Origin of the sequence: Mesorhizobium sp. B2-1-3, from assembly GCF_006442495.1 — a bacterium.
Classification (GTDB): Bacteria; Pseudomonadota; Alphaproteobacteria; order Rhizobiales; family Rhizobiaceae; genus Mesorhizobium.
Map to the genome: position 1 here is coordinate 112047 of NZ_VFWL01000011.1, position 56297 is coordinate 168343.

Annotated in this window: 54 protein-coding genes and 1 pseudogene (1 of these 55 only partly in view); 13 read left to right on the plus strand and 42 right to left on the minus strand. The window is 62.7% G+C overall.

What is annotated here, in order from left to right; genetic code table 11:
- Positions 1-282: 282 nt before the first annotated feature.
- Together FJ973_RS19280 and FJ973_RS19285 are read right to left on the minus strand one after the other, a co-directional pair.
- Complete coding sequence (locus FJ973_RS19280) at positions 283-996, minus strand: putative nucleotide-diphospho-sugar transferase (protein ID WP_140498978.1); 714 nt, start codon at positions 994-996, stop codon at positions 283-285.
- A 412-nt stretch (positions 997-1408) separates the two neighbouring features.
- Positions 1409-1669: a DUF1127 domain-containing protein gene (locus FJ973_RS19285; protein ID WP_181170928.1), complete on the minus strand. Its 261-nt coding sequence runs from the start codon at positions 1667-1669 to the stop codon at positions 1409-1411.
- A 135-nt stretch (positions 1670-1804) separates the two neighbouring features.
- On the opposite strand from FJ973_RS19285, the gene FJ973_RS19290 reads away from it, so the two are divergent.
- Entirely contained in the window at positions 1805-3322 is a 1518-nt protein-coding gene (locus FJ973_RS19290) for a winged helix-turn-helix domain-containing tetratricopeptide repeat protein (protein WP_181170929.1), read from the plus strand.
- A 48-nt stretch (positions 3323-3370) separates the two neighbouring features.
- On the opposite strand, the gene FJ973_RS19295 is transcribed toward FJ973_RS19290, so the two are convergent.
- The 5 genes and pseudogenes from FJ973_RS19295 to FJ973_RS19315 form a co-directional block, all read right to left on the minus strand.
- Positions 3371-3763, minus strand: coding sequence for a GFA family protein (locus FJ973_RS19295; protein ID WP_140498579.1), 393 nt, complete (start codon positions 3761-3763; stop codon positions 3371-3373).
- Between the two features lie 78 nt (positions 3764-3841).
- A pseudogene (locus FJ973_RS19300) lies at positions 3842-4647 on the minus strand (aldose 1-epimerase family protein).
- Positions 4648-4852: 205 nt separating this feature from the next.
- On the minus strand, positions 4853-5569 hold the full coding sequence (locus FJ973_RS19305; RefSeq protein WP_140557236.1) for a Bax inhibitor-1/YccA family protein: 717 nt from the start codon (positions 5567-5569) through the stop codon (positions 4853-4855).
- 23 nt (positions 5570-5592) lie between these two features.
- Positions 5593-6366: an anti-sigma factor gene (locus tag FJ973_RS19310; RefSeq protein ID WP_140557237.1), complete on the minus strand. Its 774-nt coding sequence runs from the start codon at positions 6364-6366 to the stop codon at positions 5593-5595.
- A complete protein-coding gene (locus tag FJ973_RS19315) occupies positions 6363-6884 on the minus strand; it encodes a sigma-70 family RNA polymerase sigma factor (protein ID WP_246675104.1) in 522 nt (173 codons plus the stop codon). Before FJ973_RS19315 ends, FJ973_RS19310 begins: the two co-directional genes overlap by 4 nt.
- Before the next feature lie 205 nt (positions 6885-7089).
- On the opposite strand from FJ973_RS19315, the gene FJ973_RS19320 reads away from it, so the two are divergent.
- On the plus strand, positions 7090-8274 hold the full coding sequence (locus FJ973_RS19320; protein WP_140525176.1) for an amino acid aminotransferase: 1185 nt from the start codon (positions 7090-7092) through the stop codon (positions 8272-8274).
- An 89-nt stretch (positions 8275-8363) separates the two neighbouring features.
- Positions 8364-9188 (plus strand): nucleoside triphosphate pyrophosphohydrolase, encoded by an 825-nt coding sequence (mazG, locus tag FJ973_RS19325; RefSeq protein ID WP_140557241.1) that lies wholly within the window; start codon positions 8364-8366, stop codon positions 9186-9188.
- A 6-nt stretch (positions 9189-9194) separates the two neighbouring features.
- On the opposite strand, the gene hflX is transcribed toward mazG, so the two are convergent.
- The 8 genes from hflX to dusB form a co-directional block, all read right to left on the minus strand.
- Entirely contained in the window at positions 9195-10583 is a 1389-nt protein-coding gene (gene hflX, locus FJ973_RS19330; RefSeq protein WP_140498572.1) for a GTPase HflX, read from the minus strand.
- Positions 10584-10829 (minus strand): RNA chaperone Hfq, encoded by a 246-nt coding sequence (gene hfq / locus FJ973_RS19335; RefSeq protein WP_006202172.1) that lies wholly within the window; start codon positions 10827-10829, stop codon positions 10584-10586.
- 145 nt (positions 10830-10974) lie between these two features.
- A complete protein-coding gene (locus tag FJ973_RS19340; RefSeq protein ID WP_140557242.1) occupies positions 10975-11838 on the minus strand; it encodes a D-amino-acid transaminase in 864 nt (287 codons plus the stop codon).
- Positions 11839-12022: 184 nt separating this feature from the next.
- Positions 12023-13384 (minus strand): sigma-54 dependent transcriptional regulator, encoded by a 1362-nt coding sequence (locus FJ973_RS19345; protein WP_140557244.1) that lies wholly within the window; start codon positions 13382-13384, stop codon positions 12023-12025.
- The gene (locus FJ973_RS19350; protein ID WP_181169983.1) at positions 13374-15659 is read right to left on the minus strand and encodes a PAS domain-containing sensor histidine kinase; all 2286 of its coding nucleotides are present in this window, start codon (positions 15657-15659) and stop codon (positions 13374-13376) included. Before FJ973_RS19350 ends, FJ973_RS19345 begins: the two co-directional genes overlap by 11 nt.
- A gap of 129 nt (positions 15660-15788) precedes the next feature.
- A complete protein-coding gene (ntrC, locus tag FJ973_RS19355) occupies positions 15789-17249 on the minus strand; it encodes a nitrogen regulation protein NR(I) (protein WP_140557245.1) in 1461 nt (486 codons plus the stop codon).
- Positions 17246-18388, minus strand: coding sequence for a nitrogen regulation protein NR(II) (locus FJ973_RS19360; protein WP_140557247.1), 1143 nt, complete (start codon positions 18386-18388; stop codon positions 17246-17248). Before FJ973_RS19360 ends, ntrC begins: the two co-directional genes overlap by 4 nt.
- Positions 18385-19407: a tRNA dihydrouridine synthase DusB gene (dusB, locus tag FJ973_RS19365; protein WP_140557248.1), complete on the minus strand. Its 1023-nt coding sequence runs from the start codon at positions 19405-19407 to the stop codon at positions 18385-18387. The genes FJ973_RS19360 and dusB overlap by 4 nt, the downstream gene beginning before the upstream one ends.
- A gap of 238 nt (positions 19408-19645) precedes the next feature.
- Between dusB and FJ973_RS19370 the strand changes: the two genes are divergently transcribed.
- Both FJ973_RS19370 and FJ973_RS19375 read left to right on the plus strand, forming a co-directional pair.
- Positions 19646-20875 (plus strand): bifunctional 2-C-methyl-D-erythritol 4-phosphate cytidylyltransferase/2-C-methyl-D-erythritol 2,4-cyclodiphosphate synthase, encoded by a 1230-nt coding sequence (locus FJ973_RS19370; RefSeq protein ID WP_140557250.1) that lies wholly within the window; start codon positions 19646-19648, stop codon positions 20873-20875.
- A complete protein-coding gene (locus FJ973_RS19375) occupies positions 20872-21378 on the plus strand; it encodes a CinA family protein (RefSeq protein ID WP_140557251.1) in 507 nt (168 codons plus the stop codon). The genes FJ973_RS19370 and FJ973_RS19375 overlap by 4 nt, the downstream gene beginning before the upstream one ends.
- Here the strand turns inward: FJ973_RS19375 and FJ973_RS19380 are convergent.
- From FJ973_RS19380 to eno, 10 genes are all read right to left on the minus strand, one after another.
- Positions 21357-21812 (minus strand): type II toxin-antitoxin system RatA family toxin, encoded by a 456-nt coding sequence (locus FJ973_RS19380; RefSeq protein ID WP_140515423.1) that lies wholly within the window; start codon positions 21810-21812, stop codon positions 21357-21359. The two genes, FJ973_RS19375 and FJ973_RS19380, sit on opposite strands and share 22 nt — an antisense overlap.
- Before the next feature lie 115 nt (positions 21813-21927).
- Positions 21928-22893 (minus strand): lipoyl synthase, encoded by a 966-nt coding sequence (lipA, locus tag FJ973_RS19385; protein WP_140557253.1) that lies wholly within the window; start codon positions 22891-22893, stop codon positions 21928-21930.
- Positions 22894-23028: 135 nt separating this feature from the next.
- Positions 23029-23286 (minus strand): GlsB/YeaQ/YmgE family stress response membrane protein, encoded by a 258-nt coding sequence (locus FJ973_RS19390; RefSeq protein ID WP_140498561.1) that lies wholly within the window; start codon positions 23284-23286, stop codon positions 23029-23031.
- Between the two features lie 99 nt (positions 23287-23385).
- Positions 23386-24831 (minus strand): dihydrolipoyl dehydrogenase, encoded by a 1446-nt coding sequence (lpdA, locus tag FJ973_RS19395; protein WP_140557255.1) that lies wholly within the window; start codon positions 24829-24831, stop codon positions 23386-23388.
- 16 nt (positions 24832-24847) lie between these two features.
- Positions 24848-25483 (minus strand): SGNH/GDSL hydrolase family protein, encoded by a 636-nt coding sequence (locus tag FJ973_RS19400; protein WP_140557256.1) that lies wholly within the window; start codon positions 25481-25483, stop codon positions 24848-24850.
- A gap of 123 nt (positions 25484-25606) precedes the next feature.
- On the minus strand, positions 25607-27001 hold the full coding sequence (locus FJ973_RS19405) for a pyruvate dehydrogenase complex dihydrolipoamide acetyltransferase (RefSeq protein ID WP_140557258.1): 1395 nt from the start codon (positions 26999-27001) through the stop codon (positions 25607-25609).
- Between the two features lie 18 nt (positions 27002-27019).
- Positions 27020-28411, minus strand: a complete 1392-nt coding sequence (locus tag FJ973_RS19410) for a pyruvate dehydrogenase complex E1 component subunit beta (RefSeq protein ID WP_140501348.1) — start codon at positions 28409-28411, stop codon at positions 27020-27022.
- A 15-nt stretch (positions 28412-28426) separates the two neighbouring features.
- Complete coding sequence (gene pdhA, locus FJ973_RS19415; protein ID WP_140525504.1) at positions 28427-29464, minus strand: pyruvate dehydrogenase (acetyl-transferring) E1 component subunit alpha; 1038 nt, start codon at positions 29462-29464, stop codon at positions 28427-28429.
- Positions 29465-29677: 213 nt separating this feature from the next.
- Positions 29678-30001, minus strand: a complete 324-nt coding sequence (locus FJ973_RS19420) for a septum formation initiator family protein (RefSeq protein WP_140501344.1) — start codon at positions 29999-30001, stop codon at positions 29678-29680.
- Between the two features lie 157 nt (positions 30002-30158).
- Entirely contained in the window at positions 30159-31433 is a 1275-nt protein-coding gene (eno, locus tag FJ973_RS19425; protein WP_140501342.1) for a phosphopyruvate hydratase, read from the minus strand.
- Positions 31434-31632: 199 nt separating this feature from the next.
- Between eno and FJ973_RS31610 the strand changes: the two genes are divergently transcribed.
- Positions 31633-31755, plus strand: a complete 123-nt coding sequence (locus FJ973_RS31610) for a hypothetical protein (protein WP_263483006.1) — start codon at positions 31633-31635, stop codon at positions 31753-31755.
- A 68-nt stretch (positions 31756-31823) separates the two neighbouring features.
- Here the strand turns inward: FJ973_RS31610 and FJ973_RS19430 are convergent, their stop codons facing one another.
- From FJ973_RS19430 to FJ973_RS19455, 7 genes are all read right to left on the minus strand, one after another.
- The gene (locus FJ973_RS19430; protein ID WP_140557260.1) at positions 31824-32189 is read right to left on the minus strand and encodes a PRC-barrel domain-containing protein; all 366 of its coding nucleotides are present in this window, start codon (positions 32187-32189) and stop codon (positions 31824-31826) included.
- 173 nt (positions 32190-32362) lie between these two features.
- A complete protein-coding gene (kdsA, locus tag FJ973_RS19435; protein WP_140557261.1) occupies positions 32363-33208 on the minus strand; it encodes a 3-deoxy-8-phosphooctulonate synthase in 846 nt (281 codons plus the stop codon).
- The gene (locus FJ973_RS19440; protein ID WP_140557263.1) at positions 33205-34095 is read right to left on the minus strand and encodes a VOC family protein; all 891 of its coding nucleotides are present in this window, start codon (positions 34093-34095) and stop codon (positions 33205-33207) included. Before FJ973_RS19440 ends, kdsA begins: the two co-directional genes overlap by 4 nt.
- A gap of 48 nt (positions 34096-34143) precedes the next feature.
- Positions 34144-34434 (minus strand): Dabb family protein, encoded by a 291-nt coding sequence (locus FJ973_RS19445; protein WP_140501335.1) that lies wholly within the window; start codon positions 34432-34434, stop codon positions 34144-34146.
- A gap of 117 nt (positions 34435-34551) precedes the next feature.
- Positions 34552-34686 (minus strand): hypothetical protein, encoded by a 135-nt coding sequence (locus FJ973_RS31615; protein WP_263483007.1) that lies wholly within the window; start codon positions 34684-34686, stop codon positions 34552-34554.
- A 199-nt stretch (positions 34687-34885) separates the two neighbouring features.
- A complete protein-coding gene (locus FJ973_RS19450; protein WP_140557265.1) occupies positions 34886-36865 on the minus strand; it encodes a bifunctional 2',3'-cyclic-nucleotide 2'-phosphodiesterase/3'-nucleotidase in 1980 nt (659 codons plus the stop codon).
- A 151-nt stretch (positions 36866-37016) separates the two neighbouring features.
- A complete protein-coding gene (locus FJ973_RS19455) occupies positions 37017-38282 on the minus strand; it encodes an NAD(P)/FAD-dependent oxidoreductase (RefSeq protein ID WP_140525508.1) in 1266 nt (421 codons plus the stop codon).
- A 164-nt stretch (positions 38283-38446) separates the two neighbouring features.
- Here FJ973_RS19455 and FJ973_RS19460 point away from each other — a divergent pair, with 164 nt between their 5' ends.
- Entirely contained in the window at positions 38447-39106 is a 660-nt protein-coding gene (locus FJ973_RS19460; protein ID WP_140557267.1) for a 5-formyltetrahydrofolate cyclo-ligase, read from the plus strand.
- Between the two features lie 30 nt (positions 39107-39136).
- Here the strand turns inward: FJ973_RS19460 and FJ973_RS19465 are convergent, their stop codons facing one another.
- Entirely contained in the window at positions 39137-39610 is a 474-nt protein-coding gene (locus tag FJ973_RS19465; protein ID WP_140557269.1) for an Lrp/AsnC family transcriptional regulator, read from the minus strand.
- 158 nt (positions 39611-39768) lie between these two features.
- On the opposite strand from FJ973_RS19465, the gene ald reads away from it, so the two are divergent.
- Positions 39769-40884 (plus strand): alanine dehydrogenase, encoded by a 1116-nt coding sequence (ald, locus tag FJ973_RS19470; RefSeq protein ID WP_140501325.1) that lies wholly within the window; start codon positions 39769-39771, stop codon positions 40882-40884.
- Positions 40885-41260: 376 nt separating this feature from the next.
- Here the strand turns inward: ald and FJ973_RS19475 are convergent, their stop codons facing one another.
- The 6 genes from FJ973_RS19475 to FJ973_RS19500 all read right to left on the minus strand — a co-directional run bounded on the left by FJ973_RS19475 (position 41261) and on the right by FJ973_RS19500 (position 45802).
- Complete coding sequence (locus tag FJ973_RS19475; RefSeq protein ID WP_140557270.1) at positions 41261-41728, minus strand: DUF1203 domain-containing protein; 468 nt, start codon at positions 41726-41728, stop codon at positions 41261-41263.
- Positions 41729-41871: 143 nt separating this feature from the next.
- Positions 41872-42429, minus strand: a complete 558-nt coding sequence (locus tag FJ973_RS19480) for an OmpA family protein (RefSeq protein WP_140501321.1) — start codon at positions 42427-42429, stop codon at positions 41872-41874.
- 96 nt (positions 42430-42525) lie between these two features.
- Positions 42526-43089, minus strand: a complete 564-nt coding sequence (locus FJ973_RS19485) for a GNAT family N-acetyltransferase (protein WP_140501320.1) — start codon at positions 43087-43089, stop codon at positions 42526-42528.
- Positions 43090-43091: 2 nt separating this feature from the next.
- A complete protein-coding gene (gene sseA / locus FJ973_RS19490; RefSeq protein ID WP_140557272.1) occupies positions 43092-43943 on the minus strand; it encodes a 3-mercaptopyruvate sulfurtransferase in 852 nt (283 codons plus the stop codon).
- Between the two features lie 81 nt (positions 43944-44024).
- The gene (locus tag FJ973_RS19495; protein ID WP_140515436.1) at positions 44025-44768 is read right to left on the minus strand and encodes an alanyl-tRNA editing protein; all 744 of its coding nucleotides are present in this window, start codon (positions 44766-44768) and stop codon (positions 44025-44027) included.
- A complete protein-coding gene (locus FJ973_RS19500) occupies positions 44768-45802 on the minus strand; it encodes a cysteine synthase A (protein ID WP_140557274.1) in 1035 nt (344 codons plus the stop codon). The genes FJ973_RS19495 and FJ973_RS19500 overlap by 1 nt, the downstream gene beginning before the upstream one ends.
- 229 nt (positions 45803-46031) lie before the next feature.
- On the opposite strand from FJ973_RS19500, the gene FJ973_RS19505 reads away from it, so the two are divergent.
- Together FJ973_RS19505 and FJ973_RS19510 are read left to right on the plus strand one after the other, a co-directional pair.
- Entirely contained in the window at positions 46032-46853 is an 822-nt protein-coding gene (locus FJ973_RS19505) for an SDR family oxidoreductase (protein ID WP_140501312.1), read from the plus strand.
- Positions 46854-46945: 92 nt separating this feature from the next.
- The gene (locus FJ973_RS19510; protein WP_140501310.1) at positions 46946-47920 is read left to right on the plus strand and encodes an alpha/beta fold hydrolase; all 975 of its coding nucleotides are present in this window, start codon (positions 46946-46948) and stop codon (positions 47918-47920) included.
- Between the two features lie 108 nt (positions 47921-48028).
- Here FJ973_RS19510 and FJ973_RS19515 read toward each other — a convergent pair whose 3' ends face one another.
- The gene (locus FJ973_RS19515) at positions 48029-49444 is read right to left on the minus strand and encodes a DEAD/DEAH box helicase (protein ID WP_140515439.1); all 1416 of its coding nucleotides are present in this window, start codon (positions 49442-49444) and stop codon (positions 48029-48031) included.
- 398 nt (positions 49445-49842) lie between these two features.
- Here FJ973_RS19515 and FJ973_RS19520 point away from each other — a divergent pair, with 398 nt between their 5' ends.
- Entirely contained in the window at positions 49843-51375 is a 1533-nt protein-coding gene (locus FJ973_RS19520) for an acyl-CoA carboxylase subunit beta (RefSeq protein ID WP_140515440.1), read from the plus strand.
- 18 nt (positions 51376-51393) lie between these two features.
- Here FJ973_RS19520 and FJ973_RS19525 read toward each other — a convergent pair whose 3' ends face one another.
- A complete protein-coding gene (locus FJ973_RS19525; protein ID WP_140557276.1) occupies positions 51394-52923 on the minus strand; it encodes an NAD(P)H-hydrate dehydratase in 1530 nt (509 codons plus the stop codon).
- A gap of 334 nt (positions 52924-53257) precedes the next feature.
- Here FJ973_RS19525 and FJ973_RS19530 point away from each other — a divergent pair, with 334 nt between their 5' ends.
- Positions 53258-53596, plus strand: a complete 339-nt coding sequence (locus tag FJ973_RS19530) for a P-II family nitrogen regulator (protein ID WP_006205430.1) — start codon at positions 53258-53260, stop codon at positions 53594-53596.
- A 58-nt stretch (positions 53597-53654) separates the two neighbouring features.
- Entirely contained in the window at positions 53655-55064 is a 1410-nt protein-coding gene (gene glnA / locus FJ973_RS19535; protein ID WP_140527990.1) for a type I glutamate--ammonia ligase, read from the plus strand.
- A gap of 850 nt (positions 55065-55914) precedes the next feature.
- Here the strand turns inward: glnA and FJ973_RS19540 are convergent.
- On the minus strand, positions 55915-56297 hold the final stretch of the coding sequence (locus FJ973_RS19540) for a glutamine synthetase beta-grasp domain-containing protein (RefSeq protein WP_140501300.1). The gene runs 658 nt beyond the window's last position; only the last 383 of its 1041 coding nucleotides appear in the window; its start codon lies off the right edge, out of view; its stop codon occupies positions 55915-55917.

Sequence of the window (56297 nt, forward strand, 5' to 3'; positions counted from 1 at the left end):
GGACGTAAGATCGCATTCGACCGGCAACCGACGGCCGATCCTGAGACCCGAGCTGGAAGCTTAGTTCCATAATCTATCTTATGCGACTTTCGGCAAGGTAGGAATGTCGCTCCTGCTTGTGCGCAGCCAATCTCCCCACCTCAACTCTCCTGACACGGTTTTTGGTGCCCGTTCTGCTAAACTGGTGAATTGGAATGAACGCTTTGCAGATCACGGGCCACATGGCAGCCGCTTCGTCGCCGCCCGCGAGGGCATCGAAGCTGCAGCAATGGCTGTCGTCGGCTACCTGCGTAGCCGCTCTCTGTGTTCGTCAAGAATGCGCTCAATGGTCCGGACTCGGTCCTGCCGACGGTTGAGACCTCTGCGTGCTTTGCCGCGAGCGTGCCGCTCATAGATTTCCCGGCTCGCCTGGAGCTGCTCGATATACACCTTATCGGGCTTCCCATTCTCAAGGCGGTCGAACACCCAGCAGAACGGCGCCGGGAGCTGGCCTTCGCGATAGCGCGGGCTTGCCGAGGCCTGATCTTCGTCGAGGATTTCCTGCAGCACGACCTGATCCCAGACTTCCGGGTTTTCATCGCTGCGCTTCTTCCACAAGGCGAGGATCTCGCGAGCAGCCGGCGTATCGTTGATGAGGATGGTTCCAGCCATCAGCCGGCCACTTTCGCGATAGACCGCGATGTCGCAATCAAAACCGGCGAGCTCCGGCCAGGGATCATGATGGAAGACCGTGTCGACGTCCACATACAGCAGCGGTCCCTGAAGCCTCCTACGCATATTGACAAGGAATGTCGGCTTCAGGCTCGCGTTGCGCACCCAGGATCCAGCGTCGGCGAATGGCCGGGCTTGGACAGAAAGGCCAAGACGCCACGCTGACGCGGTCATGCGAGCGGCTTCTGTCTCATAGAAGGAGTTGATCGTAAAGAACGCCACGATTTCACCGGCCTTGTCCGGGTTGCCGGACGGCTGTGGGTTTATCGGGAAGGGAGCGAGCATTTCCCGGTGCCTGTGTTTGGTGGCCCGGAACAAATCAAGAACGTGGGTGAGCAACGCGAAGCCTTATTAGGATATGAATATTTAGACGCCAAGCATATAGCAATAAGTCCGAATAGCCTCGCAATGCGATAAAGTCATCGGTAGCGGCGCAGAAAACATTGGGCCACAACCATTTTGTTGACGAGGGGCGCCAGCTGGGCCGAGGCCGCGGTCTGGAACTCCTGTCCTTGCGCTCAACCAGATCATTTCGCCGGCCATGATGCAGCCGTAAGGATCCACCTGGTCGATGACCTCGGCGAGTTCGTGCTTTGGATCTGGCGACGCGCTGCTGGTTTGCCCCCGGCTTCTCGAGGCAACCTCCCTACCCCAGAACTTTCAATGAGCTCCGCTCGCTCTGGTTGCAGCATTCGGCCTACCGTTGCCAGAAGGGCTTTGCCAGCTCCGCCTCGACCTGTTGTCTCGTCAATCCGATGTCGTCGATCAGATGGGGATTGTCCTTCGACATTCGCTCAAGCTCCCAGCGAAAGCGTATCCGCTCGCGCCAGGTCCGATCGTGCCAGGCCGCGACAATGCTTCGCAGGGTCGCCAAGTGCCGACGCGACGCTTCCGCCAGCACTACAGGCATTCTCGGCCGCACCGTCGGACACCGCGTCGATGCAAGGGTATCGTTCATGGCAACCTCCTATGGTTTGAGGGTGGGTCCTCGACTTGGGACCTCGACCTGAAAGAGGTTGAATTGTGCCGGATGCGAACAGTGCCGTAATTAAGCTCTCCCAAATAGTTCTCAAAATTTCCAAACGGGCTATAGATGCGCCTTATGCAGGGATCGCGCTTTGCCTTCGGTCCGTTCGTGCTTGATCCGGATGCGGGAACGCTGCTTCGGAACGATGATCCTGTTGCCGTCGGCTACCGCGGGCTGAAGCTGTTGGCGGCGCTTGTCGGGCGGCCTGGCGAAATCCTCGACAAGGCCAAGCTGATGGATGCGGCGTGGCCGGGTACGGCCGTCGAGGAAGGCAATCTCACCGTCCAGATCGCGCAGCTGCGCAAGCTGCTTGGTCCGTCCGCCGACGGCGGTGAATGGATCACCACTGTTCCGCGCGTCGGCTACCGCTTCACGGGGATCGTCGAACCCCTCGATGGCGCGAACCGAAAAGCTTTGCCGCTGCCCGACAAACCGTCGATAGCCGTGCTCCCCTTCGTCAATCTCAGCAACGACCCCGAACAAGAGCCTTTCGCCGACGGATTGACCGAAGACCTGATCACCGACCTGTCCAGGGCCTCGGGCTTGTTCGTCATCGCGCGCAATTCGACCTTCGCCTACAAGGGAAAGGCGGCGGACGTGCGCGAGATCGCCCGGGAGCTTGGCGTGCGCTACCTCCTGGAGGGCAGCGCAAGACGTGCCGCGGGGCGCGTGCGCATCAACGCCCAGCTGGTCGACGCGGCGAGCGGCGATCACCTGTGGGCGGAACGCTTCGATCGCGGCCTGGACGATATCTTTGCCGTTCAGGACGAGGTGACGGCCAAGATCGTGGAGGCGCTGCTTGGCCGGCTGCGCGCGCCGCCGCCGCGCAATCGGCCCAAGACTCTCGAGGCCTACGATCTGTGCGTGCGGGCGCGCAAGCTGATCGACGATTCGCCGCAGACCGCGCGGGAGGCGCATCTGATGCTGACGCGCGCGGTCGCGCTCGATCCGGACTATGCCGAGGCCTATCGCTGGCTTGCCATGAACCACTGGATGGGATGGGTGCATTGGGGCGAGCCGGTGGAACCCAACCGCCGTATTGCCCTGGAGCTGGCGCGCAAGGCGGTGGCGATCGATCCCAACGACGCCGGCTGCCGCTGGGTGCTCGGCAACCTGCTTGCCTATGAGCGCGACTTCGCCGAAGCGGATGCCGAGTTCGCCAGGGCGTTCGAGCTCGACCCCAACGAGGCCGATGCCTGGGCGACACTGTCTGACATCTCCGTGCTGGCCGGGCGGGTCGAGGAAGGACTCGAACAGATCCGCAAGGCGTTCCGGCTCAACCCGTTTCCGGCAAGCTGGTACTATCTGACGCTCGGCGCGGCGCAATATGCGGCGCGCGACTACGAAGCCGCCGTCAAGACACTGCGCCGGGACGAGACTTACCGCACCAGCTCACGCCGCTTCCTGGCGGCCAGCCTCGCGCAGCTCGGCCGGCTCGACGAGGCGCGCGCGGAAGTCGAACTGTTCCTCGTCGGCAATCCGCATTTCACCACCAGCCATTGGGTCTGGACGGAGCCCTTCCGCGATCCGGCGATGCTCGACCATTTCGTCGATGGCTTCCGCAAGGCCGGCCTTCCGGATTGAAGCGCCGCCGGTCCCTTGGTCATGGCGCCTTCCCGCCGTTCGTGCCGCCTACTCTTCGAACCGACCCGTGGCGTCACGATCGCGCTCATATCGTCTCGTGAGCGGAAACGGCGGCAACCAGGTTTCGCGACGGACGATCCAGCTTTCGTACGTTGGCGTCAGTTGGTCCGGGGCATCCAGGGATCCCAGGTTCACTTCGATTTCGTCGGCGGTGCGACCAAAAATGGTCGAGCCGCAACGGGGACAGAAGAACCGCCCGGCGTAGTCACGGGTTTCGCCATCGATCGTCACCGCATCCTGAGGGAAAATCGCGGAAGCATGAAAAAGCGCCCCGTGATGCTTGCGGCAGTCGAGACAGTGACAAAGGCCCACCCGGTATGGGCGTCCAGTCGCCACAATTCGGACGTTGCCGCACAGGCAACCGCCGGTGAATCGGTCCATGCTGCATTCCTCCAAATCAAGCGAGCTGGATGTTTACGAACAACTCCACCATCCATGAACGCGACGCCAGCCTTTCAGCTAATGCGTCTGCGGTTGAAGTTCGATCCGATAGCCGAGCACGCGCCTTCCGGCCGGCTCGATCAGCATCACTCCTGGCTTGTCGGCGAATTCGCCATCGAAATCCACCGGGCTGGCGAGGCCGTGCCAGGGTTCGATGCAGAGGAATGGCGCGCCGCCCGGCTTTGACCAGACGCCCAATTCCCGGAATCCGTTCCAATGCATCTCGATCGCCGGACCACGATCGGCACCGTAACGCACAGCGGTGCTGGAAGGCTGGTCCAGGATCAAGGCATCCTCGTCAAACAGCCGATCCGACAAAGCGAGAATGTTGCCCTCGATGGGCGTCGGCTGCCTTGCCGCCAGCAGTAACCCGTCCTTGAGACGGCGGATCGGCGCATGCCGATCGACGCCGGTAGCGGCTCGTCGCCGGTGTTGGTGATCTCGAACGTGACGCCAAGCTGCCGGCCGTCGAGAGTGTAGGTTACCGCCAGACGGAAGGCGAAGGGGTAGTGCGTTCGGGTCTCCGCGTCGTCGGTGAGCACCAGCATGCAGGACCGAGAACCCCTCTCCGCCCAGGCAAACGACTTATCGCGGGCGAAGCCGTGCTGCGTCATCGAATAGGTCTGGCCGCGATGGCGCAGTTGGTCGCCCTTCAGCCGGCCGACGATCGGAAACAACACCGGGGAATGACGGCGCCAGGCCGGTCCGGCCTGCCACACAAGCTCCAGCCCATCCGCATCCCGCAGCGAGACCAGTTCGGCCCCCTGCCCGACTATAACGGCCGAGATGTCGTCGCCATGAAGTGTCTGGCTGTCCTGTGCCATATGTTCTCGCGGTTTGTCTTTGCTTGGCCGGCAGGCTAGCAAATGGCCAGGCGTGAACTCAAGGCGGCGGTTTGCATTGCGTTTCACACAGTCACGATGAACGTGCGATGGCACAAGCGGGCAAGGCGCCGTCTCAAATGAAGAGTGGCCGGAGATTTCCCTCCGGCCACGGCAAGATGCAAGGTGTTGCCTGCTACAGTTCGGACTATTCCCGCTCGCCGGTGAAGTTCAGCAACAGCTGGAAGATGTTGACGAAGTTGAGGTAGAGCGAGAAGGCGCCGAAAACGGCCAGCTTCTGCCGCGACTCCGCGTCGAAGTTCTCCGCATACTGTTCCTTGATCGACTGCGTGTCCCAGGCGGTCAGGCCGATGAACACGGCGATGCCGATCACCGAGATGGCGAACTGCAAAGCGGTCGAGCCGAGGAAGATGTTGACGATGCTGGCGATCACCACGCCGATCAGGCCCATGATCAGGAAGGACGAGAACTGGGTCAGGTCACGCTTGGTCGTGTAACCGTAGAGACTGGTGGCGCCGAACATGGTGGCGGCGATGAAGAAGGTGCGTGCGATGCTGGTTCCGGTGAAAACCAAGAAGACCGAGGCCAGCGACAGACCCATGACCGCACAGAAGGCCCAGAACATCGCCTGCGCGCTTGCCGCCGACATCGTCTGCATCTTGAACGAGAACAGCAGGACGAAGGCGAGCGGCGCCAGCATCACCACCCATTTCAGCGGGCTGGAAAAGATTGGCACGTAGAGCGCGGGCGTCGACGACACCATGAACGCGATGAGGCCGGTGACCACGAGGCCGAGGCCCATATAGTTGTAGACGCGCAGCATGTGCTGGCGCAGGCCCTCGTCATAGAGGGCGCCGCTTTGTGCGCCGGTGCCGACGCGGTATCCCAGATTGGGCGTGTTCATTTGCATTCTCCTTTGTGAACGGATCAGTAAAGCGTTCTCGCAAGCGTCTCGGCGGCGCGGTCGAGGTCACGGACCTGGCTTTGCGCAACCACCGCATAAGCGACCTCGCCGATCTGGAAGTAGGCCGAGGAAATGTCGCCCGAGGGCGCGACGGTCGGCTTGACCACGTCGAAGGTTCCCGGCCGTATCGCGAACAGCGACACCAGGCCCATCTCCTTGGTCTCGACCGCCATCTCGACGCTGGGGCCGAAGCGCGATGGATAGACCTGCACGTCGCGGACCTTCCAGTCCTTGGGCAAGGACGGCATGACGATGGCCGTCGCCGCGCGGATTTCGCCGGCATTGTAGTTTGGCGCCTCGGCCTGCGAAGACATGCTTTCGCGCACAAGGGTCGTCCTGTGTGCGCGCACCGCCTCGTCGACATAGGCGGGCGGCTGCGGCGAGGCGACGACCCTGGTCACCGACATCGGCCCGACAATGCCGTTGGCCAGCCAGCCGGCGGCGACGAAAGCGGCCACCGCCGCGGCACGTTGCAAGACGCCGAAGATGCGGCCCCGGGCAAGCCCCCTCTCCAGGCGCCGCGCGGCATCGGTCGTCACCGGCCTCGCCATGCCGCCTGATCCGGCCAGCGCCACGCGCAGTTCGTCCCGCATCCTGAGATCCGACATCACACGCGCGGCCGCTTCCGGCCGGGCGGAGAGGAAGGCCTCGACTTCGATACGGCGCGAGACGTCGAGCTGATCGTCGACATAGGCGTCGAGATCGGCGTCCGTCACGGGGTCGATAGTTCCTGTCATGACGGGCCTCCAACAATCCTGAGGTGATTTTTCGCCTTCGTCGGAGTCCCCTCCTCCATCTCCCGAAGCGCGGCGCGCGCCCTACCGATGCGCGACATCAGTGTTCCGAGTGGCACGCCGCTGGCATCGGCCGCCTGGCTGTAGGAAAGGCCCTCAATGGCGACGAGATGCAGGGCCGAGCGCTGTTCTTCGGGCAGGCTGAAAAAAGCATCGCGCACCTGGCCTAGGCGCACCGAATGCTCCTGCGGCGCCGGCGCGCTGCCGTCCGCAAGGTATCCCGCCTGTTCGAGGCGCGCTGCCTCCGAGCGGCGCGACCGCATGCGGTCGACGAACGTGTTGTGGACGATGGACAGCAGCCAGGCTCGCAGGTTCCCGCCCGAGCGGAAGGTGCCGCGCCGCTCATAGGCGCGCACAAGAGCGTCATGCACGAGATCCTCGGCATCGGCACCGTCGCGCGTCAGCGAGCGCGCGTAACGCCTGAGCGAACCGAGTTGTCCGACGATATCGAAGCGTGGCATCGACCGTTTCATGCCCTGTTTACGGAACATGTGGGGGTTTTAATCCCGGCCCCGCAGATTTTTTCGCGAAACGCCGCAGATATGCAGCCGCCGAGGTAGCTCGCAGCGATGCCAGGCTATGCGATTCAGGCTGGCGCGAGTTAAAACCGCTGGTGCAAGGGGGTCGATTTGCGTATCACTCCGCCGCGCCAACGGAACCATGCAGATGTTTGAAAACCTTCAGCCGGCTGCCGCCGACAAGATCCTTGCCCTGATCGGCCTCTATCGTGCCGATCCTCGACCCGACAAAGTCGACCTCGGTGTCGGCGTCTACAAGGATCGCGACGGCAAGACGCCGGTCATGCGGGCCGTGCGCGAGGCGGAGAAGCGGCTGCTGCAGGGTCAGGACACCAAGACTTATCTCGGCCTCGCCGGCGACACCGGGTTCAATACCGTGATGGCCAGGCTGGCCTTCGGTGCGGATGCAGACATGACGCGGATCCGTGCTGCGCAGGCGCCGGGCGGCTCCGGCGCGCTGCGGCTGGTAGCCGAGCTTTTGAAGCGAACCCGTGCCGACGCGACGGTCTGGTTGTCCGACCCCACCTGGCCGAACCACATGCCAGTGATGCGCGCCGCCGGGCTGCGAATCCGTGAATATCCCTATTTCGACGCGACATCGGGCGCCGTTCGCTTCGACGACATGCTGGCAGCACTGCGCACCGCGAAGCGCGGCGACGTGGTGCTGCTGCATGGCTGCTGCCACAACCCGACCGGCGCCAATCTGGACATCGCGCAGTGGGCCGCTGTCACAGATCTCGTCGTCGAGCGCGGCCTGCTGCCGTTTGTCGACATTGCCTATCAGGGCTTTGGCGATGGCCTCGAGGCCGATGCCGCCGGACTGCGGCTGCTGGCCGAAAAAGTTCCGGAAATGGTCGTCGCGTCCAGCTGCTCGAAGAACTTCGCCGTCTACCGCGACCGTGTCGGCGCGGCGATGATCCTGGCCAGGGACAGCGCGCAGGCCGACGTGGCGCTGGGCCAGATGCTGTCGGCGGCTCGTGCCATGTATTCGATGCCGCCGGACCACGGCGCGGCGGCGGTGCGCATCGTGCTCGAGGACGCGGTCTTGCGCGCGGACTGGGAAGCCGAGCTCGAGGAGATGCGCCTGCGCATGCTCCGGCTTCGGGTGCAATTCGCCGAGGCGCTGCGCCGGCAGTCCAATTCCGACCGCTTCGATTTCGTCGCCAGCCATCGCGGCATGTTTTCCCGGCTTGGGCTCACGGAAGCGCAGGTCGAACGGCTGCGCGCGGAATATGGCGTCTACATGGTCGGCGACAGCCGCATCAATGTCGCCGGCCTGCCGGAAGACGGCATGGACAAGCTCGCCAAGGCGATCGTTTCCGTGCTCGACTGACCGGACTTGTTCGGCGCAACTGTGGACAAGCCCGCTTCGCTCGCCGACAGCATTGGCCGCGCGGCGGACCGCGCGATAGCATCCGCCGCATGAAGCCATCGAAAGACATTTCGCGCCTGATCGAAATCATGGCGGCGCTGCGTGCGCCAAAGACCGGCTGTCCCTGGGATATCGAACAGGATTTCTCGACCATCGCGCCTTACACGATCGAGGAGGCCTATGAGGTGGCCGACGCCATCGCGCGCGACGATCTCGACGATCTGCGCGACGAACTCGGCGATCTCCTTTTGCAGGTCGTGTACCACGCGCGGATGGCTGAGGAAGCCGGCGAGTTCGCTTTCGGCGACGTGGTCCAGGCCATCACCACGAAGATGATCCGCCGCCATCCACACGTCTTCGGCGACGAACAGGCCCGCAGTGCCGGCATGGCCAAGGGCATGTGGGAGAAGATCAAGGCACAAGAGAAGGCCGAGAAGCGTAGCGCCCGTCTCGCGCGCGGACTCGACCCGGAAGACAACGGCAAGGGGTTTCTGGACAGCGTGCCGGTCGCCCTGCCCGCACTGACGCGGGCATTGAAGCTTCAGGAGAAGGCCGCCCGCGTCGGTTTCGACTGGAGCGAGGCAGCCCCCATCCTCGATAAGATCGAGGAAGAGATCCGCGAATTGCGCGAGGCGCTGGCCAAAGGCCAAACCGCGGAGATCAAGGATGAATTCGGCGATATGCTGTTTGCCGTCGTGAATCTCGGCCGTCACCTGAGGCTCGATTCGGAAGCAGCGCTAAGCGGCACCAACGAGAAATTCCGTTCGCGCTTCCACTATGTCGAGCAGGCCCTGGAGAATTCCGGCAGCTCGCTGGAAAAGGCTGATCTGGACGAAATGGAAGCGCTCTGGCAGGAAGCGAAGAGCGCGAAATAACTGGCGTTAGCCGTTATTCTTGCGACGCAATCTGCTTTCGATCTCTTCGCGGGCACTTTGCGTGGCCTTGAGGGAGATGGTGGCGCTGCCGTCGTCATTGTCGGTTCGCGAAACGACATCGCCATTGCGGTAAAGCCAGTCGACAAGGCCGAACTGCGCCGGCCCGATCGTCACCGTCAGATCTTCAAGCTCGCCGGACATGCGTGTCTCGATGATCGCGTTCAGCGCGTCGATGCCTTCGCCCGTGACAGCCGATATGGCGACGGGAGGCGCCTTGGCATCCGTACTCTCGGCAAGCAGCCGTGCGCGATTGCCTTCATCGAGCAGGTCGACCTTGTTCCAGACCTCGATGACCCGCTTGGTATCGCCGGCGTCGACGCCGAGATCGGCCAGGATGCGCTCGACGTCCTCGGCCTGGGCGGATGTGTCAGGATCGGAGATGTCGCGCAAATGGATGATGAGATCCGCCTCGACCACCTCTTCAAGCGTGGCGCGGAAAGCCGCGATGAGATGCGTCGGCAGGTCCGAGATGAAGCCGACCGTATCCGAGAGGATGATCGGCGTGCCGTGCGGCAGCCGCACGCGGCGCAGCGTCGGATCGAGCGTGGCGAACAGCATGTCCTGCGCCAGCACCCCTGCCCCGGTCAGCTTGTTGAACAGCGTCGATTTTCCGGCATTGGTGTAGCCGACGATGGCCACCACCGGAAACGGCACCTTCTTGCGTTTGGCACGATGCAGGTCGCGGGTGCGGCGCACCGTCTCCAACTCGTGCTTCAGCTTGACGATCTTGTCCTGCAGGACGCGCCGGTCCGATTCGATCTGGGTTTCGCCGGGGCCGCCGAGGAAGCCGGCGCCGCCGCGCTGGCGCTCTAGGTGGGTCCAGCTGCGCACCAGCCGGCCCTTCTGGTAGTTGAGATGGGCAAGCTCGACCTGCAGCGTGCCTTCCTTGGTGCGGGCGCGCTCGCCGAAGATCTCGAGGATCAGCCCGGTGCGGTCCAGCACCTTGGCGTTGAATTCCTTCTCGAGGTTGCGCTGCTGCACCGGCGTCAGCGGATGATCGACGATGACCACCTCCGCATGCCCTTCCTTGACGATCTCCGCCAACTCCTCGACCTTGCCGCTGCCGAGCAAGGTCGCCGGACGTGGATCGTTGACGGTAACCACGGCCGTGTGGATCAGATCGAGATCGATGGCGCGGGCAAGACCGACCGCCTCGTCGTGACGGGCCTCGGCTGAGCGCGTCAGCCGCGGACGGTTGGTGTCGTCCTCGCCGCGCGGCTGGCGGGTAAGCACCGGCACGATGACAACTGCCCGGGTCGGACCCTCGGCCTCCGTCCCCGGCTGATGTGCTGATTTTCCGCGAACGCTGCGGTCCGGGTCCTTCTCACGTGCCAATCAGGCGCCCTGGCTTTCCTCGCCATCGAACATCTGAACCGGCTGGCTCGGCATGATCGTGGAAATGGCGTGCTTGTAGACGAGCTGGGAGTGGCCGTCGCGGCGCAGCAGGACGCAGAAATTGTCGAATGAAGTGACGACGCCGGTCAGCTTCACGCCGTTGATGAGAAAGATGGTGAGCGGGTTCTTGCTCTTGCGAACAGAGTTCAGGAACAGGTCCTGAAGGTTTTGCGATCGTTCCGCCATTGTTCTTGTCTTTCGCCGATCCCCTTCGGTTTGCAGGCCAATGCGCCAAATTAACCAGCACATGTCAAGCGCGCAAACACCGTCTTGTCGTCAGTAACGACAAGCAGAACGAGATATATTGATGTTCATTCCACCTGTGCGGTTATCAGGCTGGACTTTTTTCCGCAATGTCAAAAAAGGCTTGCCGCAACGAAAGTGTTATCGAGCCGGGGTGGCCGTTGGCGATCGGATCGCCGTCTATGGCCACGACCGGCATGGCAATCGTGGTCGCGGAACTGATGAAAGCCTCCCTCGCCGCCTTGGCCTCGGCGACGGAAAAGCCGCGTTCCTCGATCTTGAGTCCGAGCTTGGCCGCCACCTCAAACATGGTGGTGCGGGTTATGCCGCGTAGAATGCCGTGCTCGGCGGGCCTTGTGACCAGAACGCCGTCCCTGGTGACGATCCAGGCATTCGACGACCCGCCTTCCTTGACGTTGCCGTCCGTATCCACGAACCAGGCTTCCTGCGCGCCAGCTTCCTTGGCCTTCTGCTTGGCCAACACATTGGGTAGCAGGCCGGTGCTCTTGATGTCGACGCGATCCCAGCGATTCTCGGGCACGGTGATGACGGCGATACCGGTCTCGGCCCGCTTGGCTCCAGCAGCGGGATCCAGCTTCCTGGCGGTGATCACCAGCGACGGCCTGGTATCAGCCGAGGGGAAGGCGAAGTCGCGGCTGGCGACGCCGCGTGTGACCTGGACGTAAACCAGGCCGTTGACGACATGGTTGCGATTGACCACTTCGCGCATGATGAGCGGCAGGACGCCTGGGGTGACGGGCCAGCCGATCGACAGCTCGCTCAGCGAACGGTTCAGCCGGGCAAGGTGACGCGGCATGTCCACGATGAAGCCGCGCGCCACTTCGCAGACCTCGTAAACGCCGTCGGCGAACTGGTAGCCGCGGTCTTCGATATGCACAGCGGCATCAGCATGAGCGGTGTAGCGCCCGTTCACATAGGCAATACGCGGCATTTGTCACCTCGGGGGATCTGCTTCGGCTTGTTTAGGCGATTCCGCCTCAACAGTGATGGATAATCGCGTGGGCCACTGAAGCAATTCCAGGAAGCGTGTAACGGTCTTCCGGCCGGAACTGCTTGAGCAAGGTATTGAACCGGGCCGGCGATGCATCAAACGCCGAACCGCTCAAGACATCAGATCAGACGCCGAGCGACTTCAGCTTGCGGTGCAGGGCGGAACGCTCCATGCCGATGAACTCGGCCGTTTTCGAAATGTTGCCGCCGAACCGGTTGATCTGGGCGATCAGATAGTCCTTCTCGAATTGTTCGCGCGCCTCGCGCAGCGGCAGCGCCATGATGTGCTGGTCCGACTGGTTCGGCGTGCGGGGCATGACATCGCCGATTTCGGATGGCAACAGGTCGGCGGTGATCGGCGCATCGACATCCTCGCCGCGCGCCAGGATCATCAGCCGTTCGACATTGTTGCGCAATTGGCGAACATTGCCTGGCCAATTGTGCGCCTGCAGCACCGCCATGGCGTCATCGCCGATGCGGCGCGGCTTGATGCCGGCCTGACGGGCGATCTGCTTCATGAAATTGTCAACGAGATAAGGAATGTCCTCGCGCCGCTCGGCAAGTCCCGGCACCGTCACCGGTACCACCGCAAGGCGATGGTAAAGATCCTCGCGGAAACGGCCATCGGCGATCATCGCCTCCAGGTTCTGCGACGTCGAGGAGATGATGCGGACATCGACCTTGACCCGTTTGGTGCCGCCGACGCGCTCGAACTGCTGTTCGACCAGCACACGCAGGATCTTGTTCTGCGTCTCGCGCGGCATGTCGGCCACCTCATCGATGTAGAGGATGCCGCGATGGGCTTCCTCCAGGGCGCCGACCTTGCGCTCGACGCCGTTCGATTCGGTGCCGAACAGTTCGATCTCCATGCGTTCGGGCGTGATGTTGGCGGCGCTCAGCGTCACGAAAGGCGCGCTCTTGCGTGCCGACAGCGTGTGGATGGCGCGCGCGGCCAGCTCCTTGCCAGATCCGGAGGGCCCAATGATCATGACGCGGCTGTTGGTCGGCGCGACGCGCTCGATGGTCTGGCGCAACTGGCTCATCGCCGACGACATGCCGATCAGGTCGAAGGTCTCGCCGCTGCGCAGCTTGAGATCGGAAACCTCGCGCCTCAGCTTGGAGGTTTCCAGCGCACGCTCGGCAATCAGAATCAGCCTGTCCGCCTTGAAGGGCTTCTCGATGAAGTCATAGGCGCCGCGTCTGATGGCGGAGACCGCGGTCTCGATGTTGCCATGGCCCGAAATCATTACCACCGGCAGGTTGGGGTGCATGGTCTTGATCTCGTCCAGCAAAGCCAGGCCGTCCAGGCGCGAACCCTGCAACCAGATGTCGAGGAAAATCAGCCGCGGCGCTCGGTCGGCGATGGCCGCCAGCGCGGTGTCGGCATCGGATGCCGTGCGGGTTTCGTGACCTTCGTCGCTCAGTATGCCTGCGACGAGTTCACGGATGTCTTCCTCGTCATCGACGATCAGAATATCAGACGCCATTACCGACCTTTTCAGTTTCTCTTTCGTGTTCCGTCCTGCTTTCGCCGCGCGCTGGCGCCACGGCCGCAGGTGGCAGGATGATGCTGATCATCGCGCCGCGCCCGCCATGGAAATCCGCAGGCGCATCGTGGAGCTCCAGCCTGCCGCCATGGTCCTCCACGATCTTCTTGACGATGGCGAGACCGAGGCCCGTGCCCTTCTCACGCGTGGTCATGTAGGGCTCCAACAGCCGCTGACGATTCTCCCGCGGCAGGCCTTTGCCATTGTCGATGACGTCGATGCGAATCGCGCCATTCTGACGTCCGGCTTGAATCCGGATTATGCCGTGCGAACCGTCCTTCTGTTCCAGCCCGTCGATCGCTTCGGCAGCGTTCTTGATCACGTTGCCGAAAGCCTGCGCCAACAAGCGGCTGTCGAAAGTACCCTTGAGCGGTTCGTTGCCGAATATGCGCTCGAACGTGATGTCGGAACGGCTCACCTCGACCAGGAAGGAGGCCTCGCGCAGGGATTCACGCAGGTCTATGGACTTCATCTCGGGCTTCGGCATGCGCGCGAAAGCGGAGAATTCGTCGACCATGCGACCAATATCCTCGACCTGCCGGATGATGGTGTCGGTGCACTGGTCGAACACCTCGCGGTCCTCAGTGATGACCTTGCCGTAGCGGCGCTTGATGCGCTCGGCTGAAAGCTGGATCGGCGTCAGCGGGTTTTTAATCTCATGGGCGATGCGGCGCGCCACATCGGCCCAGGCAGAGGAGCGCTGCGCCTGGACCAGATCGGTGATGTCATCGACCGTCACGACGTAGGATTTCTCCTCCGTGCCGTTATCGCCGGCCTCGATGGTGATCTGCACGTTGAAAGTCCGCTCCGTGCCGGCGCGGAAAAACGTCACCTGCTCGCGATAGACGGGCTTGCCCGATTGGCGGCCGATCTCGAAGACGCGGCCGACATGCGGCAGAATGGCGGAAAGGTTCTGCCCGAGCGCCGCACTGGCCGAAATGGCCAGCATGGACTCGGCCGAGCGGTTCACGATGGTGACGATGCCATAAGGATCGACGCCGATGACGCCGGCGGTGACACCGGCCAGCACCGCTTCCGAAAAGCGCCGTCGCTCGTCGATCAGATCCTTGGCCGACAGGATCTCGTTGCGCTGCGATTTCAATTCCTGCAGCATCTTGTTGAAAGTATTGCCGAGCGAGGCAACGTCGCCGTCGGACGGGCGCACCGGCACGGCGACGTCGAGATTGCCGGTCGCGACCTCGTCGGCAGCGCCGATGAGCTGACGAATCGGCCGCACCAGCCGGTCGGCCACGGCAATGCCGGTCCAGATTGCCGACAGGATGATAATCAAAGTCAACGACAGATAAGGCAACGCGAAAGCCACCTGCGAAGTGCGCCTGTTGTCTTCGAGATTGCGATATTCGTCGGTGTTCGATCTGACGATCTGGCGCGCCTTTATCACCTCGGGATCGACCAGCCGGATCGTGTAGAGGTAGAGCCCCTCGATCTCACGCAGCTTGACGATGGCGCCCATGATGTTGCGCGTGCGCGGCTCGATCAGAACCGGCTTGCCGTCGGTGGCGCTGGCGACCGCTCCCTCCGGCGGTTCCGGCATGGCGAAGTCGGCATCGGTCTTGGCACTCATCACGAAGGAGCCGTCGGGCTTGATCAGCGCGGCATGCGCCAGCGAGCGGCCCACCGCCTCCTTGCTCATCAGATCGAGGAAGCCAGTTCGGTCGAGGCCGTAAAGCGTGCGCGACGCGTCGAGGTCATAGGCCATCGACAGCGTCGTGCCCTGCAGGTTGCGCGCGTTTTCCTGCACATAGGCATCGGCGATGGAAAGCGACGAATTGACGATCGTCTTGGTGCGAATCTCGAACCAGCGGTCGAGGCCGATATCGAGCGTGATCGATGCGATGATGGCCACCATGATGGCGGGGATGGCGGCGACGAGCGCGAACATAGCCACGATGCGCACATGCAGCCGCGAGGCTGCCTTGCCATGCCGGCGCGCCATGACGATGCGATGCACCTCCCGGCCGATCAGTGCGATCAGCAACAGGACGAAGATGGCGTTGAGCGCGATCAGCGCCCAGGTTGTCCTGGCATCGGGCGCAATCGGCGTCGCGCCGACCAGGATCGCGAACGAAATGGCCGCCATGACCAGCGCACCGACGACCGCCACCACGCCGGGCAGCGCCAGCAGCCGGCGCCCGTCACGCGTGCCGGGGTCGTTGAAAAGCGGTTCGTTCGGTGTCGGAGCCTGCGAAGCCATGTCGCCGTCTAGAGCCAGTGATTGCGTCGGATCTATGCAACGCATTGTGGCGATTATGCAACAAGTGTGGCCTGGACGGAAATCTTTCGCGGACAGTCCCCCGGAAAAGCGCTTCGGCTCTATCCCGGCTCAGGCTTGGCGCGACGATTTGTAGACGTTGACGCCGAGTTCGCGAATCTTCTTGCGCAGCGTGTTGCGGTTGAGCCCCAGCAGTTCCGCGGCTTTGATCTGGTTGCCGCGCGTCGCGGTCATCGAGGCCAGCACCAGCGGATATTCGACCTCCGAGAGAATGCGCTGGTACAGCCCGGCAGGCGGCAATTCGCCGGCAAACGAGGTGAAATAGCGCTGCAGGAAATGCTCGACCGCCTGGCCGATGGACAGGTCGTCGGGAATAAGGTTGCCGCCGCCCGGCACCACGGGACGCTCGCCGGTCTTGAGTTCCGCCTCGATGATCTCGGCGGAAATCTCGTCCTGCGAATAGAGCGCGGCGAGCCTGCGGACCAGGTTTTCCAGTTCGCGCACATTGCCCGGCCAGGGATAGCGCTTCATCAATTCGATGCCGCCCGACGAGATACGCTTGGTCTGGAGACCCTCCATCTCGCCGAGCTTGAAGAAGTGCCGGACGAGGTCCGGCACGTCCTCGGAGCGCTCGCGCAGTGCCGGGAGCCTGAGGGGCACGACATTGAGGCGATAGAAAAGATCCTCGCGGAAGAGCCCCTGGTTGATCAGCGTGCGCAAATCCTTGTTGGTGGCGGCGACGATGCGCACGTCGGTCTTGATCGGCGTGCGGCCGCCGACGGTCGTGTATTCGCCCTGCTGAAGCACGCGCAGCAGGCGCGTCTGCGCTTCCATCGGCATGTCGCCGATCTCGTCAAGGAACAGCGTGCCACCTTCGGCCTGTTCGAAGCGGCCGGTTGAGCGGTTCTGCGCACCGGTGAAGGCGCCCTTCTCATGGCCGAACAGTTCCGACTCGATCAGGTCGCGCGGGATGGCCGCCATGTTGATGGCAACGAAAGGGCCGCCACGGCGGCGGCCATATTCGTGCAGCGCACGCGCCACCAGCTCCTTGCCGGTGCCCGATTCGCCCGAAATCATCACCGTCAGGTCGGTCTGCATCATGCGCGCCAGCATGCGATAGATGTCCTGCATGGCGGCCGAGCGGCCGACCAGCGGCATCGTCTCGGGCTGCTCTTCTGGCCGCGGGTCGATCTTGGGGCGCCGCGGCTCCGACAGCGCCCGGTTGACGATGTTGAGGAGCTCGGTGAGATCGAACGGCTTCGGCAGATATTCGTAGGCGCCGGTCTCGGAGGCACGGATCGCCGTCATGAACGTATTCTGGGCGCTCATGACGATGACGGGCAGCTCCGGCCGAGCTTTCTTGATGCGCGGCAGCATGTCGAATGCGTTCTCGTCCGGCATCACCACGTCGGTGATGACGAGATCGCCCTCGCCCGCCGCCACCCAGCGCCACAGCGTCGAGGCATTGGAGGTCACGCGCACCTCATGGCCGACACGCGAAAGGGCCTGGTTGAGGACCGTACGGATCGCCGCATCGTCGTCGGCGACGAGAATATTGCCGCGAACGGTCATTTGCGGTCTCCTTCAGCGTCTTCATCGGTGCCGAGCGCCGTTTCCTTCCAGGCCGGCATCAGGATGCGGAACATTGTCGCGCGCGGCGTCGATTCGCATTCGATGATGCCGCCATGCTCGCCGACGATCTTGGCCACCAGCGCGAGGCCCAGTCCCGAGCCGTTCGGCTTGGTGGTGATGAAGGGATCGAACAGGATCGGCAGGATATCCTCCGAGACGCCGGAACCGTTGTCGCGCACGCAGAACTCGAGCGGCAGCGACACGCGATCCTGAGTGCCTGGAACCGAAACGCGAATGCCCGGCCGGAAGGCCGTCGACAGGACGATTTCACCTTGGGGATCGCCGCCGATCGCCTCGGCGGCGTTCTTGACCAGGTTGAGGAACACCTGGATGAGCTGGTCGCGGTTGGCGAAAACCGGAGGCAATGAAGGATCATAATCCTCCAATATCTTGATTTTTTTTGCGAAACCGTTCTTCGCGATCGCCTTCACATGGTCGAGTACGACATGGATGTTAACGGGGTAGCGGTCAATCGGCCGCTCGTCGGAAAACACCTCCATGCGATCGACCAGCGACACGATGCGGTCGGTCTCGTCGGTGATCAGCCGCGTCAGCGCGCGATCCTCGTCGGAAGCGGACAGTTCAAGCAGCTGGGCAGCGCCCCTGATGCCGGAGAGCGGGTTCTTGATCTCGTGAGCCAGCATCGCCGCCAGACCGGTCACCGAGCGCGCCGCGCCGCGGTGCGTCATCTGCCGGTCGATCTTGTCGGCCATCGACCGTTCCTGGAACATCACCACGACGGAGCCTGGAAACTCCGGCACCGGGGCGACATAGAGATCGACCACCTTCTCGATGCCGAGACGCGGAGACGACACGTCGACCCGGTACTCGTTGACGGGGGCCCCGCGCTCGCGCACCTGGTCAACCAGTGTCAGCAACGGGCTGCCGAAGGGAATGAGCTTTGACAGCGTGTTGCGGGCGAGCATCGTCGCGCTTGAGCGGAAGAAGTCCTCCGCATCGGCGTTGGCGAAGGTGATGAACCCCTCCGAACTGATCATGATGACCGGACGGCGGATGGTGTTGAGCACGATCTGGGCAGCATCCGCCATTTCCGGGCCCTGGCTGACGGAGGCGTTCATGCGGCGCTCCGCATGGGTGTTTGCTCGGCGGCCGAAAACACGTCGCGAAGCAAGATAATCGTCCGCGCGGGGTCGAAAGACGTGAGAATGGCCTTGCGCCTTTCGCCGGCAAGGGCGCCGGCATGGCGGTCCAGATACCAGCCGAGGTGCTTGCGCGCCTGGCGCAGGCCGCTCTCGACGCCGTAGAGCGCAAGCATGTCCTCGTAATGGGCAATGATGTAGTCGGTCAGTTCCGCAGCGCTTTCCGGTAGCCGGGCAAGCTCGCCTGCCGCCGCGGCCGCGATGGTTCCGGCGGTCCAGGGCGCGCCGTAGTGGGCGCGGCCCACCATCACCGCATCGGCGCCGGATTGCTCCAGAACAGCGGCTGCTTGCGCAGGCGAAGACACATCGCCATTGGCGACGACCGGGATCGACACGGCAGCCTTGACGCAGGCTATTGCGCGCCAATCAGCCTTGCCCTGATAGAACTGGCAGCGCGTGCGGCCGTGCACTGTCACCATCTTGACGCCCGCCTGCTCGGCACGGCGCGCCAGGTCAGGCGCGTTGAGCGCCGTTTCGTCCCAGCCGAGCCGCATCTTCAGCGTCACCGGCACACCGACCGCGCCGACCACGGCGTCGACCAGCGACAGTGCATGATCGAGATCTTGCATCAGTGCCGAGCCGGCATAGCCGCCGGTCACCTTCTTGGCGGGGCAACCCATATTGATGTCGATGACGTCGGCGCCCTCGCCGACGGCGATGCGTGCGCCTTCCGCCATGTGTGCCGCCTCGCGGCCGGCAAGCTGCACCATATGGACGGGCAGGCCCGAATGACGTATGCGCAGGTCGCATCCGGCCCTGCCTTTGGCGAGCTCGCCGCTTGCCACCATTTCGGATACGACCAGGCCGGCGCCATGCGCATGGGCGCGTCGCCGGAACGGCTCGTCGGTAATTCCCGACATCGGCGCGAGGAACACGCGATTGCGGATACTCACGCCGCCGACGTCGAGAGGTGCGGCCAATTTGGTCAGGTCAAGCATGCACAAAAACCAAGCATGTTCATTTGCTGCACATTCTCTAGCCATATCGGCCGCAATGTGCAACGCGGAATGACGCACATTACGGCGCAATTGGGAAATGCCGAGCTCGGCTGCAGTCCCGAGCAAAGCGCCGCGCCTTGCACGAACACGCAATGGACCTTTTAGGGCTTCCTGTTCGGCCTACAATCTCTCCGAAAACCGATTACACTTTTGGGGATCGTGCGCTAAGCCAATCGGCATGACTGACGCGAGCGAAAATCAGGCTTTGGAGGCGAACGGCAAGGTCGCGGTGGTTATTGTTGCGGCCGGCCGCGGCGCGCGTGCCGGACAGGCCGATGGCCCGAAGCAATATCAGCAGATCGGCGGTCGCGCCGTAATCGCCCACGTCATCGATATTTTCCTGGCGCATCCGCGTATCGGCCCGCTCGTCGTGGCAATACACGCCGAGGATCACGAACTTTTTCGACATGCCGTCGGCGCACACTCCAATCGCGTCACGGCAATTGCGGGTGGCCCCACCAGGCAAGACTCGGTTCGACTCGGACTGCAGGCGTTGAGAAGCCACGCACCGGACAAGGTTCTCATCCACGACGCGGCGCGCCCCTTCGTCGACGCGGACCTGATCGACCGCACGATCGCAGCCATCGGCGAGCGCGAGGGTGCGCTCCCGGCGCTGCCCGTCGCCGATACGCTGAAACGCGAATCCGCCGCCGGGATGGTCGCCGAAACGGTTTCCCGGAGCGGGCTTCACGCGGCGCAAACGCCGCAGGGTTTCCCATTCCTGGCGATTATGGCCATGCATGAGGAAGCCTATAACAGCGGCAAAACCGACTTTACCGACGACGCCGCGATCGCCGAGTGGATGCAGATGCCGGTCAAACTCGTTCCCGGCTCACCGGACAACGTCAAACTCACCTGGGCACGGGACATCGCCATGGCGGACCAACGACTTTCCAGCGAGCGCATGCGCTTTCCCGATATTAGAACCGGCAATGGCTACGACGTCCACGCGTTCGAGCCCGGCGACCACGTCACGCTATGCGGCATCGCCATTCCGCATGACAAGAAACTGTCCGGCCATTCCGATGCCGATGTCGGGCTCCATGCCCTTACCGATGCGCTGCTGGCGACCTGCGGCGCCGGCGATATCGGCACGCATTTCCCACCCTCCGACCCGCAGTGGAAGGGTACTGCCTCCCGGATTTTCGTAGAACATGCGGCAAAGCTGGTGCGCGCGCGCGGCGGCCGCATAGCCAATGCCGACATCACGCTGATCTGCGAGGCGCCACGCGTCGGCCCACATCGCGAGGCGATGACGGCTGCCCTGTCGCAGATGCTGGCCATCTCTGCCGACCGCATCTCCATCAAGGCGACAACCAACGAGAAGCTCGGTTTCGTCGGCCGCGAGGAAGGCATTGCGGCGATCGCCACGGCGAGCGTGGTGTTTCCCGGCGAGGTGCCGGAATGAGCAACAGCGAACTGGCAAATGCATTGCTGCAAGCCTGCCAGAAGCGCGGCATCATGCTTGCGACGGCGGAAAGCTGCACCGGCGGCATGATCATCGCCGCGCTGACCGACATCGCCGGCTCTTCCGCCGTGGTCGATCGCGGCTTCATCACCTATTCCAATGAAGCCAAGATGGACATGCTCGGGGTTTCCGCCGCCACGCTGGAGGCTCATGGCGCGGTTTCACGCGTGACAGCGATCGAAATGGCAACCGGCGCGCTGGCGCGCTCCCGTGCCGGGCTCAGCCTCGCCGTTACCGGCATTGCCGGACCGGGCGGCGGCTCGCCGGAAAAACCGGTCGGCCTGGTCTGGTTCGGGATTGGCCTAAGCGGCCGGCCGGTGACGGCCGAGCGCGTGCTGTTCGCCGATGAAGGCCGTGATTTCATTCGCCAGGAGACCGTCAGCCATGCACTCAAGCTGGGATTGCACGCGCTTGGGCATGCTCACGCCGGTCTTGCACCGTAGATGACATCAGCACGCTTTTCGAAGGCTTCGGAGAACATGCGGAAGGCACGGTCGAACATCGTGCCCATCAGGGCGCCCAGAATGCGGCTCTTGAACTCGTAGTCGATGAAGAAGCAGACCGCGCAGCCGCCGTCGGCAGGGTCGAATCGCCAGACATTGGTCAGATATTTGAACGGACCGTCGATGTACTTGACGTCGATCGCACGCTCGTCGGGCTTTAGCAGCACCTGCGTCGTGAAGGTCTCGCGGATCGCCTTGTAGCCGATGCTCATATCGGCGACGAGGATAGTGCGCCCGTCACGCTCCTTGCGCGAGCGCACCGTCAGTGCCTCGCAAAGCGGCAGGAATTGCGGATAAGCTTCGATGTCGGCGACCAAGGCGAACATCTGTTCCGGCGTGTGGGAAACGCGGCGGGTGGCTTCGAATTTCGGCATGAACCCGGCTCTAAAGCGCGTCGCGTCGACACAGACTCATGCGACGCGCTTTAGAGTCTTTGTTTTCGTGCATGTCGTTCTCCCAAAACCCGAGGTCACTTTTGGGCGACATGCATCAGAGCGATTTCTCGAGCTGCGCTTCGCGCGCGGCGCGCAGCCTGGCGAAGTCGTCGCCGGCATGGTGCGAGGAGCGGGTCAGCGGGCTCGACGCCACCAGCAGGAAGCCCTTGGTCTTCCCGATCGTCTCGAAGGACTTGAACTCCTCCGGGGTGACGAAGCGGATCACCGGGTGGTGCTTTTTCGATGGCTGCAGATACTGGCCGATGGTCATGAAGTCGACATTGGCTGAACGCAGATCGTCCATCAGCTGCAGGATTTCGTTCCGCTCCTCGCCCAGTCCAACCATGATGCCGGACTTGGTAAAGATCGAAGGGTCGAGCTCCTTTACCCGCTGCAACAGCCTGATCGAATGGAAATAGCGGGCGCCTGGCCGGACCGTCAGGTAGTTCGACGGCACGGTTTCCAAATTGTGATTGAACACGTCCGGCTTGGCGGCCACGACGATCTCCAGGGCGCCGTCCTTGCGTAGGAAATCAGGCGTCAGGATCTCGATCGTGGTCGAGGGCGTCGCTGCGCGGATCGCACGGATGACGTCGGCGAAATGCTGCGCGCCGCCATCAGCGAGGTCGTCGCGGTCGACAGAGGTGATGACGACGTGGCTGAGGCCCATCTGCTTGACCGCGTGGGCGACCCGTGCCGGCTCCTCCGGGTCGAGCGCGGTCGGGATGCCGGTGGCGACGTTGCAGAAGGCGCAGGCACGTGTGCAGATCTCGCCCATGATCATGAAGGTGGCGTGCTTCTTGTCCCAGCACTCGCCGATGTTCGGGCAGCCGGCCTCCTCGCAGACCGTCACCAGCTTGTGCGATTTCACGATCTCGCGGGTTTCGGCATAGCCTTTCGACACAGGCGCCTTGACGCGGATCCAGTCAGGCTTGCGCAGCACGTCCTGGTCGGGCTTGTGCGCCTTCTCCGGATGCCGCAGCCGCGGCGCATTGGCGATCGTGTCGAGGACGGTGACCATCGGAACCCTGGTTTTCTTTGCGATCGCCGCCGGCGATCGTCACTTACACGTCATCTAGGACTTTTCAGCACAAAGAAAAAGGCTGCGGCGGTACATGCCGCCACAACCGTTTTCGCATGGCGGAAACGATACCGACTAACGGCGCACCAGACGCCCGGCCCAGATCAGCAGGCAGGCGCCGATGAAACCGGTGATCAGGTAAGCGGTCCAGCCGACGCCAAATACGCCGATGTTCAAGGCTCGCAGGATCGCGTTCAGCACCACTGCGCCGGCAATACCTAAGATGATGTTCATCAAGACGCCGGTATTGCTCTTCATGACCATTTCGGCAAACCAGCCCGCCAGGCCGCCGATGATGATGGCTGCGATCCAGCCCACGCCATTCACGTCCATATGCCCTCTCCTTGCTTGAGAAAAAACGCATCCGGAAACGAACTAACTTGCCGTCGAGCTCCTGCGGCTTTCGCGTCTGAGTCTCGTGCGGCCAATCTATCATGCGTTCAACGCACGGCCATAGGCGTCGAGTACGCTTTCCTTCATCATCTCCGACAGCGTCGGGTGCGGGAAGATCGTGTGCATCAGTTCTTCCTCGGTCGTCTCGAGGTTCATCGCAACGACAAAACCCTGGATCAGTTCGGTCACTTCGGCGCCCACCATGTGGGCGCCAAGCAGTTGGCCGGTGTTCTTGTCGAAGATGGTCTTGATGAAGCCCTGGTCCTCGCCGAGCGCGATGGCCTTGCCATTGGCGGCGAACTGGAAGCGGCCGACCCTGACGTCCTTGCCCTCGGCCTTGGCTTTCGCTTCCGTCAGGCCGACCGAAGCGACCTGCGGATTGCAATAGGTGCAGCCAGGGATCTTCAGCTTGTCGGTGGCGTGCACGCCGGGGAAATTGGCGATCTTCTCGACGCAGACGACGCCTTCATGCTCGGCCTTGTGGGCGAGCATCGGCGGGCCGGCGACATCGCCGATGGCGTAGATGCCGGACACATTGGTCTTACCGTAGCCGTCGACGACGACGCAGCCGCGCTCCGTCTTCACGCCAAGCGTCTCCAGGCCGAGGCCCTCGATATTGCCTTGCACGCCGACGGCCGAGATCATGCGATCGGCCGTGATCTTCTCCACCTTGCCGTCCTTCATCTCGACATGCGCGGTGATCGAGTTGGCGCCTTTCTCGACCTTGGTTACCTTGGCTTCGAGAATGATTTTCATGCCCTGCTTCTCGAACTGCTTCTGGGCGAATTTCGACACCTCGGCGTCCTCGACCGGCATCACGGCCGGCAGCAGTTCGACGACGGTCACGTCGGCGCCCATGGTGCGGTAGAACGAGGCGAATTCGATGCCGATGGCGCCCGAACCCATCACCAGCAGCGACTTCGGCATTTCCTTGGGCACCATGGCCTCGAAATAGGTCCAGATCAGCTTGCCGTCCGGCTCGATGCCCGGCAGCGCCCGCGGCCGGGCGCCGGTCGCCAGTATGATGTGCTTGGCGGTGTAGGTGCCCTCGCCCTTGACGCCTTTCGGCACAGGCGGCTGCGGCTCCATCGGCTTCTTGGCCGTCTTGGAGACGACGATCTCGCCCGGTTTTGTCAGCTTGGCCTCGCCCCAGATGACGTCGACCTTGTTCTTCTTCATCAGGAAGGCGACGCCGCCATTGAGCCGCAGCGAAACCTTGCGCGAGCGGTCGACGACGGCCGACGTGTCGACGCTGACCTTGCCGTTGAGCTTCAGTCCATAGTCCTTCAGATGATCCGAATAATGCATGATCTCGGCCGAACGCAGCAACGCCTTGGTCGGAATGCAGCCCCAGTTCAGGCAAATGCCGCCGAGATGCTCGCGCTCGACGATCGCCGTCTTGAAACCGAGCTGCGCGGAACGCACTGCCGTGACATAGCCGCCGGGACCGGAGCCGATGATGATGACGTCGTAGTTCTCAGCCACGGTTTTTCTCCTTCAATCACAATTCCAGCATGACGCGCATGAGCGGCGTCAACGCCTCGCCGATGTTTCGCGTATTTTCGGCATCGAGATGGACGCCGTCGAGCGGCGTGGTCTTGGCCACCGTGCCGGCATCGAAGAAGCCGCAGCCAGCCTCATCGGCAAGCGTGGAATATTGCGGCGCAAGCTCTTTGGAGGCATCGTCGCCGCCGGCAAACATCGCCTTGAACTCGGCATCTTCGGTGCGACTGACGAGAGGCGGCGAGACGATGAGGATCTGCGGCGGCGGCCAGTCGAACGGATAGTCGTGGCCGCGCACGATGTCGATCAGGCGCTGGATGCCTTGTTTGGCCGCAACGGGATTGCCGTGGATCCAGGGCTTCATGTCGTTGGCGCCGAGCATGATGACGATGACGTCGATCGGCGCATGCGTGGTCAGCACCGTCGGCAGCGTTCTTGCGCCATTGCGGTCGGCGCCTGCCAGGTGATCGTCGAACGCCGTTGTGCGGCCATTTAGCCCCTCGGCAATGACATGCACGCCGTCACCGAGCCCAGCCTGCAGCACGCTTGGCCAGCGATCCTCAAGCGCATGGCGGCCACCCTCGGCATTGTAGCCCCAGGTCAGCGAGTCGCCGTAGCAAAGAACCGTCTTCATCTTGCTCAACCCGCCCTTGCGAGGGAGTATTCTTCCTCGGCATTGGTGACGACGGCGAATTCCTGCGCCTCCAAGCCGCCGGCGAAGAGGCCGGTGAAGAATTTCCGCACCGCCTTGTTCTTCCTACACCAGCATGCCCATCGGGTTCTCGATCAGCTTCTTGAAGGCTACCAGCAGTTCGGCGCCAAGCGCTCCGTCGACGGCGCGATGGTCGGTCGACAGCGTCACCGACATCACCGTGGCGATTCTGATCTCGCCGTTCTTGGCCACCGCCCGCTCCTCGCCGGCGCCCACCGCCAGGATCGTCGCATGCGGCGGGTTGATGACGGCGGCGAAATCCTTGATGCCGAACATGCCAAGGTTCGACACCGCCGTGGTGCCGCCTTGATACTCTTCCGGCTTCAGCTTGCGACTGCGCGCGCGGCTGGCCAGGTCCTTCATCTCGTTGGAGATCACCGACAGCGTCTTTTCGTCCGCCTTGCGGATGATCGGCGTGATCAGGCCGCCGGGGATCGAGACGGCAACGCCGACATCGGCATGCCTGTGCTTGACCATGGCGCTTTCGGTCCACGAGGCATTGGCATCCGGCACCGCTTTCAGGGCCATGGCCATCGCCTTGATCACCATGTCGTTGACCGACAGCTTGTAGGCGGGCGCCTCGCCCTTGTCGGTCTTCTTTACCGGTGCGGCCGCATTGAGCTGCGTGCGCAGCGAAAGCAGCGCATCGAGCTCGCAGTCGAGCGTCAGGTAGAAATGCGGGATGGTGGTCTTGGCCTCGACCAGCCGCCGCGCGATGGTCTTGCGCATATTGTCGTGCGGCACCAGCTCGTAGGAGCCTTCCTCGAACAGGCGCAGCACCTGATCGTCCGACATCGCCTTTACCGGCGCGGGAGCAGCGGCCGGCGCGCCAGCCGGAGCTTTGGCAGCGGGTGCCGCCTTGGCGCCGCCGCCGGCTATGGCGGCATCGACATCGGCCCTCACCACCCGGCCATGCGGGCCGGTGCCGGTCACGGCAGACACATCGACGCCCGCCTCTTTGGCAATACGGCGCGCGAGCGGCGAAGCAAAGGTGCGCCCTTCACCCTCCCCCTTGTGGGGAGGGTCGGCAGGCCTTCCGGCCGGGGTGGGGGGCGCGGCGGTGGGTTCACCCGCGGCGCGACCTCCCCCATCGGACGGAGAGGTGGGAGTCTCGGTCTTCGATGTCTCAGCCTTGGGAGGCTCCGCTTTCGCCGGTGCGGCATCGCCACCGCTTTTCGCGGCGGCACTTGCGTCCTCACCCTCGGCGGCAAGCACGGCGATCAGCGCATTGACCTTGACGCCTTCGGTGCCGGCGGGAACGACCAGTTTCGCCACCGTGCCCTCATCGACGGCTTCGACTTCCATCGTCGCCTTGTCGGTCTCGATCTCGGCAATGACATCGCCGGGCGAAACCTTGTCGCCCTCCTTCACGAGCCACTTCGACAGATTGCCCTCTTCCATGGTGGGCGAGAGGGCCGGCATGGTGATGTTGATTGGCATTGTGTCCTCCCGCCCGGTTCAGCGATATGAGACGGCTTTGACGGCCTCGATGACCTCGCCGACATTCGGCAAAGCCAGCTTTTCGAGATTGGCCGCATAGGGCATCGGCACGTCCTTGCCGGCGATGGTGATGACCGGCGCGTCGAGGAAATCGAAGGCTCGCTGCGACACCTGGTTGGCGACATGGTCGCCGACCGAGTTCTGCGGGAAGCCTTCTTCCACCACGACCAGCCGGTTGGTCTTCTTCACCGAGGCGATGATGGTGTCGAAGTCGAGCGGACGGATGGTCCTGAGATCGATAATCTCCGCGTCGATGCCCATGCCGCGCAGTTCCGCTTCGGCCTTGACCGCATAGGTCATGCCAATGCCGAAGGAGACGATGGTGACGTCCTTGCCTGATTTGTGGATGCGCGCCTTGCCGATCGGCAGCACGAAGTCGTCCAGCTTCGGCACGTCGAAGGACTGGCCGTAGAGGATTTCGTTTTCGAGGAAGATGACCGGGTTCGGATCGCGGATCGCCGCCTTGAGCAGTCCCTTGGCGTCGGCGGCGGTATAAGGCATCACCACCTTCAGGCCTGGTATGTGGCTGTACCAGGCGGCGTAGCACTGAGAATGCTGGGCGGCGACGCGAGCCGCCGCGCCGTTCGGCCCGCGGAAGACGATCGGCGCGCCCATCTGTCCGCCGGACATGTAGAGCGTCTTGGCGGCCGAGTTGACGATCTGGTCGATCGCCTGCATGGCGAAGTTGAAGGTCATGAATTCGACGATCGGCTTCAGCCCAGCCATCGCCGCACCGACCCCGACGCCGGCAAAGCCGTGCTCGGTGATCGGCGTGTCGACGACGCGACGCGGTCCGAACTCCTGCAGCAGGCCTTGGGTGATCTTGTAGGCGCCCTGGTACTCGGCAACTTCCTCGCCCATGACGAAGACATCGCCGTCGCGGCGCATTTCCTCCGCCATCGCATCGCGCAGCGCTTCGCGCACCGTGGTCGAGACCATCTCGGTCCCGGCGGGTATGTCAGGATCGGCGGCGACTTCCGTCTTCGGCGCGGCCGCCACAGGCGCCGCTGCCTCGCTCTTGGCCGCAGCGGGTGCCGGTGTCGGCGCCTTTGCCTCAGTCTTGGCGGGCTCTTCACCGATGCCTTCGCCGGCCTTGTCGACGTCTTCGCCATCGACAGCCAGCACGGCGATCACCGCGTTGACCTTGACGCCTTCGGTGCCTGCGGGAACCACGATCTTGGCAAGCGTGCCCTCATCGACAGCTTCGACTTCCATCGTCGCCTTGTCGGTTTCGATCTCGGCGATGACGTCGCCGGCGACGACCTTGTCGCCCTCGTTCTTCAACCACTTGGAAAGATTGCCCTCTTCCATGGTCGGCGAAAGGGCGGGCATGAGAATTTCGATCGGCATGTCCTTGCCCTCCCGTTACAATACGATGTCGGTCCAGAGCTCGGACGGATCCGGCTCGGCGTCGTGCTGGGCAAACTCGGCGGCATCGGCGACGACGTCGCGAACCTCCTTGTCGATGGTCTTCAATTCGTCCTCGCTTGCCCACTTCTTCTGGATCAGCCGCGCTTTGACCTGCTCGATCGGGTCATGCTCGGAGCGCATCTTCTGCACTTCTTCCTTGGAGCGGTATTTCGCCGGGTCGGACATCGAATGGCCCCGATAGCGGTAAGTCTGCATTTCGAGGATCAGCGGCCCATTGCCGGCACGGCACCATTCGGTAGCGAGATCGCCGGCGGCCTTGACAGCACGCACGTCCATGCCGTCGACCTGGATACCGGGAATCTTGAACGAGGCGCCGCGATTCGAGAAGTCGGTCTCCGCCGAGGAGCGCGATACCGAGGTGCCCATGGCATAGCGGTTGTTCTCGATGATGTAGATCACCGGCAGCTTCCAAAGCGAGGCCATGTTGAAGCTTTCGTAGACCTGGCCCTGGTTTGCGGCCCCGTCCCCGAAATAGGTCAGCGTGACATTGTTGTTGCCGCGATAGCGGTTGGCGAAGGCCAGGCCCGTGCCGAGCGACACCTGCGCGCCGACGATGCCGTGGCCACCGTAGAAATGCTTCTCCTTGGAGAACATGTGCATGGAGCCGCCCTTGCCCTTCGACAGGCCGCCTCGGCGGCCGGTCAGTTCGGCCATGACGCCACGCGGCGACAGTTCCATCGCCAACATATGACCGTGGTCGCGGTAGGCCGTGATCATCTGGTCACCGTCGATCAGCGCCATCTTCATACCGGTGACGACCGCTTCCTGGCCGATGTAGAGATGGCAGAAGCCGCCGATGAAGCCCATCCCGTAAAGCTGGCCGGCCTTTTCCTCGAAACGGCGAATAAGCAGCATGTGCCGGTAGGCGGCGAGCTCCTCGTCCTTGGTGAATTCCACTGGTTTGGGCGCGGAAAGGCCCGATTTGCCGTCGGATTTCGATTTGGCAGGCGCTTTCCTGGCTGCGGTTGCCATGCATCACTCCCTGTTGGCGTCTCTTCGCGGACATTTCGAGCAAGATGAAATCTGCTCGAGCAAGATGAAATCTGCTCAGGGGAGATCAGCTCTCCCCACTGATTTTGGGGAGGCTAACACGTGAGAACGTGTTCCGCCATGTCGAAATTGCATAGCTGGCATGCGACTAAGCAATTAGAATCATTGAAAATATTGTGATTAACCTGATATTGGTTACTTTGCCGAGACCGGCAACATGATGGTGATTTCGTCGGCCTGGGACAAATTCAGCGCCTTACGCGCCTGCTCGTCGAGCATGTCCTTCTCCAGCGTGCCGTCGTGCATCAGCTTGACGCGCCGTTCCAGCTCCATCCTGCGCGCCTTGATCGCATCGAGCTGGGCCTGCAGGGCAACAGTCTCGGCCTCCAGCTGGTATTTCGAATTGATGCCGAACTCGCCGTGATAGGCATGAAAGCCGAAATAGGCCAGGAACACCGCGCAGAGCGAGGGGATAATCAGCCGGCCGGTGTTTCTCTGTTTGTGCTGACGCGTCCACATCGTCCGTTCCCTCGCAGTCGCGAACTCGGGCGACCACGGTCTTTTTCGCTCCATTGTGCTTAACGGACGGTTACGGATGACGCGTCCACAGGCGCTCCAACGAAAAAGGGCGGGAATTCCCGCCCCTCACCGCCATCCCTGTGTCAGATGCTCCGGCTCAGCCCTTCAACATCGACTTGCCGGCGTAGCGCGCCTGCTTGCCGAGTTCTTCCTCGATGCGGATGAGCTGGTTGTATTTGGCCATGCGGTCGGAACGCGACAGCGATCCGGTCTTGATCTGCCCGCAATTGGTGGCGACGGCGAGGTCGGCGATGGTCGAATCCTCGGTCTCGCCCGAGCGATGCGACATGACGGCGGTGTAGCCGGCCTTGTGCGCGGTCTCGACGGCATCGAGCGTCTCGGTCAGCGATCCGATCTGGTTGACCTTGACCAGGATCGAATTGGCGACCCCCATGCGGATGCCATCGCGCAGGCGCGCCGTATTGGTGACGAAGAGATCATCGCCGACGAGCTGCGTCTTCTTGCCGATCAGGTCGGTCAGATATTTCCAGCCTTCCCAGTCATCCTCGGCAAGGCCGTCCTCGATCGAAATGATCGGATAATCGGCGGCGAGCTTGGCCAGGTATTTCGCCTGCGCCTTCGGATCGCGTGTCTTCTTCTCGCCTTCATAGACGTAGTTGCCGTCCTTGAAGAATTCCGTCGCAGCGCAATCGAGGCCGAGCGCAATCTCCTCGCCCGGCTTGAAGCCGGCCTGCTCGATCGACTCCATGATGAAATCGAGCGCCACCGGCGCGCTCTTCAGGTTCGGGGCAAAGCCGCCTTCGTCGCCGACATTGGTGTTGTGGCCGGCGTCCTTCAGCTTCTTCCTCAGCGTGTGGAAGACCTCAGAACCCCAGCGCACGCCTTCGCGCAGCGTTGGCGCACCGACCGGCAGGATCATGAATTCCTGGAAATCGATCGGGTTGTCGGCATGGGCGCCGCCATTGATGATGTTCATCATCGGTACCGGCAGCAGATGCGCCTTGGTGCCGCCGACGTAACGATAGAGCGGCAGGCCGGCGGCTTCGGCCGCGGCCTTGGCCACCGCCAGCGACACGCCGAGAATAGCGTTGGCGCCGAGCCGGCTCTTGTTGGGCGTGCCGTCGAGTTCGATCATGGTCTGGTCGATGTGGATCTGGTTTTCGGCTTCCATGCCGCCGATTGCCTCGAACAGTTCGCCGTTGACCGCCTCGACGGCCCGCAGCACGCCCTTGCCGAGATAGCGGGCGCCGCCGTCGCGCAGTTCGACGGCTTCATGCGCGCCGGTGGAAGCTCCAGACGGCACGGCCGCGCGGCCCATCGAACCGTCTTCGAGCACGACATCGACCTCGACGGTCGGATTTCCACGGCTGTCCAGGATTTCACGCCCGACAATGTCGATGATGGCGGTCATTGCGATGTCCCCGATTGATCTGACGAAACGTCGCGCCCGTCTTAGCCAAAGCGGCGCAAAAGGCAATCGGGCCACCGCCAATTATTGCCGCCGGCGCGATTCACGAAGCGCAAATTCCTGTCATCATAAGTCATGCGCCATAGGATGGCCGCCGGTCTATGATGGCGGCTGCGCGGGGCGAAACAGGAGGAGTTTCGCCATGTCCGAGTTAAGCGGTATCGTGAGTTTGTTCCTGATCGCGGCGGCGTTCCTGACGTCCTGCGACAACCAGCAGCCTCCACAGGGCGCGGTGCAACTGTCGACCCTCCGCAGCGCGGAGTAAGCACGGCAGGCGATCATGTAAAAGGCCCCCGCTGGTTTGCGGGGGCCTTTTCACGTCAGGCTGGCCGGTCAATGCCAGTAAGGCTCGACCTTGTAGTAATTGTAGGAGGCGTCACGTGCGGCCTTGCCATCGGCGCCCGTCAGCTCGTTGATCGAATAGGCGGGAGCGGCTTTCAGCTGGTCCTTCGAGAATGGCACGACATAGCCGCCCCTATCCTCATCGTAATCCAAACTCGCCCACGGGATGGCGTGATATTTTTCACCCATGCCGAGAAAGCCGCCAAAACCGATCACAGCGAACATGATGCCGTTGGACAGCTTGTCGAGCATGACGTCCTCGATGCTGCCGATCTTCGTGCCTTCGGTGTTATAGACGGATGTGCCGATGACCCGCGAAGCAGCGATAGCCTCTGTGTGTCCTGCCTGGGTTGTCATGATGTGCTCCTCATTGTCGTTGCTCTGGACTTTCACAATGAGGGGCGAGATCGAAGGTTCCCGACTTTTCCGCCGGTCTGTTCGACTTTTTCCACCTGTATAAAGGTGACTTCTTACTGACGTGGCAGGCCGATATATGCCCTCCGCGGCGACGACCTTCAGCTGCGCCGGGGTCAGCGGGCCTTCGCTACCCGATCGAACGCCATCAACCTTTCCAGAAGTGCCGGCATGTCCTTCAGCGGCACCATGTTCGGTCCGTCGGACGAGGTCGAATTATCCGGATCCTGGTGGGTCTCGATGAAGACGCCGGCAACGCCGACGGCGACAGCCGCGCGGGCCAAGGTCTCGACAAAGCGGCGTTCGCCGCCGGAGGAACCACCCTGCCCGCCCGGCTGCTGGACCGAATGGGTGGCGTCGAAAATCACAGGCGCGCCGATGTCGGCCATAATGGGCAGGGCCCGCATGTCGGAGACGAGCGTGTTGTAGCCGAACGAGGCGCCGCGCTCGGTGGTCAAGACATTGGCGTTGCCGGAGCCGGTGATCTTGGCCACCACGTTCTTCATGTCCCAGGGCGCGAGGAACTGTCCCTTCTTGACGTTGATCACCTTGCCCGTCCTTGCGGCGGCAACCAGCATGTCGGTCTGGCGCGACAGGAAGGCCGGGATCTGCAGCACGTCGACATGCGGCGCAACGATGGCGCACTGTTCCTCGGTGTGGACGTCGGTCAGTACCGGCAAGGAGAATTCCTTGCGCAACTCGTCGAAGACCGGGAGCGCCGCTTCCATGCCGGCACCGCGTGTAGCCGACAGGGAGGTGCGGTTGGCCTTGTCGTAGCTGGTCTTGTAGACGAGGCCGATGCCCAACCTGCCTGTCAGTTCCTTCAGCGCGCCGGCCATGTCGAAGGCATGCTGGCGTGATTCGAACTGGCAGGGGCCGGCAATCAGCGACAGCGGTGCTGCGTTGTCGAAGACGACATTGCCGACGGTTACCGATGAATTGGGCGCCAAGGCGTTGCTCATTGTATCTCCCGAAAGATGAAGGCCGCGCCCTGCCCGGATGTCGGCTGCACGACGATATCACTGCCCGACATATCGTATCTGATGGAATTGGCTGCAAGCAGACCTGCCGCCACAGCGGCACGCCGAACCGAAAAGACGACTGCCGCGAAGCGGAGTTGCGTCGGCTTACCGGCGGGCACGCCAAAGCGTGCCGTGAAGGAGGCCGGGTCGAGTACAGTCAAGATAGCGTTAGGTAGACGAAAAATGGAGGCGCGCGCGTCAGCCGTCGGATCGTTTACTGCCACGGAAATCAGCCGGCGCTGCTCGGCGGGCTCGTCGCTGATCGCCACGATCTCGACAATTCCCGTGGCACCGTTGGCATGAGCCTGCAGCGCCGTGCGGTCCACTTCCGGCGCGTTGACGCGCTGGCAGGCGAACAGGAACGCATCGGTTGAACCCCCGGTCGACGCGAAGGCCAGTTTGAATGACGCCATGTCGCTTTTGCCGGCAGCGTCGGTGAACGCCCGCGAAAAGCCCAGCATGTCCCCGCCCGACAGGCTCGCATCGACAAAGCGTGCATGGTCCGCATCGGCGTCGTCCGTGGTCAGGACCACGGCGGAAAAACCTTCATTGCCATTGCGGTCACGATAGAGCCGGTCGCGCGCGACGAAGACATTGCCCTGGCCGGCGGCCTTCATCGCGGCCTGATCATCGCCTACAGCCAGCGGTTCCAGATAGGTGCCGTCCGCGAGGAAGACGCAGCAATTTTCCGTGCCGAATGGATGGATGCCTGTCGGCGCGACGATGAAGCCGAGGGCCGTTAGCCGCGCCCGCGCCACATCCAGGCTCGAGGTCGGCAGCACGAGGTGATCGAGCGGATGAGTGCCTGTGGGTGGTGTTTGGATCATGCCAGCGCGGTGTGCATCATTGCGCAAAAGGGTTCAAGGGCGCCCGAATCAGCTTCCGGCCACCACATCGGCGGAATAACGCAGTTCGCGCAATGGCTTGACCCTGCTGGTGGTCTGCGCATAGAGCGGATGCGCCTTGTAGGCGGCCAATGCGGCGGCATCCGTGAATTCGGCATAGACGACCACGTCGATCTCATCCGACAGCGGATCGACCTTGGTGTTCAGCGTCACCTCGAACAGGCTGGAATGGGGAATGCCGCCGAGCGCCAGCAGCCCAGAGCGCACTGCCTCCACATCCTCGCCACGCCGCGCGCTGAAGAAAACGATATGCCGGATCAACCCCGCCTCCTCGATCAAAAATCCGGGGTCTTTTGTGACGACGAAACCGTCAGGTCAACCGTTCAGGGTGCCGCGCGTCCTTGCGACGCGCCCGGGATGCATGAGACCTGAACGGGACTAGACCTTGCCGGTGACGTAACGCACCACGTGAGAGACATTCCTCACCGTCATATCGAGGTACCGGCCCTGGTTGTAGAGACCGTCCCAGATCAGGAAAAACGCAACGGCGGCGATGACGATGACATAACGCATGGCTAATCTATCGCATAAGCCCGGCTGTGCTCATAGACGTTCCGCCAGGCAAAGATGGGATCCGTGTCGACCCTCGTACGGTATGTGAGCTCTCGGCACCTGGAACTGCCAAATCAATGCCGGCGCGCCTTCGATCTCGTCGCCGGCGACTGGCCGGACATGATCCAGAAATGGCCCGCGTCCCAATTGCGAATGGCGGTCAGAGAAGGATGCGGTATTTCGCAAATCCTGCCTCGCCGGCGCCCGCCGGCTCGATTTTCAATGACTTCACTTCGGCGATGAGGTCCTTCGCCTTGGGCCCTGTCTCGAACACGACGCTGGTTCCGGGCAGCGGCGCGAACGACCAGTTGCCGTCCGCCGACGGGTTGATGGTGCCCTGCTTGACGATGTAGCGAACGATGACGTCGCGGTTGGTGTCTGGCGCTTCGTAGATAATTTTGGAAGCGTCGATGTCAGGAAAATTGCCGCCGCCTCCGGCCCGGTAGTTGTTCGTTGCAACGACAAATTTCTGATTGGGATCAATCGGTTTGCCGTCGAACATCAGGCCGACGATGCGATTGGCACTAGCATTGGCCAGCCCACCCTTGGGATCGTATTTCGGCGGCTGCGACAGATCTATTCTGTAGGTGACGCCGTCGATAACGTCGAAATTGTAGGACGGAAAGTCGGTGTTGATGAGCGCCTGGTCGGCCTTGCCAGGTTCGATCCGGTTGAAGATGCCGGCCGACATTTCCAGCCATTCCTTGACCTGCGCTCCGGTGATCTCAACGGCCCGCACGGTGTTGGGATAAAGGTAGAGGTCGGCGACGTTCTTGATGGCGATGTCGCCCGCCGGCACATCGGTGTAGTAGTCGGCGCCGTTGCGCCCGCCGGCCTTGAAGGGGGCTGCCGCCGACAGCAGCGGCACGTCCTTCCATTGTGTGTTTTTCAGGATGTCCTGGAGGTACCAGGTCTGCGCCTGGCTGACGACCTGAACCGACGGATCGTCGGCGACCAGCGCGAAATAGGAATAGAGCGGCGCTGCGGTCTTGCCGACGGGACGACGCACATAGGCGAGCGTTGCCTGGTGGTCCTGCTCAAGCGCGGCGATGATGCGGTTGTCGTCCGCGACAGTCGGCTTGTTCTTGTTGTCGACACGTTCGAAGATCGGCCGCGCTTCCGAGGTGGCGGACACGATCTTCCATTTCGAGCCGTCGCGCTCCAGCATCAGGTCGATCAGGCCCATATGCGAGCCCCAGAAGCCGCCCATGACGGCCGGCTTGCCCTGCAGCGTACCCTTTTGCGCATCGACGCCTTCGAGCGCCTGAAAATCCTTCTTGCCAGGGAACACCAGATGCTGGTGACCCGTGAACACCGCGTCGATGCCTTCGACGCCGGCGACAAAGAACGATGCGTTCTCCATCATATCGCCCTGCTTGACGTCGATGCCAGAATGCGAGAGCGCGATGATAATGTCGGCGCCCTCTTCCTTCATCTGCGGCACCCAGGCCTTGGCGGCCTCGACAATGTCGCGCGTTCTGACATTACCTTCGAGGTTCTTGAGATCCCAGACCATGATCTGCGGCGGCACGAAGCCGATGATGCCAATCCTGATCGGTTGCTCGGTGCCTGAACCGTCGCTGATCTTCTTGTGGAGGATGACGTAGGGCTTGAGGTAGAGCTTGTCGTCGCGCGGGTTCGCGGCAAGCTCGGTGCCGCGGATCAGGTTGGCGCAGACGAAGGGGAAATTGGCGCCGGCCAGAACCTTGTCCATGAAGGACAGGCCGTAGTTGAATTCGTGGTTGCCCAACGTCGAGCACTCGTAGCCGAGCAGGTTCATGCCTTTCATGATCGGATGCAGGTCACCGTCCTTCATGCCCTTTTCATAGGCGATGTAGTCGCCCATCGGATTGCCCTGCAGCAGGTCGCCATTGTCGATCAGCATCGAATTAACGGCTTGCTTGCGCACCGCGTCGATCAGGGAGGCCGTGCGCGACAGTCCCATCGTGTCATTCGCTTTGTCGGCGTAATAGTCATAGGGCAGCACATTCACATGGATGTCGGTGGTCTCCATGATCCGGAGATGCGCCTGGTTGGTCTGGGCGCGGGCGGAGAAAGGGTGAAGCGCAATTAGCGCGCCCGTGGCGGCGGCGCCCGCGAGGAGACCGCGGCGGGAGACGGAATGGAGCGGCTGCGACATGTTTTCTCCTTTTCGACGACACGAAAGACCCTGCCCGAAGCGAACTTCGCGCTGAAACCTATTCGAGTCCATTCAAGAAGTTGCGCGCGTCGGAGCTGTCAGTCGATCAGCAACAGATGACGCGCGGATGAACGGTCGCAAGCGCGGAAGATCAGCCCTTGTCGTCGTCGCCCTGCGTGATCAGGCGGGCGCTGCGTTGGCCCGTGACGTAGATCCATAGCCAGCTCAGCGACACCGCGAGCCGGTTGCGGAAGCCGATCAGGAAATAGATGTGCGCCAGTCCCCACAGCCACCAGGCCGGCCAGCCGGTCAGCCTGATCCAGCCGAAATCGATCGCCGCGGCGCGCTTGCCGATCGTGGCCAGGTCCCCGGCATGCTTGTAGTGGAACGGCCGTACGCTCGTATCGCCGGCAAGCCTGGCCTTGATGGTCGCGGCAACATGGCGGCCCTCCTGCTTGGCGGAAGGCGCCACGCCGGGAACGGGCCGTCCATCGGGCCGCAGCACGAGAGCGGCGTCGCCGATGACGAAAATCTCGGGGCTGCCCGGCACGGTGAGATCGGGTTCAACCAGCACCCTTCCCGCCCGGTCGGCGGCGGCGCCCAGCCATTCGGCTGCCGGCGAAGCGGCAACGCCCGCCGCCCACAATATGGTCCTCGCCGGCAGATGCGTGTCGCCGAAGACGACGCCCTCGGCGTCGCAGCGCGTGACCGCCCGGCCGAGTTCGATCGTCACGCCGAGCCGCTTCAACGCCTTTCCGGCATAATCGGACAGTTTCGGCGCAAAATTGGCCAGTATGCGGTCGCCAGCCTCGATCAGCACCACACGCGTCTCGCGCGTGTCGATGTTGCGGAATTCGCCGCGCAGTGTGTCGTGCGCCAGTTCGGCAATGGTGCCGGCAAGTTCGACACCGGTCGGACCACCGCCGACGATCGCAATCGTCAGCAGCGCCTGGCGCCTGGCAGGATCGGTTTCCCGCTCGGCCTGCTCGAAGGCGAGCAGAATGCGCCGTCGAATGGTGGTGGCGTCCTCCAGCGTCTTCAGCCCTGGCGCGAACGGCTCCCATTCGTCGTGGCCGAAATAGGCGTGTCGGGCGCCGGTGGCGAGCACCAGCGTGTCGTAGGCGACGGTGCTGCCGTCATCGAGCAGCACGCGTTTTCCGGCTCGGTCGATGCCGGTGACATTGGCGAGCAGCGTCGTCACGTCCTTGCGCTTGCGCAGCAGGTGGCGGATCGGCCAGGCGACCTCCGAGGTCGCCAGCGCTGTCGTTGCGACCTGGTAGAGCAGCGGCTGGAAAAGATGGTGATTGCGTTTGTCGATCATGGTGATGCGCACGGGCGCACCGGCGAGAGCGCGGGTGAATTCGAGGCCGCCGAACCCCGCCCCTACGACGACGACATGGTGATTGGCTTGATCCATCGCATTCACCCTGACCAGCAATATCGCATGCCTTTGATGTAGGAGCTTTTGTGCAATGCAACAACACGAAGGCCGTGCCCGAGACTCGTCGTTCCATGTCGTGAATGCACATGTCGCATCCCCCCGCCGGGTATAGCGTTATGGAAAACAGCGATGAGGTGAGCATGGCCAACGATCACGACGACCAGGGTCCGGCGCAATATTCCTCGCCGCCATGCTTCATGCACGAACTCGATCCCGCGTTTCACGCGCCGATATCCGATTGGACCGACGTCAGACGATGGCGCAAGGCCGAACGGGAACGCCTGATCGCGGCGCGTCTCGCGGTTTCCGCCGATGCGCGAACGGCGATGTCGCAGAGCATCGCCGGAGCCCTCGACGCGGCGATCGGCGATATCGCCGGCCGCATGGTCAGCCTCTATTGGCCGTTTCGCGGCGAGCCGGACCTGCGGCCATGGATGGCCGCCATCAATGAACGAGGCGGGCGCACCGCGCTGCCCGTCGTCATCGAAAAGGCACAGCCGCTGATCTTCCGGGCCTATGTTCCGGGCGACCGGCTGGAGAAGGGCGTGTGGAACATTCCGATTCCGGCCGAGGGCGAACCGGTCTTGCCCGACATCGTCATCTCACCGATCGTCGGCATCGATTCCGGCAATTATCGCCTGGGCTATGGCGGCGGGTTCTACGACCGAACGCTGGCGGCGATGCCGTTCAAGCCGCTGGTCATCGGCGTCGGCTACGAATTGCAGCGAATCGCCACCATCTACCCGCAGCCGCACGATATCCCGATGGACCGGATCGTGACGGATGCTGCCAAGGCGTAGACGGCTGAAGGCGTGGAAGGCTGAGAATGCTCAGGCCATTTCGGGCTTCAGGCCCATCGCCGTCCGGTCGATGATTTCGCGCAGGGCAAAAGACGAATTGATCTTCGTCACATGCGGCATCGCCGACAGCCACTCCTTGTGGATGCGTTCGTAGTCGGCAAGGTCCTTGGCCGCGATCCTGAGGATGTAGTCGTACTCGCCCGACATCAGGTGGCAGGACAGCACGTTCGGGCAGCGCTTGATCGCAGCCTCGAAATCCGACAGCGTCTTCTCGAACTGGCCCGACAGCGATATGTGCACGATCGCCGTCATCTGGTGACCAAGTGCTGCATTGGAAAGCCGGGCATGATAGCCGCGGATGGTTCCGGATTTCTCCAGATTGTCGAGCCGGCGCGAACAGGCCGACTGGGACAGGCCGACCCTTTCGGCAAGGGCGGCGTTCGGCATCCGGCCATCCTTCTGCAATGTCTCCAGAATGGCGATATCAATCCTGTCGAGCGGCATTCTTCGTGATTCCTGCGAATTTCTATGCATTTTACGCAACAATTATCGAATAGCGAGCCCTCCTGCAAGTGCATTCGCAAACACTTACGCAACGATTCGTGGTTGACTACGTCAATACAGGGAACGAGCCCCGAAGGGCCGTGTCAGGAGAAAAGAAAATGCGCGTCGGCTGCCCCCGGGAAATCAAGAACCATGAATATCGCGTCGGACTTACGCCCGGCTCGGTCCGCGAATATGTCGCCCACGGACATGAGGTGCTGGTCGAGACCGGCGCCGGGGCTGGCATTGGCGCCGACGACAACGCCTATCGCGCCGCCGGCGCCACCATCGCCAAGACGGCGGCCGACGTGTTCGCCAAGTCGGATATGATCGTCAAGGTCAAGGAGCCGCAGCCTAACGAATGGGCCCAACTGCGCGATGGCCAGATCCTCTACACCTATCTTCATCTCGCTCCGGATCCGGAACAGACCAAGGGCCTGCTCGCTTCGGGCGTTACCGCCATCGCCTATGAAACGGTGACCGATGACCGGGGCGGCCTGCCGTTGCTGGCGCCGATGTCGGAAGTCGCCGGCCGCCTGTCGATCCAGGCCGGCGCCACGGCGCTGCAGAAGGCCAATGGCGGCCGCGGCGTGCTGCTCGGCGGCGTGCCCGGCGTGCTGCCCGGCAAGGTCACCGTGCTCGGCGGCGGCGTCGTCGGCCTGCACGCGGCCAGGATGGCGGCTGGCCTGGGCGCCGACGTCACCATCATCGACCGCTCGATCCCGCGCCTGCGCCAGCTCGACGACCTCTTTGCCGGCCGCGTCCACACCCGCTATTCGACCGTGGAGGCTCTGGAAGAAGAGTGCTTTTCCGCCGACATCGTCGTGGGCGCCGTGCTGATCCCGGGTGCTGCGGCGCCGAAGCTGGTCTCGCGCGAAATGCTTTCGGGCATGAAGAAGGGGTCGGTGCTGGTCGACGTCGCCATCGACCAGGGCGGCTGCTTCGAGACCTCGCACGCGACCACGCATGCCGAGCCGACCTACGAGGTCGACGGCGTCATCCACTACTGCGTCGCCAACATGCCGGGCGCCGTGCCGGTCACCTCAGCACATGCACTCAACAACGCGACTCTGCACTATGGCCTTCAGCTCGCTGACAAGGGCCTGAAGGCGCTGGTCGACGACCATCATCTGCGCAATGGACTCAACGTCCACAGAGGCAAGATCACCAACCGTGCGGTCGCCGAAGCGCTCGGCTACGAACTGGTCGAACCGAAGGCGGTTCTCGCGGCCTGATTCTCCTGAGAGGATACCTGCCTCCCGTCAGCCCGCCGGTCATTCCCGGCGGGTTTTTTCTTTCCGGATTGGCGGCTGTCAGGCCTGCACCCGGCTCGGACTTAAAACATGTGCCGCAACCTGCGTCTCGGCGCCAATTGCAAGTTTAACTGAGCCCTCCAGGCAAATAGTCGAAGCCCATATGCTTCTTTGCGCAGAAAATTTCTGTGGAAGGTTCAGGCAAACAAAAAAGCGGAGCCAAGGCCCCGCTTCCTCGATGTCGAGATTTGCCGCCGGTTCATCCGCGGTCGACAAATCGATCGACGGCTACCCGTGTACCGCAATGGTATGACAGGAGTACGACAGCGCTCCGCTATCGCACCGCCACATGCGCCCGTCAGACACGTTCGATCCGGCACTGGAAGCAATTGTTGCGCGCCGAGCGGACATGCACGTAGGCAATCTCGTCGCGTTCCAAGAGAGCCTCGGCGCGCGCGGCGATCGCATCGGTCGCAATGACGCCACCGCTGCCATAGACGATGCGGTCATCCCTGCCGTAGCCGCGCACGATATAGTCCGGGCTTTCGAGAATTTCGGGAAGTGCCTGAGATTCCGCGGCGCGCTCGCATTCCTGCGCGTGAAGGAAGATCGGTCCGGTCTCGGCATAGGGCTGAAGTTTGGGGAATGGCCGGTAGGCCAGGATGAGATAGTCGTCTCCGTCGGCGATGTTCTTCAGGCAATGCCGGCATGGCATGCCGTCGCCGTCGGAGACCTTACGCTCGGGCGTGTTTCCATAGGCATCGGGCCCGCCGCGCTGAAGCGCTCGTACATCTTGTGTCGGCAAGGCTTTGAACTGGATGGTCATGGCGAAAATCTCCGATGTCGTTGATCGGAAATTATGCGCATCAGCCCCCGCCTCCCACCCGATTCCTGACAATCATTGGCCCTTGGTCGGCTTGTTCCAGCCGACCAAGGCAAGGCGAACTTTACCGGATTGTCGGAACTCCCTCAGCGAATGAAGTCGTCAAAGCGACGGAGGGTGACCCGCCGGTTCCGCCAGTTTTCGTTCTGCGTCTGCACCAGCAGGAATTCCTCGCCATAACCGACCGTCTCCAAAGCATAGGCCGGCACGCCGAACTCGCGCACCAGCGTGCGCTTCAGCGAGGCGGCGCGCTGTTCCGACAGGATCCGGTTCGATTGGAAGGAGCCGACGGCGTCGGTATGGCCCTCGATGAGGACGCGCGCCCCGGGGTTGCGGCGCAGGATACGCTGCAACGCATCGGCGATAGTGTCGATCTTGTCGTATTGCGAGCTGGAGATCGCGGCCGAGCCGAAAGCGAAATTGATCGACTGGATATCGATCGACCGGGCCATGCGGCGCAGGTCCGGCCGGCGCTTGAACTCACGGATGGTGACGCGCTCGTTCGGGCGCAGCTTCACGCGGGGTGCCGCCTCGAGCTTTCGTTCGATGGTTGCGGCCGAAGGCGTTGTCGCCTGCGCGGCGGCGAGACCGGGCATTGCGATTGCCGCGATCAGCGCGGCGGCAAGGGTACGGCGGGTCAGCATGTCTTTTCTCCTTCGGCCCGTATTATGTGCGGGCAAGATGGCAGAGACAGGCTGAAGCGCGGATGAACGAGAGGTTCAGCTTTTGTGAGGGCGTCGCTATGGCCGCATGACGCTGGCCGAGCGCTCGGCGAAGGGCAGAGGGTGAACGGTCTCCTTCTTCTGCGCCACCGGCGCGAAGCCGAGCTTCTGGTAGAGCGGCAAGGCAGCAGGATGGTCGAGCGTGCAGGTCTGCACCGTCACCCGCTTCGGTCCATACGACCAAGCCGCGGCGATCGCCGATCCCAGGAACCAGCGGCCGATGCCTTGCCCGGTGGCGTGTTCCATCATGCCGAAATAGGCGAGCTCGACTTCTTCCGGCAGATGCGGCTTGAGGTCGAAAAAACCGGCGGGTGCGCCATCGAGATAGAGCACCCTGATGTCGCGATCCTCGCGGTGGATGCCGGCCGAAAGCTCGTCGTCATCCAGCCTCAGCACATTGACCCAGTGCCATTTACGCCCCACCCGATCCATCAGGTACCGGTAGAAATGCAGCGGAATGTCCTTAGTTTTCAGGAGTGCGACCTGGCGGTTGTAGGGCATGGGCGGCGACACGGCCGGTGGCGCATGCATCTCGAGGAACGTCACCGTGACTTCGATGTCCTTCAGCTCGCCGTTTTCCATCGTCATTCCTTGCCTGTCACGACTGGTGTGTCGGAGAGACCGCCCCATTCGGTCCATGAGCCGTCGTAAAGCCTGTTGTCGGTATGGCCAAGCGTTTCCAACGCAAGCGTGATCACCGCCGCCGTAACGCCGGAGCCGCAGGAAGTGACGATAGGCTTCGACAGATCGAGGCCGGCGTCCTCGACCACCTTGCGCAACCGCTCCTTCGGCAGAAGCACGCCGTTTTCCGACAGCGCCGAATAAGGCAAGTTGCGCGCGCCCGGCATATGGCCGGAACGGACGCCCGCACGCGGCTCCGGCTCCGCGCCGGTGAAGCGTCCTGCCCCGCGTGCATCGGCAATCTGGCTTTCCCGGGTTTCGACGATGGGGCGCATCTCGGCAAGGCTGGCGACCCGGCCGGCGTCGAAATCGGCGTGGAACACGCTTGGCGCGATTTTGGTCGGTTCGGCCGTCACCGGCCGACCTGCCGCTTTCCAGCCATCGAAACCGCCGTCAAGGATATAGGTCTGGAAGACGCCCATCACCCGGAACATCCACCAAGCCCGAGGTGCCGAGAAAAAGCCCGGGCCGTCATAGACGATGATCGTGTCATCTGCCGAAACGCCCATCGCGCCGACATACTGCGCGAAATGCTGCGGCGACGGCAGCGTATGCGGCAGCGCGGCGTCCGGATCGGAGACCGCGTCCTGATCCAGGAAGCGGGCGCCCGGAATGTGCCCAGCGTCGTACTCGGCGCGCGCGTCGCGGTTTTGCGCCGGAAGATACCAGGATGCATCGACAATCGTCAGGCCAGGCTGGCCCAAACGCTCCTGCAACCAGTCCGCGTCGACGGTGAAAGGACTGTCTTCAGCCATTGTGGTTCTCCTGCCGCCATTGACCAGACGTTGTCTTGCCTTGCCGCATGATCTTGTCCGAAAACATCGTAGCTTTCGAGATCATGTTTGGGGCATCGGTCCAAACCGGATGCGGAAGCGCCGGTTTTCACGCCCCTTCTTCTCAATCTTGCCGATATGGATTTCGCCGATCTCGCCGGTGCTTTTGACATGGGTGCCACCACAGGGCTGACTGTCCACCGAAGCATTCTCGCCGATGCAGACCAGCCGGATTTTGCCGGTACCTAGCGGCGGACGGACATTCTTGGACTTCACCAGACCCGGATTGGCGGCCAGTTCCTCGTCGCTGATCAGCCTGGTAAAGATCGGATGATCGGCCCGCACCAGGCCCATCAGGCCAGCCGTCACGTCTTCCTTGCTGAAGCTGGCGTCGGGAATGTCGAAATCGACACGGCTGTCGTCTTCCGAAACCGCCGCGCCGGTGATCGGAAACGGGCAGACGACGGTGAGCAAATGGCAAGCGGCATGCATGCGCATCAAGAGATGACGTCGCTCCCAGTCGATTGCGAGCTTCAGGCGCTCGCCGACCGCAGGCGCGGCTTGTTCCGGCGCCGGCACGTGGATGATCTCGTCCTTTGTTTCCCCGGTGATGGTGGCGGCCAGGACGATGCGGCTGCCATCGGCGCGCTGGAGATGGCCGCTATCGCCCGGCTGCCCGCCCGAGGTGGCATAGAAGATGGTGCGGTCCAGAACGATGCCGCCGCGCTCGTTGACGGCGACCACCACGGCATCGGCCGTCCTGAGATAGGCGTCGTCGCGAAACAGCGCTTCGGTCTTGTGCGCCATCACACGACCTTTTCAAACGGCACGGAAATATCTGATTTCTCTTCCATCCAGCCGGGCACCGGCAGCTTCTTTTCGCGCAGGAATTCGGGATTGAACAGTTTCGATTGGTAGCGTGTGCCGTAGTCGCAAAGAATGGTCACGATGGTATGGCCGGGGCCGAGTTCACGCGCCAGTCGGATCGCGCCCGCTATGTTGATGCCGGTCGAACCGCCGACGCAAAGGCCTTCCTCCTGGACCAGGTCGAAGACGATCGGCAACGCATCCTCATCACGAATTTGGAACGAGAAGTCGGGCGTGAACCCATCGAGGTTGGCGGTGATGCGTCCCTGCCCGATGCCTTCGGTGATCGAACTGCCCTCGGATTTCAGCTCACCGCTGGTATAGAAACTGTAGAGCGCAGCGCCCAGCGGATCGGCGAGAGCGATCTTTACGTCCTTGCTTTTCGCCTTCAGTCCGAAAGCGACGCCGGCCAGCGTTCCGCCCGAGCCGACCGCCGAGACGAAGCCGTCGACCTTGCCGCCGGTCTGGCTCCAGATCTCCTGCGCCGTGGTGCGGATGTGCCCGTCGCGGTTGGCGACATTGTCGAACTGGTTGGCCCAGATAGCGCCGTTCGGCTCCGAACGCGCCATTTGCTCAGCCAGCCGCCCCGACAATTTCACGTAATTGTTGGGGTTCTTGTACGGCACGGCCGGAACCTCGATCAGCTCGGCGCCGAGCAGCTTGATCGTGTCCTTCTTCTCCTGGCTCTGCGTTTCGGGAATGACGATGACGGTGCGGTAGCCGAGCGCCTTGGCGACCAGCGTCAGCCCGATGCCCGTATTGCCGGCCGTGCCCTCGACAATGACGCCGCCCGGCCTGAGCAGCCCACGCTCTTCGGCATCGCGGATGATGAACAGGCCGGCGCGGTCCTTGACCGACTGTCCTGGATTCATGAATTCGGCCTTGCCCAGGATCTCGCAGCCGGTTTCTTCCGAAGCCCTGTTGAGGCGGACCAATGGCGTGTTGCCGATAGCGTCGATCACGGAGCGGGGCATTCGGGAGTCCTTGTGTAGCTGCGCGAAACCCTAGAAACCCGAAGCTTCGGTTTCAAGGCAAGAATTTGCCTGGTCCAGTCGCATTTTCCGTACTGCATTTGCGCCGGCGTCACCTTGGTGCCGGGCCTATCCGCGTTGTTCATTTGCGGCCGGCGTCGAAAACCGCTCTTTTCATTCGATTTCTTCGCGGTTAGAGCAAAAGCCAAGAACAATTCGACGGGGGCGCAGCATGACACTCTATCGGGCCGACCCGAAGCATGGCGTCGCCTGGGTCACGGGAGGCAGCAGCGGCATCGGCCGTTCGCTGGCCAGGGACCTTGCGTCCCAGGGCTATGCGGTGGCCGTAACGGCACCCGATGGCGATCCCATCGACACGCTGATTGTCGAGACCGCGCAGATGCCAGGCAAGGTCAAGGCTTTTCCCTGCGACGTGACCGACGAGCCGCGCATGGCAAGAACCGTCGCTGCAATCGAGAACGAGCTTGGCCCCATCGTGCTCGCCGTCTTAAACGCGGGCAACTACATTTCCACGCCTGGCGAGGCTCTCGTCGTCAGCGATTTTCGCCGGTCTTTCGAGGTCAACTATTTCGGCATCATCAACGGGCTTGTGCCGGTCGTCGAACGCATGCGCGTGCGGGCGCGCGGTCATATTGTGCTGGTCGGCTCGGTCACCGCTTATTTCGGCTGGCCGACGACCGCCGCTTATGGCGGCACCAAAGCGGCGATCAACATCCTGGCCGAATCGCTGAAATACGATTTCGACAAGATGAACGTGCGCGTCCAGGTCATGAATCCGGGCTTCATAGACACACCGCTGACCGAGAAGAACATGCTGCCCATGCCGGGGCTGATGCCGGTCAGCCGAGCGACGCGGCGCATGGTGCGGGGTATCAAATCCGGCGGCTTCGAGGTCACATTCCCGCGCCGGACGAGCTGGCCCCTGAAGCTGCTCAGCCTGTTGCCGAGACCGGTGTACCGAGGCGTGATCAGCCTCATGACGAGCTGGAAGGCACGGCCGCTGAATTACGACCGCAAGCCGCCGAGCGAATAGAAGCCAGCGGATCGGCGGCTTCATCGCCGGCCGGTCGTTGCCTGTTCCCCGCCACCGCCGTAGGTTTGTTGTTGTTGCGTTTGGAGTCTGCGATGGGGCGACGAATCGTGCTTGCTGTGCTGGGGTTAGTCGCCATCCTCGCACTGGCCTTCGTGCTCGGCCCGCGGGTTCCCGTCGACACCACGATCCGCTTCGATCCATCCGCAATCGGCGACGATCCGCAGGCCTACGTGGCCAGGACGGAAGCGGCGATATCCGGCATCCGTGACGGGCTGGAGAAAGAGATCATCTGGGCCAATCCGATGGTGCATGCCAGGACACGGCTGTCCATCGTCTATATCCACGGCTTTTCGGCGTCGAAGGGCGAGCTCCGCCCGCTGCCCGACGAGGTTGCCGACCAACTCGACGCCAATCTGTTCTTCACCCGCCTCACCGGCCACGGGCAGGATGGCGCGGCCATGACGCAAGGCAGCCTCAATGCCTGGATCAACGACTATGAGGAGGCGCTCGCGATCGGCCGGGCCATCGGCGACAAGGTGATCGTCATCTCTACCTCGACCGGCGGCTCGCTGGCGGCCTGGGCGGCAACACAGCCGGGCGCTTCGGACGGCGTGGCGGCGATCGCGTTCATCTCGCCGAATTTCGGCGTCAAGGCGTCGGGCGCCGGGATCCTGACCATGCGATGGGGCAAACAAATAGCCGAACTCGTCGCCGGCAAGGAGCGCAGCTTCATGCCGCGCAACGCGCTGCACGAGAAATTCTGGACCACCAGATATCCCCTTGCCGCGACGCTGCCGATGCAGGCGCTGACGGAACTTGCCTATGGCGCGCCGGTGGAGAAAGCGGTGGTCCCTGCCCTCTTCATCTTTTCGGATTCGGACAGCGTGGTGCGGCCTGACCGCACGCGTGAAATCGCCGGGCGTTGGGGCGCGCCGCACGAGCTGGTTCCGGTCGACGATACCGGCGATCCCGACAACCACGTCATCGCCGGCGACGCCCTGTCGCCATCGACCACGACCTTCCTTGCACAAAGAATTGCCGTCTGGATCGAGGCGGTCGCGAAGTAGCCCGAGCTTCCATACGGAAAGGGCGACCGCAGCCTCACCGCGGTCGCCCTTTATCTCACTGGTGACCAGCCGGGCACGCAAATGCCCGGCCAATACGAAGCGGCCTGCCTACGCGGCCCGCGCCGCGGGCCGCTTGCCGCCGAAGCGGCGTTTATTGTTGCCCTTGAAGGGCTTGGCGCCTTCCGGTTTGCGGTCGCCAGCGAAGGCCGGCTTGTCACCGAAGCGCTTCTTGCCGGAGCCGTTGTTCTGGCCGCCCGGCCGCCTGCCGTCGCGACGGCCATTGCGGTCGTTTCGGTCATTGGCAGGCTCGAAGCGCTCGTTCTTCTCAGCCGGGTTGCGCTGCGGATCGGGGCTGCCGAGATGGTCGGCGACAACAGGCAGCTTGGCGCGGATGATGCGTTCGACCTGGCGCAGCTTGCTGTTCTCGGACGGATCGCAGAGCGTAATCGCAATGCCGTCCCGGCCGTTGCGGCCGGTGCGGCCGATGCGGTGGACATAGCTCTCCGCCTCATCAGGCAGGTCGAAATTCACGACATGACTGATGCCGGGCACGTCGATGCCGCGCGCGGCGATATCGGTGGCCACCAGAATGCGCACCGAACCCTCGCGGAAATCGTTCAGTGCCTTCTGCCGCGCATTCTGCGACTTGTTGCCGTGGATGACAGCGGCCTTGAAGCCGTCGCGCTCGAGGTCCTTGGTTACCCGGTCGGCGCCGTGCTTGGTGCGCGAAAAGATGATGACGGACTTCATCGTCTCGTCGGCGAGCATCGTCGACAGCACTTGGCGCTTCTGCTTGGTGCGGGCAAGGACGACGCTCTGCGCGATCTCGGCCGCCGCCGTGCTTTGCGGCGCGACTTCGACACGGATTGGGTTCTTCAGCAGGCCTTTCGCCAGTTCGGCGATTTCATTGGGCATAGTCGCGGAGAACAGCACCGTCTGACGGTCCGGCGCGGTCGCCTTGGCGATGCGCTTGACGTCATTGATGAAGCCCATGTCGAGCATGCGGTCGCCCTCGTCGAGCACCAGCCATTTGGTGTCGGCAAGCATGAGGTCGCCTTCGCGCACCAGATCGGTCAACCGGCCAGGCGTGGCGATCAGGATGTCGACACCAGGCGCAACCTTCTTCACCTGGCTGAAGCGCGAGACGCCGCCCAGCACGAGCGCGGTCGAGACATGCGCGCCCTTGGCGAGGATCTTGATGGTGTCCTCGATCTGCACGGCGAGCTCACGAGTCGGCGCCAGGATCAGCGCGCGTGCCGTCTTCGGCCGGCGCTTGGTGCCGAGCGCAATGATCTTCGACAGGATCGGCAGCGCGAAGGCCGCAGTTTTGCCGGAGCCGGTCTGGGCGATGCCGAAAATGTCACGGCCTTCCATCTGCGGCGGGATCGCCTGAGCCTGGATCGGCTTCGGATCGGTGAAGCCGGCGGCATGGGTGGCCTTGAGCAGCGCACCCGTAATTCCCAGTGCTGCGAAACCGGAGAGTTCTCCAGTGTCGTTGCCGGGCAAAGTGTTTTCGTTGGTCAAAATATTCTTCTTTCACGCGGCCTCTGGCCGCAAACATCAATGGCGGCAGGGCGCAACCTGCCGTCGAATCAATTGTCATGGAACGACAAGGCGGCGGACGTGTTCGTCCGCGCGGCTGCGCTGTCGTGCCCGCAGGCATCATGCCACGGGGCTTTTTCGCCACCTTGCTAACCAATCGGGGCCGATCAGCAGGAAAGAGGGAAAACAGACGCAACCAGTCTCATTCGAGGAGAAGGCCGGATCGGTCCGGCCCAAGCGCCTATGCCGTGCATATGGCTGAGTTCGCTCTGAAATGCAAGGGCATCATGTTGCAGCGCAACAAAACGCCTCGAAAAAGCGACGCTTGCGCTCACCTGCGGGCATCATTACCACAAAGCAGCCCGCGCAGGAGATCGAGAATGAAGGACGTGCTGAAGGAACTCGAGCGTCGTCGCGAGATCGCCCGCATGGGCGGCGGTCAGGCTCGCATCGACGCGCAGCACAAGAAGGGCAAGCTCACCGCCCGCGAACGCATCGAGGTGTTTCTCGACGAGGGTTCGTTCGAGGAGTTCGACATGTATGTCGAGCACCGTTCGACCGACTTCGGCATGGAAAAGACCAAGATCGCCGGCGATGGCGTTGTCACCGGCTGGGGCACCGTCAACGGCCGTCCCGTCTACCTTTTCGCCAAGGATTTTACCGTGTTCGGCGGCTCGCTGTCGGAAGCGCATGCCGAAAAGGTCATCAAGGTGCAGGAGATGGCGCTGCGCAACCGCGCGCCGATCATCGGCCTCTACGATGCCGGCGGTGCCCGCATCCAGGAAGGCGTGGCTGCACTCGGCGGCTACGCCGAGATCTTTCAGCGCAATGTGCTGGCGTCGGGCGTCATTCCGCAGATTTCCGTGATCATGGGGCCTTGCGCTGGCGGCGACGTCTATTCGCCGGCCATGACCGACTTCATCTTCATGGTGCGCGACACCTCCTACATGTTCGTTACTGGACCGGACGTGGTGAAGACCGTCACCAACGAGACGGTGACCGCCGAGAGCCTCGGCGGCGCTTCCGTTCACACGACGAAATCCTCGATCGCCGACGGCGCCTATGACAACGACGTCGAAGCACTGCTGCAGATGCGCCGGCTGGTCGATTTGCTGCCGGCCTCGAACACATCGGAGATTCCCGAGATCGAATGCTACCAGTCGGTCACCGATCACGATCTGTCGCTCGACCGGCTGATCCCCGACAACGCGAACAAGCCTTACGATATCAAGGAGCTGATCCTGAAAGTCGCCGACGAGGGTGATTTCTTCGAGATCCAGCAAAGTTTCGCCAAGAACATCGTCACCGGCTTCGGACGTATTGAAGGCCGCACGGTCGGCTTCGTCGCCAACCAGCCCATGGTGCTGGCCGGCGTGCTCGATTCTGACGCCAGCCGCAAGGCGGCGCGCTTCGTGCGCTTCTGCGACTGTTTTTCGATCCCGATCGTCACCTTCGTCGACGTTCCGGGCTTCCTGCCGGGCACAGCGCAGGAATATGGCGGGCTGATCAAGCACGGCGCCAAACTGCTCTTCGCCTATGCCGAGGCGACCGTGCCGAAGATCACCGTCATCACCAGGAAGGCCTATGGCGGCGCCTATGACGTGATGGCTTCGAAACACCTGCGTGGCGATATGAACTATGCCTGGCCGACGGCGCAGATCGCCGTGATGGGCGCCAGGGGCGCGGTCGAGATCATCTATCGCAAGGACATCGGAGACGCCGAAAAGATCGCAGCTCATACAAAGGCTTACGAAGACCGCTTCCTGTCGCCCTTCGTCGCCGCCGAGCGCGGCTATGTCGACGAGGTGATCATGCCGCATTCGACCCGCCGCCGCATCGCCCGCGCGCTGCGAATGCTGCGCAACAAGGACATGCAGAACCCCTGGAAAAAGCACGACAACATTCCGCTGTAAGCTGAATGTCGCGGCAAGTCAGCGCGCGCCGCGAGCCGCCACCAGTTCACGCAGCACAGGCACCAGCGCCAGCGGGAAATCCTCGGCGATCAGCCCCGGCCCGAACCGGCTGCCGGCCTCGGCATGGATCCATACCGCCGCGCACGCCGCCTCGAAGGCCGGCATGCCTTGCGCCAGGAAGCCGGCCACGAGCCCCGAGAGCACGTCGCCCGAACCGGCGGTTGCCAACCACGGCGCGCCACTGGAGTTTATCGCGGCCTTGCCATCGGGAGCAGCGATTACGGTGTCGGCGCCCTTATAGACGATCACGGCATTGGCACGGGTGGCGGCCATACGAGCCCTGCCCAACTTGGACGAAACGGCGCCACCCGCGATGTCAGCAAACAGCCTGGCGAACTCGCCTTCATGCGGCGTCATCACCAGCGACGGCGCGCTCGGCTGGCGCGAGGCTTCGAACAGGACATCCGGCTTCTCGCGAAACGAGGTGATCGCGTCGGCGTCGAACACCAGACCATCGACCGAGGCGGAAACGTTCCGCTGCTGGCCAGCGGCAAGCAGCGTGAGAGCAAAATTCCGCGTTCTTTCACCGACACCGAAGCCAGGGCCCAGTACAAAAGCGGAGGGCCGGCGTTCGCCGATGAAGGCGTCGATGTCGGCGCTGTCATTTGCTTTGCGCAGCATGATCGAGGTCAGATGCGCGGCATTGACCTGCATGGCTTTCGCCGGGGACAGGACGGTGACCGCCCCTGCCCCGCTTCGCGCCGCGGCAAGCGCCGCAAGCCGCGCCGCGCCAGTGGCGCTCGGGCCGCCGGAAAAGACGCCGACATGGCCGCGCTTGTACTTGTGCGTATCGACGCCCGGAATCGGAAAGGCGCTGAGCCAAAGCGCCGGCGAGTTCTCGAACGCCTGGGGCCGAATCCGGGCAATGAGACCATCGGCGATACCGATATCGGCGAGCACGATCTCCCCGCACAGCTCGCGCCCGGGCAGCAAAAGATGACCAGGTTTTTTGCGGGCGAAGGTGACGGTGACCCCAGCCCGAAAAGCATGGCCGAGCACTTGGCCGCTGTCCCCGGAAACGCCTGATGGCAGATCGACCGCGACGACCGGCAAGGCCAGGCTTGTCACCACGCCAACCGTTCTCGCCGCTTCACCGGACAGCGGTTTGGACAGCCCTGCTCCGTAAAGAGCGTCGACGACGACAGCGCCGGCTTCGGCCGCGAAATTCGCCAGCGGCCGAGGTTTGACCGGGCATTCGCCGGCGGCAAGCGCGGCATCGCTGCCCGGCTTCGGCGTGCCCGTCGCCCAGACCACCGTGTCGACGCCAGCGGTTGCCAGGCAGCGGGCCACGACATAGCCATCGCCGCCATTGTTGCCGGGACCGCTAAGCACATGGACCCGCTTCGCTGCCGGATCGCGCCTGAAAATTTCGGCCGCGACGGCTTCGCCTGCACGGCGCATCAGGCCGATGCCGTCGATTGCGCCGGCGGCAATCGTCAACCGATCCGCCTCGCTCATCTCCTCGGGAGAAAGAAGTTCGTTGCTCATGGATTGCCGATCCGCATTCGATAAAGCATTGTCCAGTTTTCGGCTCGACGCAAACGCAGAGGAGTTGGCGCGGTCCCAGCCAAGCTGAGCAATGCCCACCAAATAAGCAATACGCCTAAATATCGGGCAGACATAAACACCGACGCCGCGTAGGCTGCAGCCATCCGTCGCGCGCTGGATGCAGTGAACGATGCGAATTTGCATCTTCGTGCGGCATGGTTCTGGAATCGAATGACACCGCTTGAAATCCCGCCAATTGGCACAGTTCGTGCTTGATGGAGGCGCAAGCGGGGGCTCACAACCCGTTTTTTTGGCAGTGGAGGCCACTTTTTACATGAAAAAGATCGAAGCGATCATCAAGCCATTCAAGCTGGACGAAGTGAAGGAAGCGCTTCAGGAGGCCGGACTGCAAGGCATCACCGTGACGGAGGCCAAGGGTTTTGGACGCCAGAAGGGCCACACCGAGCTTTATCGCGGCGCCGAATATGTCGTCGACTTCCTGCCCAAGGTGAAGATCGAAGTCGTGCTCGGCGACGATGCGGTCGAAGGCGCCATCGAAGCCATCCGCAAGGCGGCCCAGACCGGGCGCATCGGCGACGGCAAGATCTTCGTCTCCAACATCGAGGAAGTCGTGCGCATCCGCACCGGCGAAACCGGCATGGATGCCGTCTGACACCTCGCCCATCTTCCGAAACGTCATTATTAAAAAACGTCACACAGGGATACATGACATGACGACAGCCAAAGACATCATGAAGCAGATCAAGGACAACGATGTGAAGTTCGTTGACCTGCGCTTCACCGACCCGAAGGGCAAGCTGCAGCACGTGACGATGGATGTCATCGAGGTCGAGGAAGACATGTTCGCCGATGGCGTGATGTTCGATGGTTCTTCGATCGCCGGCTGGAAGGCGATCAACGAGTCCGACATGGTGCTGATGCCCGATCCTGAAACGGTCCATATGGATCCGTTTTTCGCTCAGTCGACCATGGTCATCCTGTGCGACATCCTCGATCCGGTTTCGGGCGAATCCTATAACCGCGACCCGCGCGGCACTGCCAAGAAGGCCGAGGCCTACATGAAGTCGGAAGGCATCGGCGACACCATCTATGTCGGCCCGGAAGCCGAGTTCTTCGTCTTCGATGACGTCAAGTACAAAGCCGATCCCTACAACACCGGCTTCAGGCTCGATTCCACCGAACTGCCGTCCAATGACGACACCGACTACGAAACCGGCAATCTCGGCCACCGTCCGCGCGTCAAGGGCGGTTATTTCCCGGTGCCGCCGATCGATTCGGCGCAAGACATGCGCTCCGAGATGCTGACCGTGCTCGCCGAGATGGGCGTGCGGGTCGAGAAGCATCACCACGAAGTGGCCGCGGCCCAGCACGAACTCGGCATCAAGTTCGACACGCTGGTCCGCAACGCCGACAAGATGCTGATCTACAAATATGTCGTGCATCAGGTCGCCAATGCCTACGGCAAGACCGCCACCTTCATGCCGAAGCCGATCTTCGGCGACAACGGCTCGGGTATGCATGTCCACCAGTCGATCTGGAAAGGCGGCAAGCCGACCTTCGCCGGCAACGAGTATGCCGGTCTCTCGGAAAGCTGCCTGTTCTATATCGGCGGCATCATCAAGCACGCCAAGGCTATCAACGCCTTCACCAACCCCCTGACCAACTCCTACAAGCGTCTGGTGCCGGGCTACGAGGCGCCGGTGCTGCTCGCCTATTCGGCGCGCAACCGCTCGGCGTCCTGCCGTATCCCGTTCGGCTCGTCGCCAAAGTCGAAGCGCGTCGAGGTCCGCTTCCCCGATCCGGGTGCGAACCCCTATCTCGCCTTTGCCGCCATGCTGATGGCCGGCCTCGACGGGATCAAGAACAAGATTCATCCCGGCCAGCCGATGGACAAGGATCTCTACGATTTGCCGCCGAAGGAGCTGAAGAAGATCCCGACCGTCTGCGGCTCGCTGCGTGAAGCGCTCCAGAGCCTCGACAAGGACCGCGGCTTCCTGAAGGCCGGGGGCGTCTTCGACGACGACCAGATCGACAGCTACATCGAGTTGAAGATGGCCGAGGTGATGCGCTTCGAAATGACACCGCATCCCGTCGAATATGACATGTACTATTCGGTCTGATTTTTGATCTCCCTGGACCCGGCGCAACCCGGATCCAGCGGCTTCAATTCAGCCTGCAAATGCGGGGCCGGAAGATGAACCTCTTCCGGCCCCTTTGTTTGCACACATCGAGGCTTCCATTCAGCCAAATCCGCGGACACCGACGCGTTCGATCGGATGCTGCCCGATCCAGCGACTGGAAAGGCGCACCGGCTGCTGAGGTTCCGTCGGCTGGTCACGTCACACGTGTCGATTGCGCTGAGGCACAGACCGGCTTGAGCCAGCCAAGCTGGGCGGCCAGGCGATCCGGCATGCGCTTTTTGCAAGTAAAGGGATAAGCCAGGAGCGAGCGGCACACTGCCTCAGGCTGCAATGCCCGCTCGTCCGGCGCCCCCGCCAATGCTGTCGTTCAAGAAACCCCGCCCCGTTCGAACAGCACCGCTTGGCGTATCCCCCAATGCCTGCGAATACGCATGTTGCGCCGCAGCCTGTCAATGTCGCCTGCCGGGCGTCGAGACGGTCGATTTTGGTGTATGAACAGGGGCTTATGAAAGGATCGGTCGACAGGCATTCTTGCCGGAATGGCCGGATTTCCGGGCTTTTTCGAGGATTTCGAAGCCTGCGGCCCGGCGCCAAGGTATGCTTTCGTCAGCCCAAAGCCGCCTTGTCGGGATGGGTTTGAGCCGCCCTTTTTAACCTGACTTTTTTTGGGGGAATTTGCTTTGCCAGGCCAGGAGCCAGGAAGACGAGGAGCGGAGAACGGAAACAGCGGCATGCGATAGTGCCCGCCATCGTCACACGAAAAAGCCCCGGCAACTCCCGCCGGGGCTCGCGTCATGGTTGTCGGGATCTTGAGGCCCGACGTGAAATATCAAGCAGCGGCCGAAACCGATGCGCCGGTCGAAACCTGCGAGATCGTCTTCAGGACCTGGGAAGCGATCTGGTAGGGGTCGCCCTGCGAGTTCGGGCGGCGGTCTTCCAGATAACCCTTGTAGTCATTCTTGACGAACGAATGCGGCACGCGGATCGAGGCGCCGCGGTCGGCGATACCATAGCTGAACTTGTTCCAGGGCGCCGTCTCGTGCTTGCCGGTCAGACGCTTGTCGTTGTCCGGGCCGTACACGGCGATATGGTCCATCAGGTTCTTTTCGAACTGCGCCATCAGGGCCTCGAAATAACCCTTGCCGCCGACTTCGCGCATATATTTGGTCGAGAAGTTGCAATGCATGCCCGAGCCGTTCCAATCGGTGTCGC

Coding starts and splice junctions, on each gene's coding strand:
- FJ973_RS31610 (WP_263483006.1), top strand. CDS start 31,633: ATGTCCGAGTTAAGCGGTATCGTGAGTTTGTTCCTGATCGCGGCGGCG.
- FJ973_RS19285 (WP_181170928.1), bottom strand. CDS start 1,669: ATGAACGATACCCTTGCATCGACGCGGTGTCCGACGGTGCGGCCGAGA.
- FJ973_RS19480 (WP_140501321.1), bottom strand. CDS start 42,429: ATGCTGACCCGCCGTACCCTTGCCGCCGCGCTGATCGCGGCAATCGCA.
- FJ973_RS19405 (WP_140557258.1), bottom strand. CDS start 27,001: ATGCCAATCAACATCACCATGCCGGCCCTCTCGCCCACCATGGAAGAG.
- FJ973_RS19450 (WP_140557265.1), bottom strand. CDS start 36,865: ATGTCGCAGCCGCTCCATTCCGTCTCCCGCCGCGGTCTCCTCGCGGGC.
- FJ973_RS19350 (WP_181169983.1), bottom strand. CDS start 15,659: ATGGCTTCGCAGGCTCCGACACCGAACGAACCGCTTTTCAACGACCCC.
- FJ973_RS19315 (WP_246675104.1), bottom strand. CDS start 6,884: ATGCCACGCTTCGATATCGTCGGACAACTCGGTTCGCTCAGGCGTTAC.
- FJ973_RS31615 (WP_263483007.1), bottom strand. CDS start 34,686: ATGCGTTATGTCATCGTCATCGCCGCCGTTGCGTTTTTCCTGATCTGG.
- ntrC (WP_140557245.1), bottom strand. CDS start 17,249: ATGACCGTTCGCGGCAATATTCTCGTCGCCGACGACGATGCGGCGATC.
- FJ973_RS19420 (WP_140501344.1), bottom strand. CDS start 30,001: ATGTGGACGCGTCAGCACAAACAGAGAAACACCGGCCGGCTGATTATC.
- eno (WP_140501342.1), bottom strand. CDS start 31,433: ATGACCGCCATCATCGACATTGTCGGGCGTGAAATCCTGGACAGCCGT.
- ald (WP_140501325.1), top strand. CDS start 39,769: ATGCGCGTCGGCTGCCCCCGGGAAATCAAGAACCATGAATATCGCGTC.
- FJ973_RS19460 (WP_140557267.1), top strand. CDS start 38,447: ATGGCCAACGATCACGACGACCAGGGTCCGGCGCAATATTCCTCGCCG.
- mazG (WP_140557241.1), top strand. CDS start 8,364: ATGAAGCCATCGAAAGACATTTCGCGCCTGATCGAAATCATGGCGGCG.
- FJ973_RS19505 (WP_140501312.1), top strand. CDS start 46,032: ATGACACTCTATCGGGCCGACCCGAAGCATGGCGTCGCCTGGGTCACG.
- FJ973_RS19320 (WP_140525176.1), top strand. CDS start 7,090: ATGTTTGAAAACCTTCAGCCGGCTGCCGCCGACAAGATCCTTGCCCTG.
- FJ973_RS19440 (WP_140557263.1), bottom strand. CDS start 34,095: ATGATCCAAACACCACCCACAGGCACTCATCCGCTCGATCACCTCGTG.
- FJ973_RS19530 (WP_006205430.1), top strand. CDS start 53,258: ATGAAAAAGATCGAAGCGATCATCAAGCCATTCAAGCTGGACGAAGTG.
- FJ973_RS19290 (WP_181170929.1), top strand. CDS start 1,805: ATGCGCCTTATGCAGGGATCGCGCTTTGCCTTCGGTCCGTTCGTGCTT.
- FJ973_RS19525 (WP_140557276.1), bottom strand. CDS start 52,923: ATGAGCAACGAACTTCTTTCTCCCGAGGAGATGAGCGAGGCGGATCGG.
- FJ973_RS19465 (WP_140557269.1), bottom strand. CDS start 39,610: ATGCCGCTCGACAGGATTGATATCGCCATTCTGGAGACATTGCAGAAG.
- FJ973_RS19510 (WP_140501310.1), top strand. CDS start 46,946: ATGGGGCGACGAATCGTGCTTGCTGTGCTGGGGTTAGTCGCCATCCTC.
- sseA (WP_140557272.1), bottom strand. CDS start 43,943: ATGGCTGAAGACAGTCCTTTCACCGTCGACGCGGACTGGTTGCAGGAG.
- FJ973_RS19455 (WP_140525508.1), bottom strand. CDS start 38,282: ATGGATCAAGCCAATCACCATGTCGTCGTCGTAGGGGCGGGGTTCGGC.
- FJ973_RS19500 (WP_140557274.1), bottom strand. CDS start 45,802: ATGCCCCGCTCCGTGATCGACGCTATCGGCAACACGCCATTGGTCCGC.
- hfq (WP_006202172.1), bottom strand. CDS start 10,829: ATGGCGGAACGATCGCAAAACCTTCAGGACCTGTTCCTGAACTCTGTT.
- FJ973_RS19280 (WP_140498978.1), bottom strand. CDS start 996: ATGCTCGCTCCCTTCCCGATAAACCCACAGCCGTCCGGCAACCCGGAC.
- FJ973_RS19410 (WP_140501348.1), bottom strand. CDS start 28,411: ATGCCGATCGAAATTCTCATGCCCGCCCTTTCGCCGACCATGGAAGAG.
- FJ973_RS19485 (WP_140501320.1), bottom strand. CDS start 43,089: ATGGAAAACGGCGAGCTGAAGGACATCGAAGTCACGGTGACGTTCCTC.
- FJ973_RS19520 (WP_140515440.1), top strand. CDS start 49,843: ATGAAGGACGTGCTGAAGGAACTCGAGCGTCGTCGCGAGATCGCCCGC.
- lipA (WP_140557253.1), bottom strand. CDS start 22,893: ATGGTCACCGTCCTCGACACGATCGCCAATGCGCCGCGGCTGCGGCAT.
- dusB (WP_140557248.1), bottom strand. CDS start 19,407: ATGCTTGACCTGACCAAATTGGCCGCACCTCTCGACGTCGGCGGCGTG.
- FJ973_RS19380 (WP_140515423.1), bottom strand. CDS start 21,812: ATGCCGAAATTCGAAGCCACCCGCCGCGTTTCCCACACGCCGGAACAG.
- FJ973_RS19295 (WP_140498579.1), bottom strand. CDS start 3,763: ATGGACCGATTCACCGGCGGTTGCCTGTGCGGCAACGTCCGAATTGTG.
- pdhA (WP_140525504.1), bottom strand. CDS start 29,464: ATGGCAACCGCAGCCAGGAAAGCGCCTGCCAAATCGAAATCCGACGGC.
- FJ973_RS19370 (WP_140557250.1), top strand. CDS start 19,646: ATGACTGACGCGAGCGAAAATCAGGCTTTGGAGGCGAACGGCAAGGTC.
- kdsA (WP_140557261.1), bottom strand. CDS start 33,208: ATGAGCAACGCCTTGGCGCCCAATTCATCGGTAACCGTCGGCAATGTC.
- FJ973_RS19360 (WP_140557247.1), bottom strand. CDS start 18,388: ATGAACGCCTCCGTCAGCCAGGGCCCGGAAATGGCGGATGCTGCCCAG.
- FJ973_RS19345 (WP_140557244.1), bottom strand. CDS start 13,384: ATGGCGTCTGATATTCTGATCGTCGATGACGAGGAAGACATCCGTGAA.
- FJ973_RS19475 (WP_140557270.1), bottom strand. CDS start 41,728: ATGACCATCCAGTTCAAAGCCTTGCCGACACAAGATGTACGAGCGCTT.
- FJ973_RS19305 (WP_140557236.1), bottom strand. CDS start 5,569: ATGAACACGCCCAATCTGGGATACCGCGTCGGCACCGGCGCACAAAGC.
- FJ973_RS19310 (WP_140557237.1), bottom strand. CDS start 6,366: ATGACAGGAACTATCGACCCCGTGACGGACGCCGATCTCGACGCCTAT.
- FJ973_RS19390 (WP_140498561.1), bottom strand. CDS start 23,286: ATGGACGTGAATGGCGTGGGCTGGATCGCAGCCATCATCATCGGCGGC.
- glnA (WP_140527990.1), top strand. CDS start 53,655: ATGACGACAGCCAAAGACATCATGAAGCAGATCAAGGACAACGATGTG.
- FJ973_RS19375 (WP_140557251.1), top strand. CDS start 20,872: ATGAGCAACAGCGAACTGGCAAATGCATTGCTGCAAGCCTGCCAGAAG.
- FJ973_RS19430 (WP_140557260.1), bottom strand. CDS start 32,189: ATGACAACCCAGGCAGGACACACAGAGGCTATCGCTGCTTCGCGGGTC.
- FJ973_RS19340 (WP_140557242.1), bottom strand. CDS start 11,838: ATGCCGCGTATTGCCTATGTGAACGGGCGCTACACCGCTCATGCTGAT.
- FJ973_RS19495 (WP_140515436.1), bottom strand. CDS start 44,768: ATGGCGCACAAGACCGAAGCGCTGTTTCGCGACGACGCCTATCTCAGG.
- FJ973_RS19400 (WP_140557256.1), bottom strand. CDS start 25,483: ATGAAGACGGTTCTTTGCTACGGCGACTCGCTGACCTGGGGCTACAAT.